The organism is Bacillus sp. LUNF1 (genome assembly GCF_011008975.1).
GTDB lineage: Bacteria > Bacillota > Bacilli > Bacillales > Bacillaceae > Bacillus > Bacillus velezensis.
Window position 1 is genome coordinate 1,666,638 of record NZ_CP048876.1, and the last position, 57,671, is coordinate 1,724,308.

The window sequence follows — 57,671 nt, forward strand, 5'->3', positions numbered from 1 at the left end:
CGCTTTCCTGATAAATGTCGCCTGGGGAAATGAATATGTGGAGCAAATGCTGCCTATTCTGAAGCAGCACCAGGTCAAAGCAACTTTCTTTCTTGAAGGGAAATGGCTGAAAAACAATCAGGAACTGGGGAAAAAAATAGCGGCAGACGGACATGAAATCGGAAATCATTCATACAATCACCCTGATATGAGCAAACTGACTTCAGGAAGCATTTCCGAACAGCTTGACAAAACCAATGCACAAATCAGCGAGACGCTCGGCATAAAGCCGAAATGGTTTGCGCCGCCAAGCGGCAGCTTCAGAAAAGCTGTGGTCGACCTTGCGGCGGAAAAAGGAATGGGCACCATCATGTGGACGGTGGACACCATTGACTGGCAAAAACCGTCTCCGGCTGTTTTACAAACAAGGGTATTGAGCAAAATACATAACGGAGCCATGATTTTAATGCATCCGACTGATCCGACTGCGAAAAGCCTGGATACACTGATTGCAAAAATCAAAGAAAAAGGCTACGCGCTCGGCTCGGTGTCTGACTTAATGGATGAAAACAGGCTGATGAAGTAGCAGGCGGCAGTTGCCTGTCTTGAATAGGAGGAACAGACTTGATAAAACGCTATACATGCCAAAACGGTGTAAGAGTTGTGCTTGAGAATAATCCAACGGTGCGGTCTGTGGCAATCGGCGTCTGGATCGGGACGGGATCACGTCATGAAACGCCGGAGACAAACGGTATTTCGCACTTTCTTGAGCATATGTTTTTTAAAGGAACAAATACCAGGTCCGCACGGGAAATCGCAGAGTCCTTCGATCGGATAGGCGGCCAAGTGAATGCCTTCACTTCAAAAGAATATACGTGCTATTACGCCAAAGTGCTGGATGAGCATGCAAACTACGCACTTGATGTGCTGGCTGATATGTTCTTTCATTCTGCTTTTGACGAAGATGAGCTCAAAAAAGAAAAGAACGTCGTATATGAAGAAATCAAAATGTATGAAGACGCGCCGGATGACATTGTCCACGATCTGCTGAGCAAAGCGACATACGGCAATCATTCGCTCGGCTACCCGATTCTCGGGACGGAGGAAACGCTTTCGTCATTTAACGGCGATTCTCTCAGACAGCATATGGATGACTTTTACACGCCGGACCGCGTCGTCATTTCTGTCGCCGGAAATGTAACGGAACAATTCATTAAAAACGTGGAGAAATGGTTCGGTACATACGAAGCGAAGGGCAAAGCAAGCGGCATCAGCGAGCCTGAGTTTCATTATGAAAAGCTGACCAGAAAAAAAGACACCGAACAGGCGCATCTCTGTCTCGGTTTCAAAGGCCTGAAAGTCGGAGATCCGGACATTTACGATTTGATCGTCTTAAACAACGTGCTGGGCGGAAGCATGAGCAGCCGTCTTTTCCAGGATGTGCGCGAAGATAAAGGACTGGCCTATTCTGTATACAGCTATCACAGTTCCTATGAAGACAGCGGTATGCTGACGATTTACGGAGGCACCGGCGCGAATCAGCTCGGACTTCTGTCTGAAACCATTCAGGAAACGTTATCGGTTCTAAAACGTGACGGTATCACCCCGAAAGAGCTGGAAAACAGCAAAGAGCAAATGAAGGGGAGCTTAATGCTCAGCTTAGAGAGCACAAACAGCAAAATGAGCCGGAACGGGAAAAACGAACTCCTGCTCGGAAAGCATAAGACCATGGATGAAATTATCACTGAATTAAATGCGGTCAGCCTGGAAAGCGTCAACGGCCTCAGCCGCCGCTTATTTACGGATGATTACGCACTATCGCTCATCAGCCCGACCGGCAATATGCCGGCCTCGTCTTAATCGGCAAAGCAGTCTGCCTCTTTACGGGGCAGGCATTTTTTTTTGCTCCGGGTCATATAGTACAAGGGGGTGGCTATCATGAGGCTCAGTGAACTGTCAGGTAAAGAAATTGTGGACATTAAACGGGCAGAGCGGCTCGGCGTGCTCGGCCAGACCGATTTGGAAATTAATGAACAGGACGGACAAATTACCGCGCTGTTGATTCCGACGGTAAAATGGTTCGGATTGCGAAAACAAGGCCACGACATCCGCGTCCCCTGGAACCATATCCAAAAAATCGGGTCAGACATGATCATTTTAGACGTTCCGGGGGAGATCACGCCTCCCGAAGAGTAGATCTTATTCATTTTTTTGCAAGCACCGGCTCATACAGCCGGTGCTTTTTTTATGAAAAAGACGCTGTACATTCACCGCCCTTTCTCTTTGCACATACGATGAAGAGGAGGATGACACTTAAAAGATCCAGTAACTGTAAAGAAGGTGAACGTTTCAGATGTTAACCGGATTGACAATTGCGATTATTGGCGGTGACGCAAGACAGCTTGAGATTATAAGAAAGCTGACAGAACAGCATGCCGATATTTTTCTTGCAGGATTTGACCAATTGGATGACGGTTTTACAGGTACCGTCAAATGCAAAATTGATGAGATTCCCTTTCAAAAAATAGACAGTATCATCCTGCCCGTATCGGCAACGACCGGAGAAGGCATTGTTTCCACGGTTTTTTCAAATGAAGAAGTGGTATTAAAGCAGAGCTATCTTGAGCAGACACCGGAGCATTGCGTCATTTATTCAGGCATCTCCAACGCGTATCTTGAGGGGATCGCCAGCGAAGCCGGCCGCAAGCTTGTGAAATTATTTGAACGGGACGACATCGCGATATTCAACTCGATTCCCACTGTTGAAGGAACAATCATGATGGCGATTCAGCATACGGATTATACCATTCACGGATCAAATGTCGCTGTTCTCGGCATGGGGCGCACCGGTATGACGATCGCCCGGACGTTTGCGGCGTTAGGGGCGAAGGTAAAAGTGGGCGCGCGGAGTTCGGCTCATTTGGCCCGTATAATGGAAATGGGGCTTTCTCCTTTTCAGCTTGAAGAGCTTACTGAACATGTAAATGATATTGATATCTGCATTAACACCGTACCGAGCTTGATTCTGAATCAAAGCGTTTTATCGCGCATGACGCCGAAGACCTTGATTTTGGATTTAGCATCCCGTCCGGGCGGAACGGATTTCAAATATGCTGAAAAACAAGGCATTAAAGCGCTGCTTGCTCCGGGTCTTCCGGGAATTGTGGCCCCGAAAACAGCCGGACAGATTATTGCGAACGTATTGAGCAAGCTTTTGGCAGACTTAAAGAAAGAGGGGAAATAACCATGTCTCTGAAAGGGAAAAGAATCGGATTCGGATTAACCGGCTCGCATTGCACATATGAGGAAGTTTTTCCGCAAATAGAGGCGCTTATCAGTGAAGGAGCTGAAGTCCGGCCGGTCGTGACGTCAACCGTTCAATCGACCGATACCCGCTTTGGGGAGGGGGGAGATTGGGTCAGAAAAATTGAAGAAGCAACAGGCTTTGAGGCGATTGATTCCATCGTAAAAGCGGAGCCTCTCGGGCCGAAACTTCCGCTCGACTGCATGGTCATCGCCCCCTTAACCGGAAATTCAATGAGCAAACTCGCAAATGCGATGACTGACAGCCCCGTCCTTATGGCTGCGAAAGCCACGATCCGCAACGGCCGCCCGGTCGTGCTCGGAATTTCGACAAACGACGGACTCGGTTTAAACGGAACGAATTTAATGAGGCTGATGTCCGCAAAAAACATATATTTCATCCCGTTCGGCCAGGACGACCACGTGAAAAAACCGACATCGCTCGTCGCCAGAATGGATCTCCTTCCGATTACGGTAGAAAAAGCTCTTTTGCACCAGCAGGTTCAGCCGGTGCTCGTACACCATCATGAATAAAATATCATGATGACAGAAAATCATTCCGGAATAAAAAAATTCGGTCAATCCGTGACTATTCTATGGTAAAATAAAACGTAAAATGCAAAGTCAATTCAACAAATGATGCTTAATTGGCGGAAGGAGTTTTACAGATGGGAAGAGGATTACACGTAGCAGTTGTCGGAGCGACGGGAGCCGTAGGACAGCAAATGCTGAAAACACTGGAAGACAGAAACTTTGAAATCGAAACACTCACACTACTATCCTCAAAGCGTTCTGCTGGTACGAAAGTAACGTTTAAAGGCGAAGAATATACAGTGCAGGAAGCTGTTCCGGAAAGCTTCGAAGGCGTTCATATCGCGTTATTCAGCGCCGGCGGAAGCGTATCACAAAGCTTGGCGCCTGAGGCTGTAAAACGGGGAGCCATCGTGATTGACAATACCAGCGCATTCCGGATGGACGAAAATACACCGCTCGTCGTGCCTGAGGTGAACGAAGGTGATCTGCACAAACATAACGGCATTATCGCCAACCCTAACTGTTCAACGATTCAGATGGTGGCTGCGCTTGAACCGATCCGCAAAGCGTACGGTTTGAAAAAAGTCATTGTATCTACTTACCAAGCTGTGTCCGGGGCCGGCAATGAAGCGGCGAAGGAATTGTACAGCCAGACAAAGGCGATTTTAAACAATGAACCCGCAGAACCGTCCATTATGCCGGTTAAAGGCGACAAAAAGCATTATCAAATCGCATTTAACGCCATTCCGCAAATTGATAAATTCCAAGACAACGGCTATACGTTTGAGGAAATGAAAATGATTAATGAAACGAAAAAAATCATGCATATGCCGAATCTGGAAGTGGCTGCGACATGTGTCAGACTGCCGATTGAAACAGGACATTCAGAATCTGTTTACATTGAGCTTGACCGTGATGACGCAACCGTTGAAGATATGAAACAGCTTTTAAAAGAAGCTCCGGGTATTACGCTTCAGGATGATCCGGCGGAGCAGCTCTACCCGATGCCTGCTGATTGCGTCGGCAAACGCGATGTATTTGTAGGAAGAATCCGTAAAGATTTGGACAGAGCAAACGGTTTTCATTTGTGGGTTGTTTCTGATAACCTGTTAAAAGGCGCCGCTTGGAACTCAGTCCAAATCGCGGAAAGCCTGCAAAAACTGAACCTCGTATAAAACAAACGTATTTTCTATAGGCGAACAGAAGAGAGTAAGGCTCTGCCTGCTCTCTTCTGTTACGTCAGACTAATTTGGAGTGAAAATAGTGAAGATCATTGTTCAAAAATTCGGCGGAACATCCGTAAAAGATGACAAAGGCCGCAAGCTTGCGCTAGCACACATTAAAGATGCCATCAGTGAAGGTTATAAAGTTGTCGTTGTCGTATCGGCGATGGGAAGAAAAGGAGACCCGTACGCGACAGATTCTTTAATCGGGCTCCTTTACGGCAGCCAGTCCGACATTTCTCCGAGAGAGCAGGATATGCTTCTGTCTTGCGGAGAAACGATTTCGTCCGTTGTTTTTTCCAGCATGCTGAAGGAAAACGGCATAAAAGCCGCAGCTTTAACAGGAGCCCAGGCCGGCTTTTTAACCAATGCCCAGCATACTGACGCCAAAATTATAGAAATGAAAACAGAGCGGCTTTTCGCTGCACTCGCCAGCCATGACGCTGTCGTTGTCGCGGGATTTCAGGGAGCGACTGAAAAAGGCGACACGACGACGATCGGCAGAGGAGGAAGCGATACTTCAGCAGCGGCGCTCGGAGCGGCGGTTGATGCTGAGTTTATCGACATTTTTACGGACGTGGAAGGCGTTATGACAGCCGATCCGAGAATCGTGGAAAATGCTAAGCCGCTTCCGAACGTCACATATACGGAAATCTGCAACCTTGCCTATCAAGGCGCGAAAGTCATTCATCCGCGCGCGGTGGAAATTGCCATGCAGGCAAAGGTGCCCATTCGCGTGCGCTCCACTTATTCAAAAGACAAAGGCACTTTGGTGACGTCCCATCATTCGTCTAACATCGGCAGCGATGTATTCGAACGGCTGATTACAGGGATCGCCCATGTGAAAGATGTGACGCAATTTAAGGTTCCCGCCAAAATGGGGCAATACAACGTTCAGACTGAAGTCTTTAAAGCAATGGCAAATGCCGGAATCAGCGTAGATTTCTTTAACATTACGCCGAGTGAAATCGTATATACCGTAGCCGGCAGTAAAACGGAAGCCGCGCGCAGCATTTTGGCTGAATTAGGATATGAGCCGACAGTGACGGAGAGCTGTGCGAAAGTGTCAGCGGTCGGCGCCGGGATAATGGGTGTTCCGGGTGTCACGTCAAAAATCGTCTCCGCACTTTCTGATAAAGGCATTCCGATTCTGCAATCTGCGGACAGCCATACGACGATCTGGGTGCTCGTTCATGAAAAAGATATGGTAACGGCCGTAAATGCGCTGCATGAAGTGTTTGAACTTTCAAAGTAAATGTGATTGAATCATGATGAGGTGAAAAAAATGAATGTCGGAAATATATCTACAGCGATGATTACCCCCTTTGACAGTAAAGGGAATGTAGACTTTCAAAAACTGTCTACATTAATCGACTATTTGTTGAAAAACGGCACGGATTCTTTAGTCGTCGCAGGTACGACCGGCGAATCTCCGACACTTTCAACGGAAGAAAAAATTGCACTCTTTGAATTTACAGTCAAAGAAGTGAACGGACGCGTGCCTGTTATTGCGGGTACGGGAAGCAACAATACGAAAGACTCCATTAAACTGACAAAAAAAGCTGAAGAAGCCGGCGTCGATTGCGTTATGCTTGTCACGCCGTATTATAATAAGCCTTCCCAAGAGGGGATGTACCGTCATTTTAAAGCCATTGCGGAAGAAACGTCTCTTCCTGTGATGCTTTACAACGTGCCGGGCAGAACGGTCGCTTCGCTTGCGCCGGAAACGGCCATCAGACTTGCGGAGATTCCGAATATCTCTGCGATTAAAGAAGCGAGCGGCGATCTTGATGCCATTACGAAAATCATTGCCGAAACACCGGAAGATTTTTACGTCTATTCAGGTGATGACGGGTTAACGCTTCCTATTCTCGCAGTCGGCGGAAGAGGAGTCGTGTCAGTGGCCAGCCATATCGTAGGTTCTGACATGCAGCAGATGATTAAAAACTATACAAACGGGCAGACGGCAACCGCGGCACTGATTCATCAGAAGCTTCTGCCGATCATGAAGGAGCTCTTTAAAGCGCCTAATCCGGCTCCGGTCAAAACGGCGCTACAGCTGAAAGGCCTTGATGTCGGATCTGTGCGTCTTCCTCTTATCCCGCTGAATGAAGATGAACGTCTGAGCCTGAGCAGCGTCATCAGCGAACTGTAAGAAAAAATTTATACAGTTAAAATACGCGGTCATTCTCATTTTTATCGTGAGTTTGACCGTTTTGTATACATATTGGTTTTCCCTAAACCTTCCGCTTCTTCTTGTTTTCTAAAATTGATATCAGTTATAATAGGAACAAGTGATGATGGACGGGTATGAGACTAGGAGGATACAGATTTTGAAAAAGAAAAATACAGAAAACGTCAGAATTATCGCCCTTGGCGGCGTTGGAGAAATTGGGAAGAACCTATATGTCATTGAAATTGACTCAGACATATTTGTAGTGGATGCAGGGCTGATGCACCCTGAAAATGAAATGCTCGGTATTGATGTCGTCATTCCGGATATTTCCTACTTAGTAGAACGGGCTGACCGCGTGAAGGCCATCTTTCTGACACACGGGCACGATGAAAACATCGGGGGCGTCTTTTATTTATTGAACAAGCTGTCGGTGCCGGTATACGGAACGAAGCTTACGCTTGCATTACTGAGAGAAAAACTCAAGCAGTACGGGCATAATCGAAAAGCTGATTTGCGTGAAGTTCATTCTAAATCAGTCATTACATTTGAAACAACGAAAGTATCGTTCTTTAAAACGATTCACAGTATTCCGGATTCAGTGGGAGTCAGCTTCAAAACATCACTTGGCTCTATTGTATGCACGGGAGACTTCAAATTTGACCAGACGCCTGCTTATCACCAATCATGTGATATTGGCGAAATTGCCAAAATCGGAAACAGCGGCGTGCTCGCCCTGCTTTCTGACAGCGCCAATGCGGAGCGCCCGGGATATACTCCGTCAGAAGCATATGTAAGCGGTGAAATTGCCGATGCGATGAACAATTCAGAAAACCGTGTCATCATTGCTGTATTCGCGTCTAATATCAACCGGATCCAGCAAGTGATACAGGCTGCCGTCCAGAACGGCCGCAAACTTGCAATCGCCGGAAAAAATCTGCAAAACGTGCTTCAGCTGGGGCGCAAGCTCGGCTATATTGAAGCCGAAGATGAAATGTTTATTCCTGTACAGGATGTGAAAAAATATCCGAAGCGGGAAGTGGCAATTGTTACAGCCGGAAGCCATGGTGAGCCGCTGGCCGCTCTTACGCGGATGGCTAAGCAGGCGCACAAGCAGCTTAACATTGAAGAAGGAGACACCGTTGTCATTGCATCAACACCGATTCCGGGGCATGAATTGATATATTCCAAAACCGTCAACCTGCTTGCCCGCGCCGGCGCTCAAGTCATTTTCGCCCAAAAACGCGTGCATGTGTCCGGTCACGGTTCGCAGGAAGAATTGAAACTCATGCTTAATTTGCTGAAACCGAAATATTTAATTCCGGTTAACGGTGAATTCAGAATGCAAAAAGCGCATTCCAAAATCGCAGAAGAGATCGGCATGAAACGCAGCGACATTTTCTTGATTGAAAAAGGTGACGTCGTTGAATTCCGCGGACAGAATGTAAAAATCGGGGATAAAGTCACGTACGGAAACGTTCTGATTGACGGCCTCGGTGTCGGCGACATCGGCAACATCGTGCTGAGAGACCGCCGCTTATTGTCACAAGACGGCATTCTCATCGTCGTGATTTCACTCGATAAGCAGAAAAAGAACCTCGTATCAGGTCCTGAGATCATTACGCGCGGTTTCGTGTATGTCAGAGAATCAGAAGGTTTAATTGTACAAGCTACTGAGCTCGTCCGCTCTATCGTGACTGAAGCGACAGAAACATCTGCCGTAGAATGGTCCACGCTGAAACAGGCAATGCGTGATGCGCTGAATCAATTCCTTTATGAAAAAACAAAACGCAAGCCGATGATCATTCCGATCATTATGGAAGTATAATGTATACACAGCCGGAGCGCATGATGCTCCGGCTGTGTTTTTGTTCATGTCCCGGATGGAAATCATCATCTTTGTTCATAATACAAAGAGACATTCGGAAAGGGTGAAAGATAAAATGGATCATCGTATGGAAAACACCGAAGAACAGCAGCCCGAAAAATCAGATGCGAAAGACAGCATTATGAGCAAAATTCAGCAGCTGGGAGAGACATCTCTGCCGCAAATGTCCCAAGATACCAATATTCACTGCCTGACGATCATCGGCCAAATTGAGGGGCATGTCCAGCTCCCGCCGCAAAATAAAACAACCAAATATGAACACGTCATTCCGCAAATCGTCGCGATTGAGCAAAATCCGAAAATCGAAGGACTTCTGATCATCTTAAACACCGTCGGAGGCGATGTGGAAGCGGGGCTTGCGATTGCGGAAATGCTCGCATCCTTATCAAAACCGACCGTTTCAATCGTACTCGGCGGGGGCCACTCGATAGGTGTGCCGATCGCCGTGTCATGTGATCATAGTTTTATCGCGGAAACAGCGACTATGACCATACACCCCGTTCGGCTTACAGGTCTGGTTATCGGGGTTCCGCAAACATTTGAATACCTGGATAAAATGCAGGAGCGGGTCGTCAACTTTGTGACCCATCATTCAAATATTTCTGAAGAAAAATTCAAAGAGCTGATGTTTTCAAAAGGAAACTTAACCAGGGACATCGGAACGAACGTAGTCGGCAAAGATGCGGCTGATTACGGATTAATTGATGCCGTGGGCGGCGTCGGACAGGCGATAAAAAAGCTGAATCAGCTGATTGAGGAACGAAAGGGCGAGGAAGGAAGGATGATTCAATGATCCTTTATACCGTCATGCCCCAAGAAGTCATTTACGGTCAGGATATAGAGCAAAGCGTGCATGAACAGGTAGATTACGCCGGCGTGCCGCTGTTAGTTGAGATGAAGGGAAATGAAGCTGAAGTCGTACAGATTTTAAGTACGAACCCGATGGATTTTCTGAATCCGGACATCGCTCCGGGACAAAAAATCAAGCTGAAAATCTAACCGGCATTCAGTCCGTTTCTCGGGGGCAAAATATGCTATAATAGGGGAATCCTACAGAAAAATGCAGCCGGCAAAAGGCTGCTTTTCTTCATGATGTATGATTTTACATTTTTTAACGCAGTAAGGTGATGAGTGTGGCAAAGAAAAAACGGAAATCTAAAAAGAAACAAGAGAGTAAGCTCAATCTAAAATACGAACTAAGCGGACTGCTCTGTGTTGCAATCTCAATTATTGCTGTTTTGCAGCTCGGCGTTGTGGGACAGACATTTGTGTACTTGTTCCGTTTTTTTGCCGGAGAGTGGTTTATTTTATGCTTAATTGCGCTCTTCCTTCTCGGAATTTCGCTGTTTTGGAAAAAGAAGAGTCCAAGCCTTTTAACGAGAAGAAAGGCAGGGTTGTACTGTATTATCGCAAGTATATTGCTGCTGTCTCACGTGCAGCTCTTTAAAAATCTGTCTCATCACGGGTCGATTCGGTCGGCAAGTGTCATCGGCAACACGTGGGAGCTGTTTATGATTGACATGAAACAGCAGGCTGCTTCCCCTGATTTGGGCGGCGGCATGATCGGCGCGGTACTGTTTGCAGCTTCCCACTTTTTATTTGCATCAACGGGTTCACAAATCATGGCGATCGTGCTGATCTTAATGGGGCTGATTCTTGTAACAGGGCGTTCACTGCAGGAAACGCTCAAAAAGTGGACGAGCCCCGTCGGCCGGTTTATCCGCGGCCAGTGGCAGGCATTTCTTGAGGATATGAAGACGGTCAGAACGAATATGTCTTCGCCGAAAACAAAAACAAAATCGGGCAAAAAACAAAAACGGGTTCAAAAGAAAAAAGAAGAGCCTGAACCGGAGGAAGAGGATGAGGAAATTATTTCGCCGATCATCCATTCAGAGCCGATTATTTCAAGCTTTTCAGACCGTCAGGAAGAGCCCGCCGAACCGCTGATTCCGGAAAAAACGCAGGAGACGGCACAAGCGGCAAAATATGAGCCTTCCGGCGGCGCTCAAGACAGTGGCGAAACGGCTGCGGCTCCGCCGATGACGTTTACAGAGCTTGAAAATAAAGATTATCAAATGCCTTCATTGGACATACTGGCTGACCCGAAACATACCGGCCAGCAGACCGATAAGAAAAACATTTACGAGAATGCAAGAAAACTCGAAAGGACTTTTCAAAGCTTCGGCGTAAAGGCGAAAGTGACCCAGGTTCATCTCGGTCCGGCGGTCACAAAATATGAAGTGTATCCGGACGTCGGGGTCAAAGTCAGTAAAATCGTGAATCTGAGCGATGACCTCGCGCTCGCGCTTGCCGCGAAGGATATCCGGATAGAAGCGCCGATTCCGGGTAAATCAGCAATCGGCATCGAGGTGCCCAATGCTGAAGTTGCGATGGTTTCGTTAAAAGAAGTGCTTGAATCCAAGCTCAATGACAAGCCGGACGCGAAGCTTCTGATCGGCTTGGGACGAAATATTTCCGGGGAAGCCGTGCTTGCCGAACTGAACAAAATGCCCCACCTGCTTGTAGCCGGGGCAACGGGAAGCGGAAAAAGCGTCTGTGTCAACGGTATTATTACGAGCATTCTGATGAGGGCCAAACCGCATGAAGTGAAGATGATGATGATTGACCCGAAAATGGTTGAGCTGAATGTGTATAACGGCATTCCTCATCTGCTTGCGCCGGTCGTGACAGATCCGAAAAAGGCCTCGCAGGCTTTGAAAAAGGTCGTCAATGAGATGGAGCGCCGCTATGAGCTGTTCTCCCATACGGGTACGAGAAATATAGAAGGCTATAACGACCATATCAAGCGGTCAAATGCCGAAGAAGAAGTCAAGCAGCCTGAGCTCCCGTACATCGTCGTCATCGTTGACGAGCTTGCTGATCTGATGATGGTCGCTTCTTCCGACGTGGAAGATTCAATTACGAGACTTTCACAGATGGCGCGGGCGGCGGGAATTCATTTGATTATCGCGACACAGAGGCCTTCAGTTGACGTTATTACCGGTGTTATTAAAGCCAACATTCCATCAAGAATTGCCTTCAGTGTCTCATCTCAGACCGATTCACGGACAATTTTAGACATGGGCGGCGCTGAAAAGCTTCTGGGGCGCGGAGACATGCTGTTTCTGCCTGTAGGCGCAAATAAGCCGGTGCGTGTGCAAGGGGCATTCTTATCCGATGAAGAGGTTGAGCATGTCGTCGATCATGTCATTACGCAGCAAAAAGCGCAGTATCAAGAAGAGATGATTCCGGAAGAAGTTTCGGAAACACACAGTGAAGTAACGGATGATCTCTATGACGAAGCGGTCGATTTGATTATCGGCATGCAGACGGCATCAGTCTCCATGCTTCAAAGGCGGTTCAGAATCGGATATACGAGAGCTGCCCGTCTGATTGACGCAATGGAGGAACGGGGCGTCGTCGGGCCGTATGAAGGAAGCAAACCGAGGGAAGTACTATTATCTAAGGAACAATATGATGAGCTCTCTTCTTAAAAAGGAGAGAGTTTTCACTGAAAATGATATCACCAAAATCATTCCTATTTATTTTTTTATTAAAACATGATATAGTTGTCCCAATTGTTCAATAATTTATGAAAGTGGTTTACGGAGGGGAAACATGTCTACAAAAGCTGACAATCGTCACTTGTATCTAAAAGTGATTGAGCGAATCAAAGAGGATATACAAAACGGAATTTACACCGAAAAGGAAAAGCTTCCTTCTGAATTTGAGCTTTCAAAATCAATGGGTGTCAGCCGGGCAACTCTGCGTGAAGCTTTGCGTATCCTTGAAGAGGAGCATGTGATTATCAGAAGGCACGGTGTGGGCACTTTCGTCCATACAAAACCGCTGTTTCTTTCAGGTATTGAACAGCTCAACAGCGTGACGAAAACGATTCAGCAGGCGAACATGGTGCCGGGTACGATTTTTTTGTCGTCTCAGGTCATCACGCCGTCTGATGAAGATATCGCTAGATTCCGGCTTGAGCCTGAGCAGGAGCTTTTTTATTTGGAACGCGTGAGAACGGCAAGCGGCACTCCGGTCGTTTATTGTTTAGATACGATTCCGATGCACATTCTGCCGAATTCTTTCTGTCATGAACAGGAGTCTATTTTCGATCTTTTGGAAAAAAACTCCGGGTCTGTGATCAGCTATGCCGTTGCTGATATCGAACCGATCGGATATCACGATACGATTTCACCGGTTTTGGAATGTGAGCCGGAGACGGCGCTTTTATTGCTGAAGCAAACCCACTATAATCAGAATGATGAACCTGTGCTGTATTCATTAAATTATTTCCGGGCTGATAAGTTCAGTTTTCATGTTGTAAGAAAACGTTTTTAAGACAGACGCGTCATGTGTCTGTTTTTTTATTTGCCGTTTCAGTACATACTTTGTTTTCTGCAAGGCACAATAAAACAGGAAACAACCAAGTATAGTGAATGGGTGAATAAGTTGAGTAAGAAGAAAAATGGAACGAAAAATATCATTGCTCTGGCTTCTGTACCGCTCGTGATGACACTCGGGAATTCCATGCTGATTCCTGTGCTTCCGATGATTGAAAAGAAGCTGTCCATATCGTCTTTTCAAGTATCGTTAATTATAACGGTCTATTCGATTGTGGCGATTATTTGTATTCCGATTGCCGGATATTTGTCCGATAAATTCGGAAGAAAAAAGGTTCTTCTGCCTTGTCTTCTCATAGCCGGTGCGGGCGGAGCGCTTGCCGCGATAGCTTCCACCGCGTTCAAGCATCCTTATCCCATTATCTTGGCGGGACGGGTGCTGCAGGGAATCGGTTCGGCAGGGGCGGCTCCTGTAGTGATGCCGTTTATCGGTGATTTATTCAAAGGGGATGATGAGCGGATTACCGCGGGGCTCGGCGACATTGAGACGTCTAACACTGCCGGGAAAGTAATAAGCCCGATTCTCGGGTCGCTCTTGGCTGCATGGTTTTGGTTTATGCCGTTTTGGTTCATTCCGTTTTTTTCGCTCATCAGTTTTTTTCTCGTATTGTTTTTGGTGGCAAAGCCGGAGGAACAAAAAGAAGCGCCTTCTATTTCCGAATTTGTGAAAAATGTCGGCCGCATATTTAAGCGTGACGGACGCTGGCTCTTTACGGTTTTTATCATCGGCTGCGTGATTATGTTTTTGCTGTTCGGGGTTCTTTTTTATTTATCAGACTCACTGGAGAAGAAATACGGAATTGACGGTGTGGCTAAAGGAGCGCTTTTGGCAATCCCGCTTTTATTTCTATCCGTCAGTTCATATATATCAGGCAGAAAAATCGGAAAAGACCAAGGCAAAATGAAGTTTTGCATCGTTTTCGGAATGAGTGCCGTGACACTGTCGTTTATCGGCCTATGGTGGAATCACAGTTTTTATTTATTATTTATCTTTTTGTGTGTCAGCGGTATCGGTATCGGAATGGCATTGCCGGCTTTAGACGCTGTCATCACAGAAGGCGTAGACAACGAGGAATCGGGAACCATCACCTCATTTTATAACAGCATGCGGTTTATCGGAGTAGCGGCGGGACCGCCGATCTTTGCTGCCCTGATGTCAAATGCAGGCTGGCTGATTTTTATTTTATCCGCTTTTTGCGGCATTGTGTCTGTATTTTTAGCGCTGTTAAATATCTCATCACAAGCAAAAGAAAAAAAGGAATCATTAAAGACGGTGTAATCTGCACTGTCTTTTTTTATTTTATTTTGAAGATTGACATGATACCGTCAAGTCGTTATTCTTTTTAATAGTTAAACATATTAACTATCGGAAGGAGGGGGAAAAGGTGCATGAAGAAAAAGTAAAGCAGCTGATTCAGCGTTATTCCGATGTATACCTGCACGTCTTAAAAAAAATTGACAGCATTATCGCTGAAAAAGTGAACAAAGAGCTGACATTGGATCAATATTACATCCTCCGCTATATTATGCTCAATCCGGATTGCAAATCAATTGAACTGGCCGCGGTGTGCCACGTCAATAAAAGCGCCATTACATCGATGACGAACCGCCTGTATGAAAAAGGCTACATCAATAGAGAACGCAGCCAAAGCGACCGCCGGAGCATACTTTTAAATGTCACGGAAAAGGGGACGGAAGTATTTCACCGTGTGGAGCGGCGGATTGAGGAACTCGTCCGTTCATATATTATGTATTTTGATGAAGACGAGGCGGAGATGTTCGTTAATACATATGAAAAATTATATCGATTGATGATGACAGAGGAGGATCAGCAGACATAATGAAAAACATTATCCGAGCCCGCTGGATCATCGCCGCGGTATGGGTCGCCGCAACGGTGATATTTATGCTTACAGCGCCTGGTATGGCTGAATTGACACGGGAGAAAGGGCAGATTTCCGTACCGGACGGGTATTCCTCTTCTTACGCCCATGAATTGCTTGATGAAATGTCTGATTCAGATGCACCGTCTTCTTCTGCCGTCATCGTATTTCACGAAAAAGGCTTAATGACAGACAAAAAAGATCGTCTGGAAGAAGCCGTCAGCACTTTGTCTGAACAGAAAAAAGCGCTTCAGATTAAAACGGTGACTTCATACTTCGGGGAGAAAAATGACGACATCAAAAAACAGCTGCTGTCAAAAGACAGACAAACGATGCTCGTTCAGCTGCAGCTTGATACATCCAAAAACGATATCCTCGAAATAAAAAATAAAATTGATAAAGAGCTGAAACCGTACGGCGTATCATACGGCATTACAGGCCAGTCGCTGATCGACGAAGATGTGTTAAAAAGCTCGCAGGACGGCTTAAAAAAGACTGAATATATAACGGTTGCCTTTATCCTGATCGTGCTGATTCTTGTATTTCGGTCAGTGGTCGCTCCGTTTGTACCGCTTTTATCAGTATTGATATCTTATTTAGTCAGCCAGTCGATTGTCGCATTTTTAGTCGATCAACTGAATTTTCCGCTCTCAACTTTTACTCAGATTTTTATGGTTGCGATTATGTTTGGAATCGGTACAGACTACTGCATTCTGCTTCTCAGCCGGTTTAAAGAAGAACTGTCGCATGGCGCTGATATAAGAGAAGCGATCGTCGTCACCTACAAAACGGCCGGAAAGACGGTTTTGTACAGCGGCGGTGCAGTGCTGATCGGATTTGCCTGCATCGGATTTGCGACATTTAAGCTGTATCAGTCGGCAGCCGCCGTTGCGGTCGGTGTCGCGGTGCTGCTGCTTGCGCTCATGACGATCGTGCCGTTTTTTATGGCTGTTTTAGGAAAAAGACTGTTTTGGCCTGTGAAGGGCGATATTTCCCATCCTCAAAGCAAAGCATGGGAAACGTCAGGGCGGTTTTCATTTAAAAGGCCGCTCATCAGTCTTGCAATCGTTGCGGCATTCACTGTCCCGCCTATCCTTCTTTACAAAGGGGCGCTATCTTACAACAGTCTTGACGAAATCGGGGATAAATATGAATCCGTCCGCGCGTTTAATACGATTTCAGACGCCTTCGGCCCGGGAGAACTTCTTCCGGCCACAGTCGTCATCAAAAATGATGCGACTTTAAATACCGAAAAACACCTGATTGATATCGAAAAAATCAGCAGAGAACTTGAAAAAACAGAGGGTGTAAAAACGGTCAGAAGCGCCACGCGCCCTGCTGGAAACGGATTGAATCAATTATTTGTCACAAATCAGGCAAAGCAGCTTCAAGAAGGACTTGATAAGGGCAATACGGGACTTGAAAAAATCACGGACGGATTAGGGCATGCCGCACAGTCGTTAGCTGATTCACAGCCGCAGATCGAAGAGTCGGGGAAAAGCGTCAATCAGCTTATTGACGGAACATTGTCTCTGAAATCCGGGCTTTCTGATATAGGAGAAAACCTGAATAAACTGCAGGCTGGCGTGAACGAGAATAAAGCCGGCGTCGCCCAGATGAGAAAGCAGATTGAAGAGCAAAAACAAATGCTGACTTCACAGCTCAAACAAAACAGCGGTCTCGCTTCAGAAACGCAAAACGCTTTAAAATTGGTAAAAACCGTCCTGCCGATGAAAGATGAAGCCAGCAGACAGCTTGCCGATTTGAACAAGCAGCTTGCCCGGCTGCCGTTTGCAAAATTGGAAGCGTCAATACCGTCAGTCAAAACCGATCCCTCTTACCAAGAAATCAAATCGGCCTTTACGGGTGTACAGTCAGCCGTTTCCAAGGCAAACGCGGATGCAGAAGCTTTTTCTAAACAGGTCGACAGTCAAAAGGCTCATCTGCAGCAAGCGGAAAAACAATTTGCCCGGCTGGCAGCCGCTCAGAAGAAGATTGACACTCAAATTAACGCAATGATCAACGGTCTGACCAGTATTGAAAACGGTCTGCAGCAAGTGTCAGACGGACAGGGGGCTCTCGCAGGACAAATGCCGCGCCTTGAATCGGCGGCAGGACAGCTCGCGGAGGGCCAGAAAAAAATGAAGAGCGGTCTCGGTGATTTTTCTTCCCGGCTCAGCGATCTTTCTTCCGGCCTTAACGACAGTGTAAAAGGGCTTAAGAAAGTATCAAGCGGCATGATGGGGGCGAATGATTACCTGGGTGAGCTTCACAAGGCGTCAGACAAAGAAATGACAGGCTGGTTTGTGCCGAAAGACGCGTTGACAAACAGTGATTTCACAAGCGTGTTTAATACGTACATGTCAGATGACAGAAAAACGACAGAATTGACCGTCGTTCTTGATAATAATCCTTACTCAAATACGGCCGTTCAAGATATTCAAGCGATCAAAGCGAGCGTAAAAAGGGCCATTCCGAACACGGATCTGAAGAATGCTTCCTTCGGCGTTTCGGGAGTCTCCAGCATGAATGCCGATCTGAAGGAAGTATCGGATTCAGACTTCAAACGGACGGCAATGTTTATGCTGGCGGGAATTTTTCTGATTCTCATCGTGATGCTGCGCTCCCTCATTATGCCTGTTTATTTAGTGGCGTCGCTCGTACTGACGTATTTCGCATCCATCGGCGTGACGGAATACATCTTTACACACTTCTTCGGGTATCCGGGCGTAAACTGGGCCGTGCCGTTCTTCGGCTTTGTCATTTTGATGGCTCTAGGCGTGGATTATTCCATCTTTTTAATGGACCGTTTTAATGAGCTTAAAAAAGAAGGAACGGAACCCGCAATGATCAGCAGTATGAAAAATATGGGTTCCGTCATCATTTCTGCGGCGATTATTTTAGCGGGAACCTTTGCGGCCATGCTGCCGTCAGGCGTTCTTTCCTTATTACAGATTGCAACCGTGGTATTAACAGGCCTTCTCATGTACGCAATTGTGGTCCTTCCGTTTTTTGTACCGGTCATGGTGAAAATATTCGGAAGAGCCAACTGGTGGCCTTTCAATTTGAAAAAATAACGTTCAATATCTCTGCCTGTTTTCGGGCAGAGGTTTTTTGTTTCCTTATAAATCCTCCAGTTGATATAATTACATCTGCGTACTCTTTTTTGCGAATGCTGAAATTTGGTCATAATACATACTATGAAAGAATGAACGAAGGAGGTTTCACATGACTTACGTAAATGAAATGAAGTCAAAGCACGGCGGGATCACCGCCCACATCGTAAAGACCGAGAAATTTAAAACCGTTTCGCTGACGTTTAAAATGCTGGCTCCTTTAACGAAAGAGCTCGTAACAAAAAGAGCGCTGTTTCCGCATGTGCTTCTGCGCGGAACAGAAAGCCGCCCGAAAACCGCTGATCTGCGGTCTTATTTTGATGAGCTGTACGGCACATCCGTTTCAGCTGATCTGACAAAAAAGGGAGAACGTCATGTCATTACGTTCAGGCTTGAGATTCCTAATGAAAAGTATCTGAAGGACCGCACACCGTTATTGGAAAAAGGCCTTCAGCTTTTATCAGAGCTTGTCTTTTCGCCCGCTTTGGAAAACGGCGCCTTCCTGCCCCTTTATGTCACGCAGGAAAAACGGACGCTGAAACAGCGGATTCAAGCCGTATATGATGATAAGATGAGATATTCTAATCTGCGTCTCGTTCAGGAAATGTGCAAAAGCGAACCGTATGCCCTTCACGTCAACGGCGAGTTCGATGATGTTGAACACATTACACCGCAAGATTTGTATGAAGCCTATCAAAAAGCCATACGCGAAGATCAGCTGGACCTGTACGTCATCGGCGATGTTGATACAGATCAGGTGAAAACGGCCGTTGATACGTACTTTAAAACGGAAGAACGGGAGCTGCAGCCTTTTGAAAGAAGCGCGGCGAATGAACAGCCCGATCCGAAGGAAGTCATTGATGAAGAGGACGTCAAGCAGGGCAAGCTGAATATCGGATTTCGGACCAATACGACATATACAGATCCGGATTATCCTGCATTGCAGGTGTTTAACGGGCTGTTCGGAGGTTTCTCTCATTCAAAGCTGTTTATAAATGTCCGTGAAAAAGCGAGCCTCGCCTATTATGCAGCCTCAAGGGTGGAAAGCTTCAAAGGGCTTTTGATGGTCATGTCGGGCATTGAGGTGAAAAATTACAAGCAGGCCGTCACCATCATTGAAGAACAGTTTCAGGCTATGCAAAACGGTGACTTTTCAGAAGATGATATCGCCCAAACGAAAGCCGTTATTAAAAACCAAGTATTAGAAACCATTGATACGGCATACGGTTTAGCGGAATTTCTGTATCAGCAGGCCTCAGCCCAAGTAGAGATACCGATCGAAAGATTCCTTGACAATATCGAGAAAGTGACAAAAGAGGACATTATCAATGTCGGAAAGAACATTAAGCTGGATACGACTTATTTCTTAAAAGGGACGGGGGGAGCATCTTGACTAAACCGATAAACTTCGAACAGCTTCAGGAAACGCTGTATCATGAAAAAATGGCAAACGGCCTTGATGTCTATGTGCTGCCGAAACAGGGCTTTAATAAAACATACGCCGTGTTTACGACAAAGTACGGTTCCATTGACAATCAATTCGTTCCTTTAAATAAGGAAGAAATGGTACACGTCCCTGACGGAATCGCGCATTTTCTGGAGCATAAACTGTTTGAAAAAGCGGACGGCGACGTGTTTCAGGACTTCAGTAAGCAGGGGGCGTCGGCAAATGCCTTTACATCATTTACACGAACCGCTTATCTGTTCTCCAGCACTTCTAATGTGGAGAAAAACCTGGAAACACTCGTGGATTTTGTTCAGGACCCGTATTTCACGGAAAAATCAGTTGAAAAAGAAAAAGGCATCATCGGCCAGGAAATCAATATGTATGATGATAATCCGGATTGGCGGCTGTTTTTCGGCCTTATCGAAAATATGTATAAAGACCACCCCGTGAAAATTGACATTGCCGGAACGGTGGAGAGCATCTCACATATTACGAAAGATCTGCTGTATGAGTGCTACGAAACGTTTTATCACCCGAGCAATATGCTGCTCTTTATCGTCGGTCCCGTAGATCCTGAAGCGGTCATCAGCCAGGTGCGGAAAAACCAGGAGAAAAAGCCGTTTACAGACCAGCCTGAAATCAAACGTGAAGAAGTTCAGGAGCAGGAAGCGGTCTTCCGCCGGGAGCAGGAGTTAAAAATGAACGTGCAAGGCTCAAAATGTCTTGTCGGCTTAAAGGCGAAAGACCCTTATAAAACGGGGCAGGAGCTGTTGAAGCACGAGCTCAGCATGAACCTCATGCTTGAATGTCTTTTCGGAAAAAGCTCACCGCATTACGGCGACTTGTACGACAAAGGCTACATTGATGAAACCTTCAGCTTTGATTACACGGCTGAATACGGATTCGGTTTTGCCTCTGTCGGAGGAGATACACCGGAGCCGGATAAGCTCGCTGACGAATTAAAACACATGCTGCTTGATGCGGAATCAGCCGTGACTGCGGAAAAACTTGACCTTGCGAGAAAAAAGAAGATCGGGTCATTCTTAAAAGCGCTCAATTCGCCTGAATATATCGCCAACCAATTCACACGCTACGCCTTTTTAGATATGAGTCTGTTTGATGTCGTAACCGTACTGGAGCAGATTACGCTGGAAGACGTAAAGCGGGTTATTAAAGAAGAAATATCAGAAGAAAGGCTGACAGTCTGCAAAGTCGTGCCAAAATCATAACAAAAACATCCCTCACGCCCTGAGGGATGTTTTTCTGGGGAAAGAAGGAGTATGGATTGATGAAACAGACAGCGCTCGTAACCGGAGCAAGCGGCGGAATCGGACAAAGTATAAGTGAAGTCCTCGCAAAAAACGGATATGACGTCCTTTTGCATTATCATTCTAATAAGGAAGCCGCACACAGGCTTGCGGAAAGGCTGAGCGCATCATTCGGCGTAAAAGCCTCCGTTATTCAGGCGGATCTGTCCTCACCGGATGGCGCGGAGACACTCAGCCGTTCCGTTAAGCAGCCTGTGGACGCTCTGATATTAAACAGCGGCAAAAGTCACTTCGGCCTGATTACGGACGTTACGGATGACACGGCGCGGGAGATGGTGCAGCTGCATGTGACGAGTCCGTTTCTTTTGGCGCGTAATCTGGTGCCCGGCATGATTCGGAAAAAAAGCGGGGGCATCGTCGCGATCGGTTCCGTCTGGGGAGAAACGGGCGCATCGTGCGAGGTATTATACAGCATGGTCAAGGGAGCGCAGCATTCGTTCGTTAAAGCGCTTGCCAAAGAGCTTGCTCCGAGCGGCGTCCGAGTGAATGCAGTCTCGCCGGGTGCCGTTGATACAAATATGCTTGATCAGTTCACGTCTGATGAAAAAGAAGCGTTGGCAGAGGAAATTCCCGCGGGCCGGCTGGCAAAGCCGGAGGAAATCGCCGAAGCGGCGGCCTTTTTATTATCGGAAAAGGCTTCCTATATTACGGGGCATATATTATCCGTAAACGGCGGCTGGCACTGCTGAAAAAAATGTGTGTATAGTTTGCATCTGTACGGACAAAATAATTTTGTAACAACAGATGAAATGGAGGAACCCAACATGTCAGTATTAGAAAACTGGGATAATTGGAAGAATTTCCTTGGCGACAGATTGAACTATGCGCAGGAAAAAGGGATGAGTGATGAAACGATCACTGACCTCGCTACAGAAATCGGCGGTTACCTTGCGAACGAAGTCGACTCGAAAAACCATCAGGAAAAAGTGCTTGCTGATCTTTGGAGCGTTGCTTCTGAAGATGAACAGCGCGCCATCGCAAATATGATGGTGAAGCTTGTTGAAAATAACAGCACTCATTAAGAGGGGGGATTTCTCCTCTCTTTTTTTATGTTTTCCTCTATAGAGCAACATTCTTCTTTCTAATTAGAGAAAAATGTTTTATGATAAAGGAAGGTAAAAATTTGCCACAATGGAGGGGGTATATCATTTGGCAAAGCTCGAATGGTATTTTGAATATGAAATTCAAGTGAACCGCCCCGGCCTGCTCGGGGATATTTCATCTCTTCTCGGGATGCTGTCAATTAATATTGTCACAATTAACGGTGTCGACCTTTCCAGAAGGGGAATGCTGCTCAGATGCCGGCATATAGATCAAATTAAACGATTGGAATCAATTTTAAAAACAATGGAGACCATTAAAGTAACGAAGCTGAGAGAACCGAGGCTTCGCGACCGTCTCGCAGTCCGCCACGGAAGATACATTCAGCGTGATGCCGATGACAAAAAAACCTTCCGTTTTGAAAGGGACGAGCTCGGTCTTCTGGTTGACTTTATGGCCGAGCTGTTTAAAAAAGAAGGACACAAACTGATCGGAATCCGGGGAATGCCGAGGGTCGGAAAAACGGAGTCCATTGTTGCGTCAAGCGTTTGTGCCAGCAAAAGATGGCTTTTCGTATCATCAACGCTGCTAAAACAAACGATCCGGAGCCAGCTGGTTGCCGATGAATACAGCACGGAAAACGTGTTTATCCTCGACGGCATCGTTTCGACAAGACGGGGATCTGAGCGCCATCTTCAGCTCGTCAGTGAAATTATGCGGCTTCCGGCGACAAAGGTCGTGGAGCACCCCGATATTTTTGTTCAAAATTCGGAGTATACGCTCGATGATTTCGATTATATTATCGAACTCAGAAATGATCCTGACGAAGTCATTACATATGAACATGCAGAAGAACCGCAAATGTTTGATCAGACCGGTTTTTCAAGCTTTGATTTTTAATATTGGAAGGTGTTTGTTGTGACAGAATTAGCAATCCGGCTTAAAGAAGCCAGAGAGGAAAAAGGGATGTCGTTGGATGAACTCCAGGCGGCGACGAAAATTCAGAAAAGATACTTAACCGCTCTGGAAGAAGGCAATTATGACGTCATTCCCGGCAATTTTTATGTGCGGGCGTTTATCAAGCAATACGCTGAAGCTGTCGGGCTTGATTCAGATCAGTTATTTGAAGAATATAAAAAAGACATCCCTAACACGTACCATGACGATGTGTCGGAAAAAATCTCCGGTCTTGCCATGCAAAGGGAGCTTCCTAAGTCCGCTTCAAAGGCGGCGGAATGGCTTCCGACCGTCCTTGTCGTCATCGGTGTCATTATCGTCATCGCGATCATTTATGCGATTATTCAGCTCGGAATGAGCAAATCCGGGCAGACAGACGGAGATAAAGCCGTCACCCAAAGTGAGAGCAAGTATGAGATTCCTAAGGATTCTGCGCTGAAAAACGACGGCAATACAAATGACGAAGCGCAATCTGACAGCAAAAAAGACAAAAAGGACACAAAAGCGTCAGAGCAGAAAAAGAAAGAAAAAAGCAGTGAAAAGACGGAGATCAAAGCGGCCGGAACGGAAGGCTCGGCTTCTTCATACAACGTCTCCGGGGCAGATAAGTATAAGCTTGAACTGATTGCTTCTGACAGCGCATGGATCCGCGTCCGTGATGACAGCGGCGGTTCTTTAAAAGAAGGAACGCTGCAAAAAGGCGAAACCTTTAAAAAAGACGTCACGGATCAAAAGCAGATTGAAATCCGCACGGGCTATGCCCCTAACCTGAAAATTAAAATCAACGGAGAGGTTCTGTCCTATGAACTCAATCCGCATGATGTGATGGCGCAGACCATCACAATCAAGATGAAAAAATAAAAGGGGAAAAAGTCATCTGAACGATTAAGATGACTTTTTCTTCACGTCCGAGTACATATTATTGGAGGGGCTTTATGTTTAACTTACCGAATAAAATCACACTGGCAAGAATCGCTTTAATTCCTGTATTTATGATTATCATGCTTGTTCCTTTTCAGTGGGGCAGCGTTCATATAGGGGATGAATCGATTCCGGTCGCGCATCTTACGGGAGCTGTTTTATTCATTATCGCATCAACGACTGACTGGGTGGATGGCTACTACGCCAGAAAACTGAACCTCGTGACAAACTTCGGGAAATTTTTAGATCCGCTGGCTGACAAACTGCTGGTATCCGCGGCATTAATTACGCTTGTGCAGTTTGACCTTGCGCCGGCGTGGATGGTCATCATCATCATCAGCCGCGAATTTGCCGTAACGGGATTAAGACTTGTACTGGCGGGAACGGGGGAAGTTGTAGCCGCCAATATGCTGGGGAAAATTAAAACATGGGCTCAGATCATCGCTGTTGCCGCGCTTTTGCTGCATAATCTTCCGTTTGAGCTCGTTTCTTTCCCGTTCGGCGATATCGCTTTATGGGTGGCCGTGCTCTTCACAGTCATTTCCGGCTGGGAGTATTTTGCGAAGAACTGGGATGCGTTAAAAACATCTAACTAAGAAAGAAGGACTTAAAGATGGAAATAGCAAAAAAAGCAGAAATCATTGCAGTCGGCTCGGAGCTTCTGCTAGGCCAGATCGCCAATACGAACGCGCAGTTTATCAGTAAAGAGCTGGCGGAAATCGGTGTAAACGTGTTTTATCATACCGCTGTCGGTGACAATCCTGAGCGGCTTAAGCAAGTCATCCGCATTGCCGAAGAGCGCTCAGACCTGATTATTTTTTCAGGCGGCCTCGGACCGACCAAGGACGATTTGACGAAAGAAACCATTGCAAACACACTGGGGCGCCCGCTCGTTCTGAATGACGAAGCGTTCCGGTCGATCGAAGAATATTTCGCGAAAACAAAACGGACCATGTCGCCGAATAACCGCAAACAGGCGCTCGTCATTGAGGGCTCAGACGTTTTGGCGAATCATTTCGGCATGGCGCCGGGAATGCTTGCAGAGCACGGCTCAAGGCTTTATATGCTGCTTCCCGGGCCGCCGAGCGAGCTGCGTCCGATGTTTGAAAATGAAGCGAAGCCGCTGCTTCTTAAAAAGCTCGGTTCTAATGAGAAAATCGTTTCAACCGTGCTGCGTTTTTTCGGAATCGGTGAATCCCAGCTTGAAGCTGATTTAGAAGATATTATTGATGCGCAGACGAACCCGACGATTGCGCCGCTCGCTGCTGACGGAGAGGTCACGCTGCGTTTAACGGCGAAACATGCTGACGAAAAAGAAACAGAACGGCTTTTAAAAGAAACGGAAGCCGCCATTTTAGAACGTGTCGGTGAATTTTTCTACGGATATGATGATACGTCTCTGGTGAAGGAGCTTTCAAAAGCATGCAGACAAAACAAAATCACGATTTCTTCTGCCGAAAGCTTTACAGGCGGCCTGTTTTCAGAGTGGGTGACTGATTTAAGCGGTGCGTCTCAACTATTTGCAGGGGGTGTTGTCTGTTATTCCGACAGCGTGAAACAGCATGTGCTCGGCGTGAAAGCTGAGACGCTCGCAGAAAGCGGAGCGGTCAGCAAAGAGTGTGCGAAAGAGCTTGCAGCCGGTGTGAGAAAGCTGACCGGAAGCGATATCGGCATCAGCTTTACCGGGGTTGCGGGTCCCGACCCGCAGGAAGGGCATGCGCCGGGCCGCGTCTTTATCGGCATTTCGGCGGAAGGAAAAGAAGAGGTGCACGAATTTAACTTTGCCGGCTCAAGAACCGGAATCAGAAAGCGCGCCGCTAAATACGGCTGCCATCTCATTTTGAAAATGCTGGATCAAAAATAAAGTTTTAAAGAGGCGATTTCTCTGATTTTTAAGTTTTACAAGGGAAATTATGCTCTTTTGCAGAAAAGCGAACGCGGAAAAAATCCGAATATGCGTTCGCTTTTTTCTTGGCAAATGCCAGTAAACAAGGTATAGTATATGTAGTGGCAAGATAAAGGAGGAAAAAATAAATGAGTGATCGTCAGGCAGCCTTAGATATGGCTCTTAAGCAAATAGAAAAACAATTCGGCAAAGGTTCCATCATGAAGCTCGGAGAAAAAACAGATACAAGAATTTCAACGGTGCCAAGCGGTTCCCTTGCACTTGATACCGCTCTCGGAATAGGCGGATACCCGCGCGGACGGATTATTGAAGTATACGGACCTGAAAGCTCAGGTAAAACGACTGTAGCGCTTCACGCAATCGCTGAGGTTCAGGAAAAAGGCGGACAGGCAGCATTTATTGATGCTGAGCATGCTCTTGATCCTGTTTACGCGCAAAAGCTCGGTGTCAATATCGAAGAGCTTCTGCTTTCTCAGCCGGATACGGGAGAGCAGGCGCTTGAGATTGCTGAAGCGCTGGTGCGAAGCGGAGCTGTTGATATCGTAGTCGTTGACTCTGTTGCGGCGCTTGTTCCAAAAGCTGAAATTGAAGGTGACATGGGTGATTCACACGTCGGTTTACAGGCGCGTCTCATGTCTCAGGCGCTCCGTAAGCTTTCCGGCGCCATCAATAAATCTAAAACAATTGCAATCTTTATTAACCAGATTCGTGAAAAAGTCGGCGTTATGTTCGGAAATCCGGAGACGACACCGGGCGGCCGCGCGCTGAAATTCTATTCTTCCGTGCGCCTTGAAGTGCGCCGTGCCGAGCAATTAAAGCAGGGCAACGACGTCATGGGGAATAAAACGAGAATTAAAGTCGTAAAAAACAAAGTCGCTCCTCCGTTCCGTACGGCTGAAGTGGACATTATGTACGGTGAAGGAATCTCCAAAGAAGGGGAAATCATCGACCTTGGAACTGAACTGGATATCGTGCAAAAAAGCGGTTCGTGGTATTCTTATGAAGAAGAACGCCTCGGTCAGGGCCGTGAAAACGCCAAGCAGTTCTTAAAAGAAAATAAAGACATCATGCTGATGATTCAGGAACAAATCCGTGAATATTACGGTTTAGACAATAACGGTGTAACGGACAAAGCGGAAGAAGTTCAGGAAGAGATGGAATTAGAAGAATAAAAACACGATCAAAAGAGCGGAATAAGCAATTTCCGCTCTTTTTTTTGTGTGTTTCAAAAAACACTGGCTGTTTCGGAAAATTTTATCTGGAATGTTACAACTTTTTTCACACTTCACTCGTCTAACATCATGGCGAAAGTTGAAATTATATCTGAGGAGGAAAAAAGATGACGAGCCCCCGCCGCACAAGAATAAATAAAAAAAGAAAGAAGAAGCTGATGAAAACGGGAGGGCTGTTTCTTTTTCTGCTGCTTGTTACTGTTTTTATTATGATCTGGACCGTCACAGCGCATCACCGGGAGAAGGAATCCGTTAAAAGCGCTCCCGCCGCTCAATCTGATACTTCAAAAGACCAGACTCAACAGAAAAAAGAAAAGACGCAAAAAGAGAAAACACCTAAATCAATCGATCACAATAAACAGATCAGCAATTACTTGCAACAAATCGGGTTCAGCGGCACAGCAATGATCGTAAAAGATGGAAAAGTTGTGCTGAAAAAAGGCTTTGGCTATGCGGACCGAAAACAAAAAATGAAAAACAATCCGGAGACATCATATTATATCGGTTCTTCCCAAAAAGCGTTAATCGCGACGGCTGTCCTGCAGCTTGAAGAAAAAGGGCTGCTGCAGACGAGTGACCCCGTCAGTACATACTTGCCGAATTTTCCTAACGGCACGCGCATTACATTGAAAAATCTGCTCAATCATACGTCCGGCATAAACGGGCATATTGAGGGTCAGGGACCGATTGCTCCAATTGATTTAATCAAGGATATAGAATACCGCGGAATTAAACGGCAGCCCGGGGTTTGGGATTACAGGGATTCCAACTATTCAGTGCTTGCTTATATCGTATCTCAAGTCAGCGGGGAGTCTTATGAACAATATATAAAAGAACACGTGTTCAAACCGGCCGGAATGAAGCATGCCGGATTTTACAAAACATTTGCCAAAGCCAAATATCCTGCCGTCGGCTACAAAGTCGATGAGAGCGGCAGTCTTGTAACGCCGCACCTTTTGGACTTATCGCAGCTGTACGGGGCGGGCGACATGTATATGAGCGCTGAAGATCTCTATAAATTTGATAAATCGATCGTAAACAACACGCTCCTTTCAAAAGAAAGCTTCACAAAAATGTTTACAGCAGGAAGCAGTGCCGCTTACGGCATGGGGTTTTACATTGATCCGGGAAGCTATTCCAATCACGGTGTTATGCCCGGTTACAACATTTTGAACAGCTTCAGCCATTCAGCAAGCAAATATGTCATATTACTGTCAAACATTCAGAATAACGCCAAATTAGGACAGGTAAACAATAGAATTTACCAATTGCTTAACCAGGCGGACTAACAGAGCCGTCATTCACGAAAAGCGGATGAAGGTATGGTATGATATATACATGGGCGAAGATCCGAGCTGAAGGCGAATCGTTAAGCTGGCAAGCTTGACAAGTATTTCCGACACAATTACAATGAAGTTGTAACATTTGTTTTTTTAACATGATTGTTAAACCATTTAAACTTGACAAGGGCATGAGAGACTCATTCCCTGTGAAGGTTCTGTATGTTGAGAAAATCAGACAATGTACATGCCGGCACTTATTTAAGCAAAAACCAAGTTCATAGCAAGAGGAGGTGAAAGTATGACCCCAATGACGGTTCTCATCTCCATTTTGCTGACTCTGCTCGGTTTAGTTGTTGGCTACTATGTTCGTAAAACCATTGCCGAAGCAAAGATTGCGGGCGCACGCGGTGCTGCCGAGCAAATCCTTGAAGATGCAAAGCGTGATGCTGAAGCACTGAAAAAAGAAGCTCTGCTTGAAGCAAAGGACGAAATCCATACACTTCGAATAGATGCTGAACAGGAAGTTCGTGAAAGACGAAATGAGCTTCAAAAACAAGAAAACCGTTTACTTCAAAAAGAAGAAAATCTTGACCGTAAACATGAAGGAATTGATAAACGGGAAGCGATGTTGGAGAAGAAAGATCATTCTCTGAATGAACGACAACAACATATTGAAGAGATGGAAAGCAAAGTGGATGAGATGATTCGTATGCAGCAGTCAGAACTCGAACGCATTTCGAGCCTGACACGGGATGAAGCGAAGCAAATCATTCTTGACCGGGTTGAAAATGAGCTTTCACATGACATCGCCATCATGACAAAAGAAACCGAAAACCGTGCGAAAGAAGAGGCAGATAAAAAGGCGAAAAACATTCTGTCGCTTGCTTTGCAGCGCTGTGCAGCAGATCATGTTGCCGAAACGACGGTATCGGTCGTCAATCTTCCGAATGATGAGATGAAAGGACGTATCATCGGCCGTGAAGGGCGTAACATTCGTACGCTTGAAACGCTTACAGGTATTGACCTGATTATTGATGACACACCTGAAGCAGTCATTCTTTCCGGATTTGATCCGATCAGACGGGAGACGGCAAGAATCGCTCTTGATAAACTCGTTCAGGATGGCCGTATTCACCCGGCGCGCATTGAAGAAATGGTTGAAAAATCCCGCCGTGAGGTTGATGACTATATCCGGGAAATGGGTGAGCAGACGACGTTTGAAGTCGGCGTTCACGGACTCCACCCGGATCTGATCAAGATCCTCGGCCGGTTGAAATTCCGTACAAGCTACGGGCAGAACGTACTGAAACATTCTATGGAAGTTGCGTTTTTAGCCGGTTTAATGGCTTCCGAGCTTGGAGAAGATGCAAAGCTTGCCAAGCGGGCCGGTCTTCTGCATGACATCGGAAAAGCAATTGACCATGAAGTGGAAGGAAGCCACGTGGAAATCGGAGTGGAGCTTGCGACCAAATATAAAGAGCATCCAGTCGTCATTAACAGTATTGCGTCACACCACGGAGACGAAGAGCCGACTTCCATTATCGCCGTTCTGGTCGCTGCCGCTGATGCATTATCAGCCGCAAGACCGGGCGCGAGAAGTGAAACGCTCGAAAACTATATCCGCAGACTTGAAAAGCTTGAAGAAATCTCCGAGTCTTACGAAGGTGTTGAAAAATCATTTGCGATTCAGGCCGGCCGTGAAGTTCGCATCATGGTCAAGCCGGACTCCATTAATGATTTAGAAGCCCATCGTTTGGCACGTGATATCCGTAAACGAATTGAGGACGAGCTTGATTATCCGGGCCACATTAAAGTGACCGTAATCAGAGAAACTCGAGCCGTAGAGTATGCAAAATAAAGTGATGCTTAGCGCATCACTTTATTTTTTTGAGTCCCTGAAAAGGAAGGAATGGAATGTATGAGAATTTTATTTATCGGAGATGTTGTCGGTTCCCCGGGCCGCGACATGGTAAAAGAATATGTCCCGAAACTGAAAGCGAAACATAAACCGCATTTTACAATTATTAACGGAGAAAATGCAGCACACGGAAAAGGACTGACGGAAAAGATCTACCACAGCCTGATGGAAGCGGGAGCAGATGCCATTACAATGGGAAATCATACGTGGGATAAAAGAGAGATCTTCGACTTTATTGATGATGTGCCGCATCTTGTCCGGCCGGCGAATTTCCCGGAAGGTACGCCGGGCAAAGGCATTACCTATATTAAATCGAACGGAAAAGAGCTTGCCGTCATTAACTTACAGGGGCGGACGTTTCTTCCGCCGCTTGATGATCCGTTTGCTAAAGCGGATGAATTAATAGAAGAAGCGAAAAAGCGCACGCCGTACATTTTTATTGATTTTCACGCCGAAGCGACAAGCGAAAAAATTGCGATCGGCTGGTACACAGACGGAAGAGCCTCTGCCGTGGTAGGCACCCATACACACGTGCAAACGGCAGATAACCGCATTTTGCCGAAAGGAACGGCATATATTACTGATGTAGGCATGACGGGTCCGTACGACGGAATTCTCGGTATGGACAGAGAAACGGTCATCAAGCGGTTTAAAACCAATCTTCCTGTCCGGTTTACGGTGGCGGAAGGTAAAACTACGCTGAGCGGAGTGCTCATTGACATCGACGATCAAACGAAAAAGGCCGTAAATATCGAACGGATATTAATCAATGATGACCATATGTTCTTTGAATAGGTGATCATGTGTTTATTTTATAAAAATATTAAAAGGAAAAGCAGGAATATAGCAACTTCTTAGTGAATATAGTAAAAATGGAAGGTAGCCCGCTATTTTTGAAAAGCATTGTGGGGATGGCTTTTTGGATAGCAACATCTAATAATGATTGTTCTAATGAACACTCACTTATCCATTGTAAAACTAAGGGGGAGCAGAAATGGAAATCTTAAAAGTTTCAGCAAAATCAAGTCCAAATTCAGTAGCAGGCGCGCTTGCCGGTGTATTGAGGGAACGCGGAGCCGCCGAAATTCAAGCAATTGGGGCGGGTGCCTTAAATCAGGCTGTTAAAGCGGTTGCGATTGCCAGAGGCTTTGTCGCGCCAAGCGGCGTAGATTTGATTTGTATTCCGGCTTTTACAGATATACAGATTGACGGAGAAGAAAGAACGGCGATTAAGTTAATCGTCGAACCCCGTTAAAAACAAAAACATGACATTCTCAACCTGCTTGCGTAAGGCGAGCGGGTTGTTTTTATTGTTGTCATATTTTCTCACAATATTATATTGATAGTACGAAGAGATGATAAATGGCTTTATTCATATAATATTCAAAAAAAATCATGCCCATTTTTCCGGACGGAAGCAGTTGTTTTCTTGGAGTGGACACTGGTATTTACCTCCTTTTTATATCATGTTACAATCCAGTTATTACAGTGTTTTTTCGAGGAGGAGTGTACATGTTGGGAGGAAAGATGAAAGCTATCGTCAAAAATGAAAACGCTTTCGGAGCAACTCTGAAAGAAATTCCCATACCTTCCATAAATGAGAATGAAGTTCTCGTTAAAGTACAGGCCGCATCTATATGCGGTACAGATGTGCATATTTATAATTGGGATCAATGGGCGCAGAAACGAATCAAAACACCTCAAGTATTCGGACATGAATTCAGCGGTATCGTAGCGGAAACGGGCAAGCACGTCACAAATGTCAAAATAGGTGACTACGTTTCGGCTGAAACCCACTTCGTCTGCGGTACTTGTGTCCCTTGTTTAACAGGAAAACATCATGTGTGCACCCATACAAAGATCCTCGGCGTAGATACAGCCGGTTCCTTCGCTGAATATGTCAAAGTGCCGGCTCGAAATGTTTGGAAAAATCCCGCTGATATGGACCCCGCCGTCGCTTCTGTTCAAGAGCCGCTTGGCAACGCGGTGCATACGGTGCTGGAAAGCAGCCGGCTTGCGGGCGGTTCCGCTGCAATTATCGGCTGCGGGCCGATCGGGCTGATGGCGGTGGCAGTGGCTAAAGCGGCCGGTGCATCCCGTATTGCGGCCATTGATAAAAATGATTACAGGCTGGCTCTTGCGAAGAAATTGGGAGCCGCGATCACCATTTCAGCTGATAAGGAAGATCCGCTTGAGGTGATCGACACCTTAACAGGCGGAGAAGGGATCGACCTTGTCTGCGAAATGTCAGGCCACCCGGCAGCTATAGCACAGGGACTAAAGATGGCGGCCAACGGGGGAAGGTTCCATATGCTGAGTCTGCCGGAACGTCCGGTGACGGTTGACCTGACAAATGACGTGGTGTTTAAAGGACTTACCGTCCAAGGCATCACAGGCAGAAAAATGTTTGAAACATGGCGGCAGGTATCGCACCTGCTTGAATCCGGCCTTGTTGATCTGACGCCGGTGATCACGCATCAGTTTCCGCTTGAAGACTTTGAAAAAGGGTTTGACCTGATGAGAAAGGGCCAGTGCGGCAAAGTCATTTTGATTCCATAAGGGGAGGGTTCTATAATGAAAGAATTTGAATTTCTAAAAGCAGAGCTTGATAAAATGAAAGAAAATAAAACGTGGCAGCAAATGAAACAAATTGAAACGAAGCAGGGTCCGTCGGTGGAAGTCAAAGGGGAAAACGTGATACAGCTTTCATCGAACAATTATCTCGGTTTGACGTCGCATCCAAGACTTGTCGAAGCGGCCAAACGCGCCGCGGAAGAATTCGGAGCGGGTACCGGGTCCGTCCGGACAATCGCCGGAACATTCACAATGCACAATGAGCTTGAGAAGAAATTGGCAAACTTTAAAAAAACAGAAGCGGCACTTGTTTTTCAATCGGGGTTCACAACGAATCAGGGCGTCTTATCAAGCATTCTTACAAAAGAGGATATCGTGATCTCTGACGAACTGAACCATGCTTCCATTATTGACGGGATCAGGCTGACGAAAGCAGATAAAAAGGTGTACCGCCATGTTGATATGGACGATTTGGAAAGGGTGCTGAAAAAATCAATGAATTACCGCATGCGCCTGATCGTCACCGACGGCGTATTCTCAATGGACGGCAACATCGCTCCTTTGCCTGACATCGTCAAACTTGCAGAGGCGTACGATGCCTTTGTGATGGTCGACGACGCGCATGCTTCCGGCGTACTCGGAAAAAACGGAAGGGGAACGGTTAATCACTTCGGGCTTGACGGAAGAGTCCACATTCAGGTGGGCACATTAAGCAAAGCCATCGGAGTGCTTGGCGGTTACGCCGCGGGATCGCAGGTTCTGATCGATTACCTGCGCCATAAAGGGCGTCCTTTCTTATTCAGCACTTCTCATCCGCCTGCGGTAACGGCCGCATGCATAGAAGCCATTGACGTCCTGCTGGAAGAGCCGGAGCATATGGAAAAGCTATGGGAGAACACGGCGTATTTCAAAGACAAACTGGTTCAAATGGGGCTGACCCTCACAAAAAGCGAAACACCGATCGTGCCGATATTAATAGGGGAGGAAGAAAAAGCCCAGGCATTATCAGACCTTTTATTGACCCGCGGCGTCTTTGCACAAAGCATCGTGTATCCGACGGTCGCCCAAGGAAAAGCGAGAATCCGCACCATTATTACGGCAGAGCATACAAAAGAGGAGCTTGACCGGGCCCTGGAAGTAATCTGTTCAGCCGCAAAAGAGCTTCAGCTTGTGTAAGGGGGAAATGATTCCCTCTTTTTTATTTCTTATTGATTCTTATTCTCAATAAGGTGTACAATAATAGGCTGGCGGTTGTGCCAAACGCTTTTAACCAGTATACTTGAAGGTGGAAGTTTCGGTTGAAAGGAGACATTCGAACATGAATGAAAAGCAAAAGCAGGAAAGCGGACAAGTGAATCCGGCGGACAAAAAATCCGAAAAGGATTACAGCAAGTATTTTGAAGCCGTATATATTCCGCCTTCTTTAAAAGATGCGAAAAAACGGGGCAAAGAATCCGTTCAATATCATAACGATTTTAAAATCTCAGAAGAATTTAAAGGCCTCGGTGAAGGCAGGAAATTTTATATTCGCACGTACGGATGCCAAATGAACGAGCATGATACGGAAGTCATGGCGGGTATTTTTATGGCGCTCGGTTATGAAGCGACAAATTCGGTTGATGACGCGAACGTTATTTTATTAAACACTTGCGCTATCCGGGAAAATGCTGAAAACAAAGTGTTCGGAGAGCTCGGCCATTTAAAGGCGCTCAAAAAAAATAACCCGGACCTGATTCTCGGCGTCTGCGGCTGCATGTCACAGGAAGAATCAGTCGTAAACCGCATCCTTAAGAAGCACCCGTTTGTCGATATGATTTTCGGCACGCACAACATTCACCGTCTGCCGGAACTGTTATCAGAGGCATATTTATCAAAAGAGATGGTTATTGAAGTGTGGTCGAAGGAAGGGGATGTCATTGAAAACCTTCCGAAAGTCCGCAACGGAAAAATTAAAGGCTGGGTCAACATTATGTACGGCTGTGACAAGTTCTGCACATACTGCATCGTACCGTATACCCGCGGAAAAGAACGAAGCCGCCGTCCTGAGGAAATTATCCAGGAAGTCAGAAGACTTGCAAGTGAAGGCTATAAAGAAATCACGCTGCTCGGTCAAAACGTGAATGCGTACGGAAAAGATTTTGAGGATATGACGTACGGTCTCGGTGATTTAATGGACGAACTGCGTAAAATTGATATTCCGAGAATCCGATTCACGACGAGTCATCCGCGTGACTTTGATGATCATCTGATCGAGGTGCTCGCCAAAGGCGGCAACCTTCTTGACCATATCCATCTTCCGGTTCAATCAGGAAGCTCAGCGATGTTAAAAATGATGGCGCGCAAATATGATAGAGAACGCTATCTGGAGCTTGTCGGAAAAATTAAAGCGGCGATGCCGAACGCTTCACTGACGACCGATATTATTGTCGGTTTTCCGAATGAAACCGATGAACAATTTGAAGAAACGCTCTCGTTATATCGCGAAGTGGAATTTGACAGCGCATATACGTTTATTTACTCTCCTCGTGAAGGCACGCCGGCAGCGAAGATGAAAGACAATGTTCCGATGAGGGTCAAGAAAGAACGTCTTCAGCGCCTCAATGATTTGGTGAAAGAAATTTCAGCCAAAAAAATGAAGGAATATGAAGGCAGGACTGTCGAAGTATTAGTTGAGGGAGAAAGCAAAAATAACCCTGACATTCTTGCCGGCTATACGGAAAAAAGCAAGCTCGTCAACTTCAAAGGGCCGAAAGACGCCATCGGCAAGATTGTACGCGTCAAAATCGAACAGGCGAAAACATGGTCGCTTGACGGTGTGATGGCAGGAGAAGCAATCGAGGTGAAATAATAATGACGCTTTACTCTAAGAAAGACATTGTACAGCAGGCTAGGAACCTTGCGAAAATGATTTCTGAAACAGAAGAAGTTGATTTTTTTAAACGCGCCGAGGCGCAGATTAACGAAAATGAAAAAGTCTCTGCGATTATTAATCAGATTAAAACCCTGCAAAAGCAAGCCGTTAACCTGAAGCACTACGAAAAGCTTGAAGCGCTGAAACAAGTGGAAAGTAAAATTGACGCCCTGCAGGAAGAGCTTGAAGGGATTCCGATCATTCAGGAATTCAGAGATTCCCAGATTGAGGTCAATGACCTTCTTCAGCTTGTCGCACATACGATCTCAAATCAGGTGACAAACGAAATCATTACATCTACCGGAGGCAACCTGCTGACGGGAGAAACCGGTTCAAAAGTAAAACATTCGAATAACAGCTGTTCTATTTAAACACGGGGCCTTCATCGGCCCGTGTTTTTTTGCTGTTTGAGAACTAATTGTGATATGTACTAAATTTTCATCAGGTCACCGTTTTGTCCCATTTTACTGGAAAGTTTTATCATACTTAAAAGTAAAGTTTCTGGGCAGGGCTGCATACAATGAAACAGAAACTTTGTATTTTTATATTTTTATTATAAAAATGCACATGAGACAAATGCCCAGCATAAGATAACACGAAGAAGAACAAGGAGGCCTGCCGGAATGTCTGAATACAGGGAAATTATTACGAAAGCGGTAGTTGCGAAAGGAAGAAAATTCACCCAATGCACCAACACGATCTCACCTGGAGAAAAACCGTCAAGTATATTGGGCGGCTGGATTATCAACCACAAGTACGATGCCGAAAAGATCGGGAAGACTGTAGAAATTGAAGGGTATTATGATATAAACGTCTGGTACTCTTACGCCGATAATACAAAAACGGAAGTTGTAACCGAGAGAGTAAAGTATGTCGATGTGATTAAACTCAGATACAGAGACACAAATTACTTAGATGACGAACACGAAGTCATTGCCAAAGTGCTGCAGCAGCCGAATTGTCTTGAAGTCACCATTTCTCCTAACGGAAATAAAATCGTGGTTCAGGCAGAGAGAGAATTTTTAGCAGAAGTGGTCGGTGAAACGAAAGTCGTCGTCGAAGTAAATCCTGACTGGGAAGAAGACGATGATGATGATTGGGAAGACGATCTTGATGAAGAATTAGAGGACATTAACCCTGAATTTTTAGTCGGAGATCCTGAAGAATAAGTTGAGGCTAGGGGAGTTTAACACCCCAAGTCTCTTTTTTATATATAAAGATATCACTCTTTTGTTTATGTTATAATGGGATTCGGATAAGAGAAGATACATAGTGAGGGATTAAATGATGGCTAGTTACACGCCTATGATACAGCAATACTTGAAGATAAAGGCAGAGCACCAAGATGCCTTTTTATTTTTTCGGCTTGGTGACTTTTATGAAATGTTTTTTGAAGATGCAAAAAAAGCGTCACAAGAGCTTGAAATTACACTGACAAGCAGAGACGGAGGTTCGGCTGATAAAATTCCGATGTGCGGCGTGCCGTATCATTCCGCGGCGGCTTATATTGAACAGCTGATTAAAAAGGGCTATAAAGTGGCGATCTGTGAGCAGACGGAAGATCCGAAGGCGGCTAAAGGCGTTGTGAAAAGAGAAGTCGTCCAGCTGATCACACCGGGAACCGTGATGGATGGAAAAGGCATTCATGAATCGGAAAACAACTTTATCGCTTCCGTTTCCGAATTCCGTGACGGATACGGCCTCGCTTTATCGGACTTAACGACCGGAGAAAACCTGGCCGTATTTATTGAGCGGATTGAAGATGTCATGTCAGAAATTTACTCAGTCGGCGCAAAGGAAATTGTCGTATCAAGCAAGTTTAACGAACATACAGCTGCTCAGCTGAAAGAACGGTGCGGCGCCACGATTTCTATCGAAGACGGGGAAATAACAGAACGCATTGAAATCGCAAAGCACTTGCCGGGCGAAGAGCTGACAGAGACGTTTATGCGTTTATATACGTATTTGCAGAAAACGCAAAAACGGAGCCTGGATCACCTGCAGCCGGTTCAAGTATATGAATTGGAAGAAGCGATGAAAATTGACCTGTATTCAAAACGGAATCTTGAGCTGACGGAAACGATCCGTTCGAAAAGCAAAAAAGGGTCATTGCTTTGGCTTTTAGACGAGACGAAAACAGCGATGGGCGGCCGGCTTCTCAAACAATGGATTGACCGCCCGCTGATCAGGGCATCCCAAATCGAAGAACGCCAGGAAATGGTCGAGACGCTGATCAATCATCTGTTTGAGCGTGAAGATCTGCGAGAGCGCCTGAAGGAAGTATACGATTTAGAACGTCTGGCGGGCCGGGTCGCATTCGGAAACGTCAACGCAAGAGATTTAATCCAGCTGAAAGAATCTTTAAAACAAGTGCCGAGCATCAAAGAGCTTGTAGGGTCTCTTAACCATAAAAAAGCAAAAGAACGCGCCGGCTTGATTGATCCGTGCGGAGATTTGCTTGACCTGTTAGAAGAAGCCCTTCATGAAAACCCGCCGTTATCGTTAAAAGAAGGCAATTTAATTAAAGACGGCTATCATCAGAAGCTCGATGAGTACCGTGACGCCAGCAAAAACGGTAAAGACTGGATTGCCAGACTGGAGCAGCAGGAACGCGCTTATACGGGCATCCGTTCATTAAAGGTCGGTTTCAATAAAGTGTTCGGCTATTATATTGAAGTCACAAAAGCAAACCTTCATCTTCTTGAGGACGGACGGTATGAGCGGAAGCAGACCCTCACAAACGCCGAACGGTACATTACGCCGGAATTGAAGGAAAAAGAAGCGCTTATTTTAGAAGCGGAAAACAACATCTGCGAGCTGGAATATGAGCTTTTTGCCGGACTGCGTGAAAAGGTGAAAGAATTTATTCCGCGTCTGCAGCGTCTTGCCAAACAAATGAGTGAACTGGACGCACTGCAATGCTTTGCGACGATCAGTGAAAACAGGCATTACACAAAGCCCGTCTTTTCTGATAATGAAGTAAAAGTCATTGAAGGGAGACACCCCGTCGTTGAAAAGGTGATGGACAGTCAAGAATACGTGCCGAACAACTGCCTGATGGGCGATTCGCGGGAAATGCTCCTGATTACGGGTCCGAATATGTCAGGTAAAAGCACGTATATGAGACAGATCGCACTTCTATCGATCATGGCCCAGATCGGCTGTTTTGTGCCCGCAAAAGAAGCGGTTCTGCCGATTTTTGATCAAATCTTCACGAGAATCGGGGCAGCGGATGATTTGATTTCCGGACAAAGCACCTTTATGGTGGAAATGCTGGAAGCGAAAAACGCGATTGTGAACGCCACAAAAGACAGCCTGATCCTGTTTGATGAAATCGGCCGCGGGACATCAACGTACGACGGAATGGCGCTGGCACAGGCGATTATTGAATATGTCCATGATCATATCGGCGCTAAAACACTGTTCAGCACGCATTATCATGAGCTGACGGTGCTTGAAGATAAGCTTCCTCAGCTGAAAAACGTTCATGTGCGCGCAGAGGAATATAACGGAACGGTCGTGTTTCTCCATCAAATCAAAGAAGGAGCCGCAGATAAAAGTTACGGCATTCATGTCGCCCAGCTTGCCGAGCTCCCGGACGATCTGATCATCCGCGCGCAGGAGATTTTGAAACAGCTTGAGCAGACGGGAGATAAACCGGAGCTTCCGGCGGCACCTGAGAAAAAGCCCGCCGTCAAAGAAGAACCGGCACAGCTGTCCTTTTTTGCTGATGGTGAAAAAGAACAGAAGGCACCGGCTGTTTCTAATAAAGAAAAACAAGTGCTTGAAGCCTTTAAGTCAATCAATATTCTCGATATGACGCCGCTTGAAGCGATGAATGAAATGTACAAGCTGCAAAAAAAAATAAAATAGAAAGAGGTGACGGACTTGGCAAAAGTCATCCAGCTGTCAGATGAACTTTCAAATAAAATAGCGGCCGGCGAGGTGGTCGAACGGCCTGCCTCAGTCGTTAAAGAATTGGTGGAAAACGCCATCGACGCAAACAGCAAAGTCATTGAAATCGACATAGAGGAAGCGGGGCTTTCGTCGATTCGGGTGCTCGATAACGGCGAAGGGATGGAAACCGATGATTGCAAGCGGGCTTTCCGCCGCCACGCGACCAGTAAAATCAAAGATGAAAACGACCTGTTCCGGGTGAGAACCCTCGGTTTCCGCGGAGAAGCTTTGCCAAGTATCGCGTCTGTTTCTCATCTGGAAATCAAAACGAGCATCGGCGAGGGAGCGGGAACCCATCTCATTCTTCAGGGCGGGAATATCATTTCTGAACAGAAATCCTCCAGCAGAAAAGGAACGGAGATTATCGTTACCAACCTGTTTTTCAATACACCCGCCAGGTTGAAATATATGAAAACCGTGCATACGGAGCTCGGCAATATTACGGATGTTGTCAACCGGATCGCTCTTGCGCATCCGGAAGTATCGATCCGTCTCCGTCATCAGGGGAAAAATCTGCTGCAGACAAACGGTAACGGGGACGTGCGCCATGTGCTGGCCGCAATTTACGGGACGGCGGTTGCGAAAAAAATGATACCGCTCCATGTCAGCTCGCTTGATTTTGAAGTCAAGGGCTACATTGCGCTTCCGGAAATCACGCGTGCATCCAGAAACTACATGTCATCTGTCATTAACGGAAGATACATTAAGAATTTCCCGCTTGTAAAAGCGGTGCATGAGGGCTATCACACACTTCTGCCGATCGGCCGCCATCCGATTACGTTTATCGAAATTACGATGGACCCGATTTTGGTTGATGTCAATGTCCATCCGTCGAAGCTTGAAGTCCGCCTCAGCAAAGAGACGGAGCTGCATGAGCTGATCCGTGACGGGATAAAGGAAGTGTTTCAAAAGCAGCGGCTTATTCCGAGCGCCCAGCTCCCGAAAAAATCAGCGCCGGCACCGGCCAAAAACGAACAGCAATTTATGACATTTGAGGAAAGCGCGCCTGAGCGGAAACTTCCTGAAAAAACGCCGGAGCCGTCTTACTCACCAATGAAGCTGAGTTCGGTCGTAAAAGAGCCTGAGCCGCTAATAATAGAAGAAGAAATCCTCCCGAATGAAGCGGATCACGGAGTGCCGCCGGAGCTCGGTATGCCCGAAACGGCAGCGCCTGTTTCAGATATTCCGGAACCGGAAGCTGTCTCTGAAGAAATACGGGAAGAAAGAGTTCCGGTGATGTATCCGATCGGCCAAATGCACGGGACATATATTTTAGCCCAAAACGAAAACGGCTTGTATATCATTGACCAGCATGCGGCACAAGAACGGATTAAATACGAATATTTCCGGGAGAAAGTCGGGCAGGTCGAGCCTGAAGTGCAGGATATGATCGTGCCGCTCACCTTTCATTACGCGGCAAATGAAGCGCTGATCATTGACCAGCATCAGCATGAGCTTGAAAGCGTCGGAGTATTTTTAGAAGCATTCGGCACGAACAGCTACATCGTCCGCTGCCATCCTGCCTGGTTTCCAAAAGGGGAAGAAGCTGAACTGATTGAAGAAATCATTCAGCAGGTGCTTGACGCCAAACAGATCGATATTAAAAAACTGCGGGAGGAAGCGGCCATTATGATGAGCTGCAAAGGCTCAATCAAAGCGAACCGGCATTTGCGCAACGACGAAATCAAAGCGCTCTTGGACGACCTGCGCCGAACGACAGACCCGTTCACATGCCCGCACGGCCGGCCGATCATTATCCACCACAGCACGTATGAGATGGAGAAGATGTTTAAGCGTGTGATGTAATAACAACGTTTATGTGAGACTAAACCGTTATTTGCCCACAAGCAGCCTTACTAGTTTGAATGACCCAGCCTTTCAGAGATAACTTTTGAGTTTTTTAATTTCTGGCATAATTGGTGCATTGGTATGCCGTCAATCATGATGATTTGTTTAACATCCAGCTGCTTTTCTGTCATATAAAAATTGTTTTTGGAGAGTATTTGGGGTTGGCGATGTAGTATCCTGTGTTTGGTGTAACCGTCTATATCGTCAATTGACTGCATTAATAGTAAAATAATTGGAGAAAACGGTTCCTGAAAAATCTCATGTTATTTGTGAAGAATTTAAATAAAATTGGAATTTGGCGGGTTATACTATCCGCAAGTTAGTCAAGGGGGACTAGTAATTAGCCCCCCTTACATTTAGTTCTTCCTGCGGTATTTTCTATTTTTGATCAAACTGAAAACCACTAAGAGAACCACACCGATAGCAACAATATAAAATGAAATTTCTGCTGCTGCGGTATTAATATTCTTAAGAACAAGGATAAGCCCTATTAAAACTATAGGAATGATGTAAGTTAGAATTCTTATAGCTTTTGGGCTCGGTTCAGCATTACTTTTATCTTCCATAGTTACCTCCGATCTTAACACGTTAGAAAATAATCACTTTAAAACTTAACACAGGATAAATTTGTTAAACACCAACAATAGTCCCGTTTAAATGAAAAGCCTAAGAGTTTTAGTAATCCACCAAGCGGCTGTTGGGTTGCCAGTTCTTTTAGAGCACCCGCATAGCACGCATCTTCCACTGCACCAGTAAAATTGTCGATCGTATTAAGAATTATTTCAAAACGCCGATTCTACCCATAGGCAGCTTTAGCAGGTATTGCATCCCAGGGCAATTTACCTTGAGCGGTAAACTCCGACCCATATAACATAGTCTGTTTGTCTAATGTTTAATATTTACTTTTTACACTTAATGATTTTATGTTAGTTTTGTTTGCACAGTAAAAAGCTGCGCGGCACTTTCGTGAATTGTTGCAGCTAGGGCTGATTTGAAAAGAGTGTAAATTACGCCGTACTTTTCTAAGTTCAATTATGTTAATGTCCATATAACGTTGAATTCGGTGTAAGAACTAAGGTATTCTGATATATTTCGAGAGCCCGTGTGGTTTAGTTATCTTGAAGAAAAGGATTAAAATAATAATCTTGATTGCGGATCATTTCTAAAAACTGATTATCCCCTTCGGTCGCTTCGGCAATTGCTTTTCAAAACAAAAGCTCAATTTGTTTTCTTTTTATCTGAAACCCATATTCATCCTTCATTTTCTGAATAAAATTCCCTAAAGAATTCATCTAAATTAATATTCTAATTTCCTTATATATCAGCATAGCAATTTGTAAAAAAGGTCCAGACTGGTGCTTTTGGCGGGAGCAGAAAGTTTTTTTAACTTTACCGGAAAATCCATGGAAAAACGTGGTGTCATCTGGTAAAGTGGTTACAGTCGGCTGGGCGGCGGCAGCAGTCTGCCCGGATCTTTTAAATGGGAATGGTGACAATGGATCATACATATGAAGTGCATCAAATTAAAACTTATCACCAGATGTGGTCCAACTATTGTTATATTATCGCAGACCGCTCGAAAAAATCTGCGATAGCGGTGGACCCGTCCTGGGAAATCGATAAAATAACCGATAAACTGCATGAATTGGATGTTGATTTATCAGCTATTTTATTAACACATTCGCATTATGACCATGTAAACTTGGCGGAGCCGCTTCAGCAAATCTATCATTCTGATATATACATGTCGTCAGCGGAAATCGATTTCTATCAATTCCGGTGCAGAAACTTAATAGCGCTTGAAGACGGCCAAACCTTTGCGGCCGGAGGGTTTATCATCAAAAGTATATTGACCCCGGGACATACGGCCGGGGGAATGTGTTATTTGCTATCTGATCATCTTTTTACCGGTGACACCGTGTTTACAGAAGGGTGCGGTATATGTGAGGACAGGGGCAGCTCAGCTGAAGATATGTTTCACAGTATACAGAGGATCAAAGCCTCCATTCCGCCGCATGTGCGTGTGTATCCGGGGCACTCCTTCGGGGAGAAGCCGGGTCAAAAAATGGAGAGTCTTTTGAAAAACAATATTTACTTTCAGATTGAAAAAAAAGAACATTTTGTGAATTTCCGCAACAGAAAAAATCAAAAAGGGCTGTTTCATTTTAAGTAATGCGTAATTTAGTTCTATCTAACTAGCTTTTCTTTTGAGGCAAGGAACTTCTGAAATGGAATGGAAGTTATTACTAGATTTCTGGTGATGAATGGCTGAGTAACGGGAGTTTGCGGAAGAGAACGCCGGGCAGGCCGGATGGGACATTCTGCTTACGCCTGTTCCGAAAGCCCTGAGTCCGCCTTCCGACAGGGAAAAATAGGTATTATTCAGGAGTTCGCATAGGATAAATTAACTTGACATGGTATTTTTGTGAAGTTACTATCAACTTGAACATGCTTCTTATCTGAATCCGAGAAAGGATGGCTGAGAAAATGATCACATACTTATTCCCCGGACAAGGTTCTCAAAAGCAGGGAATGGGGAGCTCATTGTTTGATGAATTTAAAGACTTAACGGAGCAGGCTGATGAAACACTCGGATATTCTATGAAACGGCTTTGTCTTGAGAATCCGTATTCCAACCTTCACAAGACGCAGTTCACCCAGCCTGCTTTATATGTTGTAAACGCGTTAAGCTATTTGAAAAAAATCCAAGACAATGACATAAAGCCGGATTATGTGGCCGGCCACAGTTTGGGAGAATATAATGCGCTGTTTGCAGCAGGTGCTTTTGATTTTATTACCGGTCTGCAGCTTGTCCGTAAAAGAGGCGAATTAATGAGTATGGCCACTGACGGAAAAATGGCCGCTGTTATGGGGTTAACTGCAGATCAAGTGTCAGACGCCCTTCAAACGCACGGATTACATACGATTGATATTGCCAATATGAATTCTCCTCACCAAGTTGTCATATCCGGACGCAAAGAAGACATTGAAAGAGCCAAAAGCGTATTCGAAGGATTAAAAGACGTTACGATGTTTCATCCGTTAAACGTAAGCGGCGCTTTTCACTCGAGATATATGAGTGAAGCGAAACAAGAGTTCGAAAAATTTTTACAGTCATTTCATTTTTCTGCTATATCAATTCCTGTCATTTCTAATGTGCATGCCAGACCTTATGAGCAAGACGGAATCCACTCCGTTCTGGCCGATCAGATCGACCATTCAGTGCGATGGAACGACAGCATCCGCTTTCTGCTGGACAAAGGGCGGATGGAATTTGAAGAAGTCGGCCCGGGCCATGTGCTGACAGGACTTATTCACCGCATCAAAAAAGAAACTGAAGCTTCACCCGCCATGTAGCGGAACGCAAGTTAAAATTCTTATCTCACACAATAGTGCCAGCCATACAACATCACGACCACTTCACCTGCACACGACATCACGAAACACTCACAAATCAATATTTTAAAAAAATAAGCAGCAAAAAGGAGAACAAATGAACCAGCCAATTGTTTTCATGTTTTCTGGACAGGGTTCCCAATACTATCAAATGGGGAAAGAGCTGTTTGCACATAACGCCGCTTTTCGGCAGAAAATGCTTGACTTGGACGATTTTGCAGTCAGCCGTTTCGGTTACTCTGTCCTAAAAGAGATGTATCATACAGGCAATCGTCTGTCTGATCCATTTGACCGCCTTCTTTTCAGCCATCCTGCCATTTTCATGGCTGAGTACGCACTTGCATATGCTTTGGAGCAAAGAGGCATACGTCCCGATTATGTGATCGGAGCAAGCCTCGGAGAGTATGCAGCGGCCGCTGTGTCGGGCGTGCTGAGCGCCGAGGATGCTTTAGATTGCGTGCTGGAACAGGCCCGAATCGTTACGGAAACTTGCCGTAACGGCAGTATGCTTGCGATACTGGGTGATCCGGCTTTATATCAAGATGATCCGCTGCTCGGCGAACATAGTGAATTGGCATCTGTAAACTATCATTCTCACTTTGTCATCTCGGGAGAGCGGGAACATATCAAAAAGATCATGGACAATCTGAGAGAAAAGCAGATTCCTCATCAGCTATTGCCGGTATCTTACGGGTTTCACTCAGCGCTGGTTGATCAGGCGGAACAGCCGTACAAGCGCTTTTTAGCTCAGAAATCAATCCGGACTCCGTTTATACCGTACATCTCCAGTGCTACCGGAGAGGCTGAGACCGATATACAAGCGGACTTTTTCTGGGATATCGTAAGAAAGCCGATTCGATTCCGCGAAGCGCTTCAATTCGCAGACAGCCGCCAAAAAGGATTGTATATTGATGCCGGGCCTTCCGGAACATTGGCCGCATTTGCCAAACAGATTCTTCCTGCAGGATCGGCTGAACGCATCCGTGCCATTATGACGCCGTTTCATAAAGAACAAACACATTTGCAGCAAATAGAAGACAGCATTTTATCACCGCCCGGAAGGAGACTGTAAGATGATCAGCTTTGTTTTTCCAGGCCAAGGCTCGCAAAAAGTAGGGATGGGGGAGAACCTGTTCGGCCGCTATCCTGAATTAACCGCAAAGGCCGATCACATTCTCGGATATTCCATTCAGGAGCTGTGCCGGGACGGAGAACGTCTCAATCAGACTCAATTCACTCAGCCGGCGCTCTATGTCGTCAATGCCCTCAGTTATTTGAAAAAAACAGAAGAGACCGGCTTGAAACCGGATTTTACCGCCGGACACAGTTTGGGCGAATATAACGCGTTATACGCTTCGGGCGCCTTTGATTTTGAAGAAGGCTTACAGCTGGTCAAAAAAAGGGGCGAACTGATGAGCCGCGCAAAAGGAGGCGGCATGGCAGCGGTGATCGGCCTGACTCATGAGCAGGTGACGGATGTTTTAAGAGAAAATCACTTGGATATGATTGATATCGCCAACATGAACACACCGCAGCAAATTGTCATTTCCGGATATAAAGAAGATATTGAAAAAGCCGCATCTGTTTTTGAAGCCGTAAACGGCGTAAAAATGGTTCACCGCTTAAATGTCAGCGGCGCCTTTCATTCCAGATACATGCTGGAAGCGAAGGAAGAGTTTTCACGCTTTATTGAATCTTTCCATTTTAAGCCGCTGTCCATCCCGGTCATTTCAAATGTGACGGCAAGACCATATGAGCAGAGAGAGCTGAAAGAGACACTCACCGGACAAATAACGGGATCGGTGAACTGGACAGACAGCATCCGTCTCTTAATGGGAAGAAAGAACATGAGCTTTGAGGAAATCGGTCCCGGAAAAGTGCTGACGGGGCTGATTCAAAGAATTACGGCTGAAGCGGAGCCGATAACAGATGAAATCAAAGTCCCGGCCGAGGCTGGAAAAAGCTCAATTACGGCGGCGTCTTTAGGAAATGAAGAGTTTAAGCGCGATTATCAATTGAAATACGCCTACTTGGCCGGCGGCATGTACCGCGGAATTTCTTCGAAGGAAATGGTCGTCAAACTGGCCGAAAAAGGAATGATGGGCTTTTTCGGAACAGGCGGTTTGAACATCACGCACGTTGAGGACGCCATTTTGTCAATTCAGCATGAGCTTCGTGACGGCGGTTCCTTCGGCATAAATGTTGTACATAATATGAAGCATACAGATTCAGAAGAAAAAATGATTGATCTTTTATTGAAGCATGGGATTCAGAACTTGGAAGCATCAGCGTTTTTAACGGTTACTCCCGCTTTAGTAAGGTTTCGCGCTAAGGGGTTAAAACGCGGTGCCGGCGGACAAATAATAGCGCGTCAGCGGATTATCGCCAAGCTTTCCCGTCCGGAAGTAGCGGAAGCGTTTCTCAGCCCGGCGCCTGATCACATTCTGCAGAAACTTGCAGCCGAAAACAAAATTACCGCTGAAGAAGCAAGTCTGATGAGAGAAATACCCGTTGCGCATGACATCTGCGTAGAGGCTGATTCAGGCGGCCACACTGACGGCGGAGTTGCTTACAGCCTCATGCCGGCGATCATCCGTTTACGAGATGACATGATGAAAAAATACCGATACGGCAAAACCGTCCGCATCGGAGCCGCAGGGGGAATCGGAACGCCCGAGGCTGCCATGGCCGCATTTATGCTCGGCGCTGATTTTATTGTGACCGGATCTATTAACCAATGCACCGTTGAAGCAGCGACGAGCGGCCTCGTAAAGGACCTCCTGCAGCAGATGAATGTACAGGACACGGCCTACGCGCCGGCCGGCGATATGTTTGAATCAGGCAGCAAGGTGCAGGTATTAAAGAAAGGGCTGTTCTTTCCGACCCGCGCCTCTAAGCTGCATGAACTGTATCAGCGTCACCGCTCAATTGAAGAAATTGATGAAAAGACACTCAGACAAATAGAAGAGAAGTATTTTAAGGCAAGTGTAAGCAGTATTTATGACAAAGTGAAGGCTCATTATTCGAATGAAGACATTTCAAAAGCCGAACGGAATCCGAAACAGAAAATGGCGCTCATATTCAAATGGTATTTCAGGCAAAGTTCTGCTTCGGCGATTAAAGGAGACCCGGATGCCAAGGTAGACTTCCAGATTCATTGCGGCCCGGCATTAGGCGCCTTCAATCAATGGGTGAAAGGTACGGAGCTGGAGTCCTGGAAAAACCGCCATGCCGATGGTATCGGCCTGCGGCTTATGGAAGAGACGGCCTCGCTTTTGAATCAGAAGTTAGGTTCATTTTTGCAAACGTGTTGACAAGACGAAATGATAGATTGAAAACATGGAATATTCATAAAAGATGAAACAGGGAGGAACTGACAATGAGTAAAGAAAGAATCTTTGAATTGCTGCAGAACACAATCTACGAGGTTTTGCCTGATTTAGAAGGCGAACAGCTTTCACAGGAAGACCGGTTAGTTGATCTGGGGGCGGACTCAGTAGACCGCGCCGAAATTATCACGATGATGCTTGAAGAATTATCACTGCAGATCCCGCGTGTTGAGCTGACGGGAGTGTCAAACATCGGCGAATTGGCGGAAAAGCTTTATGAAAAGGTGCAGGCTGTCTGATAAAGCGGTGAAACAATCGGAAACTCAAAATTCATATTGGAGGCGAAGTTCATGGCGGCTGCCGGAATAGAAGCGATAAATGTGTTTGGCGGGACAGCATACCTTGATGTCATGCAGCTGGCGGAGTACAGAAACTTAGACCCTGCCAGATTTGAGAATTTACTGATGAAAGAAAAAGCGGTGGCGCTTCCGTACGAAGACCCCGTTACATTCGGCGTTAACGCGGCAAAGCCGATTATCGACCGATTGACAGAGGCTGAAAAAGACAGAATCGAGCTGCTGATTACCTGCTCGGAGTCCGGCATCGACTTCGGAAAATCACTCAGTACATATATTCATGATCACTTAGGCCTCAACCGGAACTGCCGTTTATTTGAACTGAAGCAAGCCTGTTATTCAGGAACGGCGGGCTTGCAGATGGCCCTTAATTTTATTTTGTCGCAGACATCCCCCGGAGCGAAGGCGCTTGTCGTCGCGACGGATATTTCCCGGTTTTTAATTGCCGAAGGCGGTGATGCGTTAAGCGAGGATTGGTCTTACGCAGAACCGAGCGCCGGAGCGGGTGCCGTCGCCTTATTGATCGGTGAAAATCCGATTGTATTTCAGGCGGATGCGGGCGCCAACGGCTATTACGGCTATGAGGTGATGGATACATGCCGTCCGATCCCGGACAGTGAAGCCGGTGATGCCGATTTGTCATTGATGTCATACCTCGATTGCTGTGAACAGACATTTCGCGAGTACAAAAACCGTGTGCCGGGCGCTGACTATAAAGAGACGTTTCACTATCTAGCCTTCCATACACCGTTTGGCGGCATGGTAAAAGGAGCCCACCGGACGATGATGCGCAAGCTTGCAAAAGCGAAAAACGCTGAAATCGAACAGGATTTTCAAGCCAGAGTAGAGCCGGGGCTCCGCTACTGCCAAAGAGTCGGAAACATTATGGGGGCAGCCTCTTTACTGGCTCTTGCAAGCACGATTGACCAAGGGGCATTCGACACTTCTAAGCGGATCGGCTGTTTTTCGTACGGCTCCGGGTGCTGTTCAGAATTTTACAGCGGCGTTGTGACGCCTGAAGGACAAACGCGGCAGCATTCTTTCAAAATAGAAGAGCACCTGAACAACAGGTACAGGCTGTCCATGGAAGAATATGAAGAACTGTTTAAAGGCAGCGGTTTGGTGAAGTTTGGAACCCGGAATGTCAAATTGGATGTGAATATGATTCCGAACATTTTAGACCATCATACCGGAAGCCCTCGTTTGTATTTGGAAGAAATCACGGAATTTCATCGGAAATACAGGTGGATCCCGTGACCTATGAAACGATAAACGTCCGTTTTCAGCAAAATGTCTGCTTCATCACCTTTGATCGGCCTGAAGCCAACAATACGATTAATGAGTGTTTAGTGGAGGAATGCCTGCACGTTCTTTCTGAATGTGAAGACTCCGTGACCTCCGTAGTGCTTGAAGGGCAGCCGGAGGTATTTTGTTTCGGGGCGGATTTTGATGAGATGTACCGGAAAATGAGGCAGGGAATGCAGCATGCGGAATCGCAGGAGCCGCTTTACCGTTTGTGGCTGGCATTAAAATCCGGGCCGTACATCACAATCGCCCGCGTCCGCGGAAAAGTAAATGCGGGAGGTGTCGGTTTTGCCGCCGCCTGCGATATCGTCATTGCAGAGGAGAGTGCTTCGTTCAGTTTATCTGAACTGTTATTCGGACTTTATCCAGCCTGCGTTCTGCCGTTTTTAATTCAAAGAATCGGATTTCAAAAGGCGCATTATATGACGATCATGACAAAGCCCGTGCCGGCACGCCAGGCGCTTGAATGGGGACTTTGTGACGTATGCGTCCCGGACTCAGCAACAGAGCTGAGAAAGCATTTGCTGCGCCTCCGCCCGCTATCGAAAAAAGCAGTCATCCGCTATAAAAAATACATGGATTCCTTAAACGACCTTGTTCATCGTTCGAAATCCATTGCTTTAGCCGAAAATCAAGCGATGTTTTCAGATCCGGATAACCAATCAGCCATCTTCCGTTATGCAGAAACGGGGCGGCTTCCTTGGGAAACGGAGAACAGTTAGGAGGATATCATGCCGAACGCCGCAGTTGAACTGCTCGAAATTGAACCGGATATTATCCAAGTGACAATGCAGGATAAAGCCCATAAAAACGCCTTCTCCAAAGAACTGACGGATGGATTGATGGAAGCATTCACCCGTATAAAAAAATCGTCAGTCTATAAAGCTGTGATTTTAACAGGATACGGCCATTACTTTGCTTCCGGAGGCACACAGGAAGGCCTGCTCAGGATTCAGCAGGGCATCACGAAGTTTACGGAAGACCGCATGTACTCTTTGGCGCTGGAATGTGATATCCCCGTCATTTCCGCCATGCAGGGCCACGGTATCGGAGGCGGGTTTGTCATGGGGCTTTTCAGTGATTTTGTCATTTTAAGCAAAGAAAGCGTGTATACCGCAAACTTTATGAAATACGGTTTCACCCCTGGAATGGGCGCTACCTTTATCGTTCCGGAGAAGCTTGGGGCAAGCCTCGGCCATGAAATGCTGTTAAACGGCGGCCACTACCGCGGCGGTGACCTGGAGAAAAGAGGGGTGCCTTTTCCGGTGCTTCCTCGGCAGGAAGTATTAGACTATGCGCAGGAATTGGCCCGTGAGCTTGCGGAAAAACCGAGAAACTCTTTAATTACATTGAAAAGGCACTTGGTGACGCCGTTTCGCGAGCAGCTTCCGGCCGTCATTGAGAAGGAGTTAATCATGCACGATGAGACGTTTCATGATGATGAAGTGAAAAAACGAATCACGACGATGTACGGAGTATAAGACATACATCTTACATACAGATGAAATGGAGGCAGCTCTATGAAAAGTGATATGAAGGCAAGCGGGTTACTCAAGCCATCTGTCAGCTATGGAAAATCATTGCGGCTTTCAGCGGATCAGCCGATGACGATTCCTGAAGTCCTGCACAAAACCGCCGCGGCAGCGGGAGATCAAAAGGGCATCACATATATACAGCCTGACGGCACCAAAGTGTACCAGACTTACAGCGGCCTGAAAAAGATCGCTCTTTCAATTGTGAAAGGGCTCCGCCGATCAGGAGTGAAGGCTCAGGATGAAGTCATATTACAGCTAAGTGACAATTCCCAGCTGATTCCTGCTTTTTGGGGCTGTGTTTTTTTAGGAGCGATCCCGGTTCCGCTTGCGGCCGCTCCGGCTTATACAGAAATGAACAGCGGGACGCAAAAACTGAAAGACGCCTGGATGCTGTTGAATCGGCCGTATGTCATCACAAGCCGCGACGTGCTGCCGGAGATGACTGAATGGGCGGAGGAGCAGGAGCTTTCCGGGTTTTGCGCTTTGGCGGCAGAAGATCTCAGTGCGCACGAAATGGATACGGACTGTCATCATCCCCGTCCGGAAGATTTGGCGATGCTGCTTTTGACCTCGGGAAGCACGGGCACGCCGAAAGCCGTGATGCTCAGCCATGAAAACATCGTCTGCATGGTCAAAGGAAATATTCAGATGCAGGGCTATACAAGTGAGGATGTCACGTTTAACTGGATGCCTTTTGACCATGTCGGCGGCATCGGAATGCTTCATCTGCGTGATGTTTATCTCGGATGTGAGGAAATCAACATACCGAGCGAATCCATTTTGATGGACCCTTTAAAATGGCTCGACCTGATTGATCATTACCGCGCTTCGGTTACGTGGGCTCCCAATTTTGCCTTTGGACTGCTTGCCGATTTTGCAGAAGAGATTCAAACGCGGAAATGGGACTTATCTTCCATGCGTTACATGCTGAACGGCGGGGAGGCCGCGGTTGCAAAAGTCGGACGCAGAATTATGGAGCTTTTAGAGCCGTACGGTCTGCCGGCTAATGCCATCCGACCCGCATGGGGAATGTCCGAAACGTCTTCAGGCGTTATTTTCTCAGATGAGTTTACACTGGAAAACACGAGTGACGACGATCGTTTCGTCGAGATCGGTCTGCCGATCCCGGGATTTAATATGAGAATTACGGATGACCGCAATCAAGTGGTGGAAGAAGGAGAAATCGGCCGCTTCCAAGTGTCGGGTCTGACTGTAACGAGCGGATATTATGAGCGCCCGGACTTAAATAAGAGTGTCTTTACAGAAGACGGCTGGTTTGAAACGGGAGATCTCGGATTTCTGCGTGAAGGCCGCCTGACGATAACGGGGCGCACGAAAGATGCCATCATTATTAACGGTGTGAATTATTACAGCCATGCCATTGAATCAGCCGTTGAGGAATTGCCGGAAATTGAAACGTCTTATACAGCGGCATGCGCCGTCCGGCCGAATCAAAGCACGACAGATGAGCTGGCGATTTTCTTTGTGACATCTGTTCCGTTGGATGAGAACCGCATGACGAAGCTTCTTCATCACATTCACCAGCACGTGACACAGAGAATCGGCGTTACCCCTGATTATCTGCTTCCGGTCGCAAAAGAAGACATTCCTAAGACGGCGATCGGGAAAATCCAGCGCACTCAGCTGAAACATTCATTTGAACAAGGGCAATTTGATTCTTTACATAATAACAGACAAGAAGGCGGCAATTCAGACACGGCTTCTGCAGAGAAAGATATTGAACGGGATTTTATCCGTTTTCTGAAAGAGGAACTTTCCATCGCGGATGAGCTCGTTGATCCAAATACGCCGTTTCAAAGTCTTGGCGTCAATTCCATCAAGATGATGAAACTCGCCAGATCAATTGAAAAAACGTATCACATCCGGCTGACGGCAAGAGAGCTGCACAAAAACCCGACGATTGGCGCTTTAGCGGCTTATACTGCTGAAAAAGCGGCAAACATGTCAGCGGAGCATCATCCCCAAAAAGCCGAACCGCCGGCAGAACGGGAGAGACGGCAAACGGCGCCAGCGCTTTCAGAAGTCCAAAAAGGACTGTGGACATTGCAGAAAATGTCGCCTGAAACGACTGCATACCATGTCCCGCTCTGTTTCCGATTCACATCCGGAATCGACAAAGAGAAACTGAAACAGGCGTTTCAGCTCGTATTAAAGCAGCATCCGATGCTCAAAAGCGCCGTGAATGAAACAGACGGCGGGTTATATTTCATAGAATCGGCAGATCCTTTTGTATTCTCGGAAGAAGATATATCTGACGTCAATGAATCACAAATACCTGCTCTGATACGGAAAAAAGTGAAAGAGCCGTTTGTCAAAGAAGGCGGACCTTTGCTGCGCGTGCAGCTGCTTTCAAAATCCGCCGAGGAACATTATCTTTTGACGGTCATTCACCACATCGTGTTTGACGGCATTTCATCCATTACATTTATTCACAGTCTGCTGGATCATTATCAGGCGCTGCTGGAGGGAAAAGAAGAGTTTATGGCCGCCGCTCCCGGCATTCATCCCGATTTCGCGGCTTGGGAAAAGCGGTATTTGGCGGGTGAAGAAAGCAAAGCTGCCCGCGCTTACTGGATGAAACAGCTCGGGGGCGATCTGCCTGACCTTCAGCTTCCGCCGACGCGCACGGACAGCAGTGTTCCGGAGTTTACAGAAGATACGCTGACACGCCGTCTTCCCGAACGGCTGCTGAATAATATAACGGCGTTTGCCGCATCCCGTTCGATTCATTTGTCTACCGTCATGCTGAGCTGTTACATGGTGCTTTTAAGCAAATATACGGATAAGGAAGATATTGTGACAGGCATGCCTGCAATGGTCAGACCCGAAGAACGCTTTGACGGAGTGGTCGGGCATTTCCTCAACATGCTTCCCATACGGAGCAGAGCCGGACGAAAAGAAACATTTGCTGACTTTGTTCAAAAGGTGCAGGATGCCGTTCTGGACGGACTGGATCACTCCTTTTATCCGTTTCCGAAAATGGTGCGTGATGTGCATGCGAACCCCCGGCAGAACGGTTCGCCTGTTTTCAGCAATGCCTTTTTCTATCAGAACTTTCTGCAGCATTCAAGCTATCAATCGATGCTTGATGAATACAAGGAATTCTCCTGTGAGTTTGTAAAAGACATTCATCAGGAGGGGGAATATGATCTTGTATTTGAAATGTGGGAAGAAGCATCAGGCATGGATCTTACGATTAAATACAGCACCGAATTATTCGACGAAGCGGGGGCGGCCAGACTTTTCAGCCAATTTGTACAGGCCGCTGAAGCTTTGACGGCGAATCCGGATATGCCGCTTGAGAACGTTTCTCTCATGACAAAAAGAGAGGAGCACATGATTCTTAAGACTTGGAATGAGACAAGCCGTGAATATCCGGATGCCTGCTTCCATGAATTATTCGAACGTCAGGCGGCAGAAACGCCGGACGCTTGTGCGGTCGTGTATGAACAGCAAAAGCTGACGTACCGTGAGCTTGATGAAAAAAGCACGAAGCTGGCGCTCTATTTGCAGGCGCACGGTGCAGGCCCTGATGATCTCATCGGCATTTATACAGACCGATCATTGCATATGGCTGTCGGCCTTCTCGGCATTTTAAAAGCCGGGGGAGCGTATGTGCCGCTTGATCCTTCTTATCCCGCTGACAGATTGGAATATATGATCGCCGACAGCAGGATTTCAATGTGTCTGACGACAGCTGATTTAGAGCACTCTTTGAACTGGGGAGGCGTGCAGACAACTGCCATTGACCGCGATTGGTCTTGTATTGAAAGCACAGCCGCGGAAAGAACGTCGCTGAAGCGGTTAGTGACACCTGACGATCTGGCGTATGTCATTTACACGTCGGGCAGCACGGGCAAACCGAAAGGCGTGATGATTCCGCACCGGGCCCTGACCAATTTCTTAATCTCGATGGCATATGAACCGGGGCTTTCGTCCGAAGACAAACTGCTTGCCGTCACGACATATTGCTTTGATATCGCGGCACTGGAGCTTTACCTTCCTTTAATCAAAGGAGCAGAGTGCAACATCTGTAAGACAGAAGTCACAAAAGACGCACGGAAGCTGAAAGAGCTGATTCAAGAGTACAAACCGACGATCATGCAGGCGACGCCGTTTACGTGGAAAATGCTCTTTCATTCCGGATGGTCAAATGAAGAAAAAGTGAAAATCCTTTGCGGCGGAGAGGCGCTCAGCGAACAATTGAAGCAGCAGTTTCTCGATACGAAAAGTGAGGCTTGGAATATGTTCGGGCCGACAGAGACGACAATCTGGTCCGCGGTGCAGCGTATAACGGAAAATGAGAGCGCGCTTACGATCGGGCGCCCGATCGCCAATACCCGTGTGTATATTATGGATTCCGGTCTCAACCCTGTTTTAGAAGGGGTGCCGGGAGAACTTTGTATTGCGGGAGACGGATTGGCAAGAGGATATTTCAACAAGCCTGAGCTGACAGATAAAGCTTTCGTCAGCCACCGGCTCGAACTGGGATCAAAGCTTTATAAAACAGGCGATATGGCGCGTTTTCTTCCCGGCGGCCGCATTGAATACATGGGACGGATGGATACCCAAGTCAAAATCCGCGGATACCGCATTGAACCCGGAGATATTGAGAGCCGGCTGAATGCCCATCCGGCCGTACAGGAAAGTGTAGTTGTTGTGAACAATCACTCCGGAAATGAAAAGCTTTGCGCGTTTTATATCCGGAAAAACGGAGAGCCGCTTCCGTCTGCAAAGGAATTGCGCAATCATTTGAAACAAGCGCTGCCGGCCTATATGACGCCAGCTTCGTTTATCCGTCTTGAAGAGCTGCCGCTCACGCCGAACGGAAAAGTGGACCGCAAGCTTCTTGCTGCCCGCGATCTGACCGAAAAACAGCCGGAAACAAAAACATTTTCATCATCTCATATCCAGCAGGCGGTGCTGGCGATATGGCAGGATGTATTGAAAAGCAAAGATATAGAGCTTGATGACCGCTTTTTTGATGCGGGGGGAGATTCGCTTCTTGCCGTGACTGTCACTGACCGGATGACGCAGGAACTGGATTGTGAATTCAGTGTAACGGAGCTGTTTGAATACGCGACGGTAAAAGACATCAGCCGGTATATCGCTGAACAAAAACCGAAAGAAGCCGTTTGGGCTCCTGTGCCGCAAAAGAAAGTGAATGCAGAAGACCGGGAACATCCGGCGGGAGAATTTCCCGATTATTACGAGGACAGCCTTGCGGTTATCGGTATATCCTGTGAGTTTCCGGGAGCGAAAGATCATTATGAATTTTGGAATAACATCAAAGAAGGCAAAGAAAGCATCACCTTCTTTTCAAAAGAGGAGCTCCGCCGATCCGGTATTTCTGAAGAACTGGCTGATCATCCCGGCTTCGTTCCGGCTAAATCAGTTTTAGAAGGGAAAGAAATGTTTGATCCCGGTTTCTTCGGCTTTTCACCGAAAGATGCGGAATATATGGATCCTCAGCTGAGAATGCTTTTGCTCCATTCATGGAAGGCAATCGAGGATGCGGGGTATATCTCCAAAGAAATTCCGGAAACAAGCGTGTATATGTCTGCCAGCACGAACTCTTACCGCAGCCTGCAGCCGGAGGAGACGACAGCACAGCTGGAAACGCCGGATGGCTACGTGTCATGGGTGCTTGCCCAAAGCGGTACGATTCCGACGATGATTTCTCATAAACTCGGGTTGAAAGGGCCGAGCTATTTTGTCCATGCCAACTGCTCATCTTCGTTAATCGGCCTGCATTCGGCTTTTCAAAGCCTGCAGTCCGGCGAAGCCAAGTACGCCCTTGTCGGCGGTGCGACCCTTCATACGGAAACAAGCGCCGGGTATGTTCATCAGCCGGGGCTGAATTTTTCGAGCGACGGGCATATTAAAGCGTTTGACGCGGAT

General features: G+C 46.5%; 46 protein-coding genes (2 of these 46 cut by a window edge). 45 read left to right on the forward strand and 1 reads right to left on the reverse strand.

What is annotated here, in order from left to right:
• The 36 genes from G4O42_RS08390 to mutL form a co-directional block, all read left to right on the forward strand.
• Positions 1 to 565 carry the 3' portion of a polysaccharide deacetylase family protein gene (locus G4O42_RS08390; RefSeq protein WP_032874926.1) on the forward strand. The gene continues 395 nt to the left of window position 1, outside the view, so the window shows 565 of its 960 coding nt (coding positions 396-960); its start codon lies beyond the left edge, outside the window; the stop codon is at positions 563 to 565.
• 38 nt (positions 566 to 603) lie between these two features.
• Positions 604 to 1,839: a M16 family metallopeptidase gene (locus tag G4O42_RS08395; RefSeq protein ID WP_032874927.1), complete on the forward strand. Its 1,236-nt coding sequence runs from the start codon at positions 604 to 606 to the stop codon at positions 1,837 to 1,839.
• Positions 1,840 to 1,917: 78 nt separating this feature from the next.
• The gene (locus G4O42_RS08400) at positions 1,918 to 2,175 is read left to right on the forward strand and encodes a YlmC/YmxH family sporulation protein (protein ID WP_003154176.1); all 258 of its coding nucleotides are present in this window, start codon (positions 1,918 to 1,920) and stop codon (positions 2,173 to 2,175) included.
• A gap of 157 nt (positions 2,176 to 2,332) precedes the next feature.
• Positions 2,333 to 3,223 (forward strand): dipicolinic acid synthetase subunit A, encoded by an 891-nt coding sequence (gene dpaA / locus G4O42_RS08405; RefSeq protein WP_032874928.1) that lies wholly within the window; start codon positions 2,333 to 2,335, stop codon positions 3,221 to 3,223.
• Between the two features lie 2 nt (positions 3,224 to 3,225).
• A complete protein-coding gene (gene dpaB, locus G4O42_RS08410; RefSeq protein WP_032874929.1) occupies positions 3,226 to 3,816 on the forward strand; it encodes a dipicolinate synthase subunit B in 591 nt (196 codons plus the stop codon).
• 134 nt (positions 3,817 to 3,950) lie between these two features.
• Positions 3,951 to 4,991: an aspartate-semialdehyde dehydrogenase gene (asd, locus tag G4O42_RS08415; protein ID WP_032874931.1), complete on the forward strand. Its 1,041-nt coding sequence runs from the start codon at positions 3,951 to 3,953 to the stop codon at positions 4,989 to 4,991.
• 88 nt (positions 4,992 to 5,079) lie between these two features.
• On the forward strand, positions 5,080 to 6,294 hold the full coding sequence (dapG, locus tag G4O42_RS08420; RefSeq protein ID WP_003154168.1) for an aspartate kinase: 1,215 nt from the start codon (positions 5,080 to 5,082) through the stop codon (positions 6,292 to 6,294).
• A gap of 30 nt (positions 6,295 to 6,324) precedes the next feature.
• The gene (dapA, locus tag G4O42_RS08425) at positions 6,325 to 7,194 is read left to right on the forward strand and encodes a 4-hydroxy-tetrahydrodipicolinate synthase (RefSeq protein WP_003154166.1); all 870 of its coding nucleotides are present in this window, start codon (positions 6,325 to 6,327) and stop codon (positions 7,192 to 7,194) included.
• A gap of 178 nt (positions 7,195 to 7,372) precedes the next feature.
• Positions 7,373 to 9,040 carry a ribonuclease J2 gene (gene rnjB / locus G4O42_RS08430; protein ID WP_032874933.1) on the forward strand — a complete coding sequence of 556 codons (1,668 nt, stop codon included), beginning with the start codon at positions 7,373 to 7,375 and terminating at the stop codon, positions 9,038 to 9,040.
• A gap of 115 nt (positions 9,041 to 9,155) precedes the next feature.
• Complete coding sequence (locus tag G4O42_RS08435; RefSeq protein WP_003154162.1) at positions 9,156 to 9,893, forward strand: ClpP family protease; 738 nt, start codon at positions 9,156 to 9,158, stop codon at positions 9,891 to 9,893.
• Positions 9,890 to 10,099 (forward strand): YlzJ-like family protein, encoded by a 210-nt coding sequence (locus tag G4O42_RS08440; protein ID WP_032874935.1) that lies wholly within the window; start codon positions 9,890 to 9,892, stop codon positions 10,097 to 10,099. The genes G4O42_RS08435 and G4O42_RS08440 overlap by 4 nt, the downstream gene beginning before the upstream one ends.
• A 134-nt stretch (positions 10,100 to 10,233) precedes the next feature.
• Complete coding sequence (locus G4O42_RS08445) at positions 10,234 to 12,594, forward strand: FtsK/SpoIIIE family DNA translocase (RefSeq protein WP_032874937.1); 2,361 nt, start codon at positions 10,234 to 10,236, stop codon at positions 12,592 to 12,594.
• A gap of 124 nt (positions 12,595 to 12,718) precedes the next feature.
• Positions 12,719 to 13,444 carry a GntR family transcriptional regulator gene (locus G4O42_RS08450; RefSeq protein WP_007409813.1) on the forward strand — a complete coding sequence of 242 codons (726 nt, stop codon included), beginning with the start codon at positions 12,719 to 12,721 and terminating at the stop codon, positions 13,442 to 13,444.
• A gap of 111 nt (positions 13,445 to 13,555) precedes the next feature.
• Positions 13,556 to 14,785: a bacillibactin exporter BcbE gene (gene bcbE / locus G4O42_RS08455; protein ID WP_017417794.1), complete on the forward strand. Its 1,230-nt coding sequence runs from the start codon at positions 13,556 to 13,558 to the stop codon at positions 14,783 to 14,785.
• Between the two features lie 106 nt (positions 14,786 to 14,891).
• Positions 14,892 to 15,347: a MarR family winged helix-turn-helix transcriptional regulator gene (locus tag G4O42_RS08460; protein ID WP_003154157.1), complete on the forward strand. Its 456-nt coding sequence runs from the start codon at positions 14,892 to 14,894 to the stop codon at positions 15,345 to 15,347.
• On the forward strand, positions 15,347 to 18,466 hold the full coding sequence (locus tag G4O42_RS08465; protein ID WP_032874939.1) for an MMPL family transporter: 3,120 nt from the start codon (positions 15,347 to 15,349) through the stop codon (positions 18,464 to 18,466). The genes G4O42_RS08460 and G4O42_RS08465 overlap by 1 nt, the downstream gene beginning before the upstream one ends.
• Before the next feature lie 151 nt (positions 18,467 to 18,617).
• Positions 18,618 to 19,898 (forward strand): EF-P 5-aminopentanol modification-associated protein YfmF, encoded by a 1,281-nt coding sequence (gene yfmF / locus G4O42_RS08470; protein WP_012117578.1) that lies wholly within the window; start codon positions 18,618 to 18,620, stop codon positions 19,896 to 19,898.
• Positions 19,895 to 21,181 carry an EF-P 5-aminopentanol modification-associated protein YfmH gene (yfmH, locus tag G4O42_RS08475; protein WP_032874941.1) on the forward strand — a complete coding sequence of 429 codons (1,287 nt, stop codon included), beginning with the start codon at positions 19,895 to 19,897 and terminating at the stop codon, positions 21,179 to 21,181. The genes yfmF and yfmH overlap by 4 nt, the downstream gene beginning before the upstream one ends.
• Before the next feature lie 59 nt (positions 21,182 to 21,240).
• Complete coding sequence (ymfI, locus tag G4O42_RS08480) at positions 21,241 to 21,969, forward strand: elongation factor P 5-aminopentanone reductase (protein WP_032874943.1); 729 nt, start codon at positions 21,241 to 21,243, stop codon at positions 21,967 to 21,969.
• 75 nt (positions 21,970 to 22,044) lie between these two features.
• The gene (locus G4O42_RS08485) at positions 22,045 to 22,302 is read left to right on the forward strand and encodes a DUF3243 domain-containing protein (RefSeq protein ID WP_003154150.1); all 258 of its coding nucleotides are present in this window, start codon (positions 22,045 to 22,047) and stop codon (positions 22,300 to 22,302) included.
• A gap of 127 nt (positions 22,303 to 22,429) precedes the next feature.
• Positions 22,430 to 23,221 (forward strand): DUF3388 domain-containing protein, encoded by a 792-nt coding sequence (locus G4O42_RS08490; RefSeq protein WP_003154149.1) that lies wholly within the window; start codon positions 22,430 to 22,432, stop codon positions 23,219 to 23,221.
• A gap of 18 nt (positions 23,222 to 23,239) precedes the next feature.
• Positions 23,240 to 24,139: a helix-turn-helix domain-containing protein gene (locus G4O42_RS08495; RefSeq protein ID WP_014417801.1), complete on the forward strand. Its 900-nt coding sequence runs from the start codon at positions 23,240 to 23,242 to the stop codon at positions 24,137 to 24,139.
• Between the two features lie 74 nt (positions 24,140 to 24,213).
• Positions 24,214 to 24,795, forward strand: coding sequence for a CDP-diacylglycerol--glycerol-3-phosphate 3-phosphatidyltransferase (pgsA, locus tag G4O42_RS08500; protein WP_007611521.1), 582 nt, complete (start codon positions 24,214 to 24,216; stop codon positions 24,793 to 24,795).
• A gap of 17 nt (positions 24,796 to 24,812) precedes the next feature.
• Positions 24,813 to 26,063, forward strand: a complete 1,251-nt coding sequence (locus tag G4O42_RS08505) for a competence/damage-inducible protein A (RefSeq protein WP_032874945.1) — start codon at positions 24,813 to 24,815, stop codon at positions 26,061 to 26,063.
• A 170-nt stretch (positions 26,064 to 26,233) separates the two neighbouring features.
• The gene (gene recA / locus G4O42_RS08510) at positions 26,234 to 27,277 is read left to right on the forward strand and encodes a recombinase RecA (RefSeq protein ID WP_003154145.1); all 1,044 of its coding nucleotides are present in this window, start codon (positions 26,234 to 26,236) and stop codon (positions 27,275 to 27,277) included.
• A gap of 167 nt (positions 27,278 to 27,444) precedes the next feature.
• Positions 27,445 to 28,626 carry a serine hydrolase domain-containing protein gene (locus G4O42_RS08515; protein WP_032874947.1) on the forward strand — a complete coding sequence of 394 codons (1,182 nt, stop codon included), beginning with the start codon at positions 27,445 to 27,447 and terminating at the stop codon, positions 28,624 to 28,626.
• A 292-nt stretch (positions 28,627 to 28,918) separates the two neighbouring features.
• Positions 28,919 to 30,478, forward strand: coding sequence for a ribonuclease Y (rny, locus tag G4O42_RS08520; RefSeq protein WP_003154140.1), 1,560 nt, complete (start codon positions 28,919 to 28,921; stop codon positions 30,476 to 30,478).
• A 60-nt stretch (positions 30,479 to 30,538) separates the two neighbouring features.
• Positions 30,539 to 31,333, forward strand: coding sequence for a TIGR00282 family metallophosphoesterase (locus tag G4O42_RS08525; RefSeq protein WP_003154137.1), 795 nt, complete (start codon positions 30,539 to 30,541; stop codon positions 31,331 to 31,333).
• Between the two features lie 199 nt (positions 31,334 to 31,532).
• Complete coding sequence (gene spoVS / locus G4O42_RS08530; RefSeq protein WP_003154135.1) at positions 31,533 to 31,793, forward strand: stage V sporulation protein SpoVS; 261 nt, start codon at positions 31,533 to 31,535, stop codon at positions 31,791 to 31,793.
• A 257-nt stretch (positions 31,794 to 32,050) separates the two neighbouring features.
• Positions 32,051 to 33,097: an L-threonine 3-dehydrogenase gene (gene tdh / locus G4O42_RS08535; RefSeq protein WP_032874949.1), complete on the forward strand. Its 1,047-nt coding sequence runs from the start codon at positions 32,051 to 32,053 to the stop codon at positions 33,095 to 33,097.
• Positions 33,098 to 33,109: 12 nt separating this feature from the next.
• The gene (locus tag G4O42_RS08540) at positions 33,110 to 34,288 is read left to right on the forward strand and encodes a glycine C-acetyltransferase (RefSeq protein WP_087920765.1); all 1,179 of its coding nucleotides are present in this window, start codon (positions 33,110 to 33,112) and stop codon (positions 34,286 to 34,288) included.
• A 142-nt stretch (positions 34,289 to 34,430) separates the two neighbouring features.
• Positions 34,431 to 35,960 carry a tRNA (N6-isopentenyl adenosine(37)-C2)-methylthiotransferase MiaB gene (gene miaB, locus G4O42_RS08545; RefSeq protein WP_003154116.1) on the forward strand — a complete coding sequence of 510 codons (1,530 nt, stop codon included), beginning with the start codon at positions 34,431 to 34,433 and terminating at the stop codon, positions 35,958 to 35,960.
• Between the two features lie 2 nt (positions 35,961 to 35,962).
• Positions 35,963 to 36,394, forward strand: a complete 432-nt coding sequence (gene ricA / locus G4O42_RS08550) for a regulatory iron-sulfur-containing complex subunit RicA (RefSeq protein ID WP_003154113.1) — start codon at positions 35,963 to 35,965, stop codon at positions 36,392 to 36,394.
• A gap of 252 nt (positions 36,395 to 36,646) precedes the next feature.
• On the forward strand, positions 36,647 to 37,192 hold the full coding sequence (cotE, locus tag G4O42_RS08555) for an outer spore coat protein CotE (RefSeq protein WP_003154111.1): 546 nt from the start codon (positions 36,647 to 36,649) through the stop codon (positions 37,190 to 37,192).
• Positions 37,193 to 37,310: 118 nt separating this feature from the next.
• Positions 37,311 to 39,896, forward strand: coding sequence for a DNA mismatch repair protein MutS (mutS, locus tag G4O42_RS08560; RefSeq protein ID WP_032875230.1), 2,586 nt, complete (start codon positions 37,311 to 37,313; stop codon positions 39,894 to 39,896).
• Between the two features lie 15 nt (positions 39,897 to 39,911).
• Positions 39,912 to 41,786 carry a DNA mismatch repair endonuclease MutL gene (gene mutL / locus G4O42_RS08565; RefSeq protein WP_032874953.1) on the forward strand — a complete coding sequence of 625 codons (1,875 nt, stop codon included), beginning with the start codon at positions 39,912 to 39,914 and terminating at the stop codon, positions 41,784 to 41,786.
• A 398-nt stretch (positions 41,787 to 42,184) separates the two neighbouring features.
• Here mutL and G4O42_RS08570 read toward each other — a convergent pair whose 3' ends face one another.
• The gene (locus G4O42_RS08570; RefSeq protein WP_032874955.1) at positions 42,185 to 42,394 is read right to left on the reverse strand and encodes a hypothetical protein; all 210 of its coding nucleotides are present in this window, start codon (positions 42,392 to 42,394) and stop codon (positions 42,185 to 42,187) included.
• 929 nt (positions 42,395 to 43,323) lie between these two features.
• On the opposite strand from G4O42_RS08570, the gene G4O42_RS08575 reads away from it, so the two are divergent.
• The 9 genes from G4O42_RS08575 to G4O42_RS08615 form a co-directional block, all read left to right on the forward strand.
• Positions 43,324 to 44,001, forward strand: coding sequence for an MBL fold metallo-hydrolase (locus tag G4O42_RS08575; RefSeq protein ID WP_032874957.1), 678 nt, complete (start codon positions 43,324 to 43,326; stop codon positions 43,999 to 44,001).
• Between the two features lie 314 nt (positions 44,002 to 44,315).
• On the forward strand, positions 44,316 to 45,185 hold the full coding sequence (fabD, locus tag G4O42_RS08580; RefSeq protein ID WP_032874959.1) for an ACP S-malonyltransferase: 870 nt from the start codon (positions 44,316 to 44,318) through the stop codon (positions 45,183 to 45,185).
• Positions 45,186 to 45,321: 136 nt separating this feature from the next.
• Positions 45,322 to 46,296: an acyltransferase domain-containing protein gene (locus G4O42_RS08585; RefSeq protein WP_032874961.1), complete on the forward strand. Its 975-nt coding sequence runs from the start codon at positions 45,322 to 45,324 to the stop codon at positions 46,294 to 46,296.
• Position 46,297: 1 nt separating this feature from the next.
• Positions 46,298 to 48,538: an ACP S-malonyltransferase gene (gene fabD, locus G4O42_RS08590; RefSeq protein ID WP_032874963.1), complete on the forward strand. Its 2,241-nt coding sequence runs from the start codon at positions 46,298 to 46,300 to the stop codon at positions 48,536 to 48,538.
• Positions 48,539 to 48,603: 65 nt separating this feature from the next.
• Positions 48,604 to 48,852: an acyl carrier protein gene (locus G4O42_RS08595; RefSeq protein WP_012117592.1), complete on the forward strand. Its 249-nt coding sequence runs from the start codon at positions 48,604 to 48,606 to the stop codon at positions 48,850 to 48,852.
• 51 nt (positions 48,853 to 48,903) lie between these two features.
• Entirely contained in the window at positions 48,904 to 50,166 is a 1,263-nt protein-coding gene (locus tag G4O42_RS08600) for a hydroxymethylglutaryl-CoA synthase family protein (protein WP_032874965.1), read from the forward strand.
• Positions 50,163 to 50,936, forward strand: a complete 774-nt coding sequence (locus G4O42_RS08605; RefSeq protein ID WP_032874967.1) for an enoyl-CoA hydratase/isomerase — start codon at positions 50,163 to 50,165, stop codon at positions 50,934 to 50,936. The genes G4O42_RS08600 and G4O42_RS08605 overlap by 4 nt, the downstream gene beginning before the upstream one ends.
• Before the next feature lie 9 nt (positions 50,937 to 50,945).
• Positions 50,946 to 51,695, forward strand: a complete 750-nt coding sequence (locus G4O42_RS08610; RefSeq protein ID WP_003154094.1) for a polyketide synthase — start codon at positions 50,946 to 50,948, stop codon at positions 51,693 to 51,695.
• 39 nt (positions 51,696 to 51,734) lie between these two features.
• On the forward strand, positions 51,735 to 57,671 hold the 5' portion of the coding sequence (locus tag G4O42_RS08615) for a non-ribosomal peptide synthetase (RefSeq protein WP_032874969.1). The gene runs 9,012 nt beyond the window's last position; 5,937 of the gene's 14,949 nt are visible here — the first part of the coding sequence; the start codon lies at positions 51,735 to 51,737; the stop codon falls past the right edge of the window.

Bases quoted from the DNA above. Each gene is read 5' to 3' on its own strand.
- G4O42_RS08400 (WP_003154176.1), top strand. From the start codon at position 1,918: ATGAGGCTCAGTGAACTGTCAGGTAAAGAAATTGTGGACATTAAACGG.
- dpaA (WP_032874928.1), top strand. From the start codon at position 2,333: ATGTTAACCGGATTGACAATTGCGATTATTGGCGGTGACGCAAGACAG.
- dpaB (WP_032874929.1), top strand. From the start codon at position 3,226: ATGTCTCTGAAAGGGAAAAGAATCGGATTCGGATTAACCGGCTCGCAT.
- asd (WP_032874931.1), top strand. From the start codon at position 3,951: ATGGGAAGAGGATTACACGTAGCAGTTGTCGGAGCGACGGGAGCCGTA.
- dapA (WP_003154166.1), top strand. From the start codon at position 6,325: ATGAATGTCGGAAATATATCTACAGCGATGATTACCCCCTTTGACAGT.
- G4O42_RS08435 (WP_003154162.1), top strand. From the start codon at position 9,156: ATGGATCATCGTATGGAAAACACCGAAGAACAGCAGCCCGAAAAATCA.
- G4O42_RS08440 (WP_032874935.1), top strand. From the start codon at position 9,890: ATGATCCTTTATACCGTCATGCCCCAAGAAGTCATTTACGGTCAGGAT.
- G4O42_RS08450 (WP_007409813.1), top strand. From the start codon at position 12,719: ATGTCTACAAAAGCTGACAATCGTCACTTGTATCTAAAAGTGATTGAG.
- G4O42_RS08465 (WP_032874939.1), top strand. From the start codon at position 15,347: ATGAAAAACATTATCCGAGCCCGCTGGATCATCGCCGCGGTATGGGTC.
- yfmF (WP_012117578.1), top strand. From the start codon at position 18,618: ATGACTTACGTAAATGAAATGAAGTCAAAGCACGGCGGGATCACCGCC.
- ymfI (WP_032874943.1), top strand. From the start codon at position 21,241: ATGAAACAGACAGCGCTCGTAACCGGAGCAAGCGGCGGAATCGGACAA.
- G4O42_RS08485 (WP_003154150.1), top strand. From the start codon at position 22,045: ATGTCAGTATTAGAAAACTGGGATAATTGGAAGAATTTCCTTGGCGAC.
- pgsA (WP_007611521.1), top strand. From the start codon at position 24,214: ATGTTTAACTTACCGAATAAAATCACACTGGCAAGAATCGCTTTAATT.
- G4O42_RS08505 (WP_032874945.1), top strand. From the start codon at position 24,813: ATGGAAATAGCAAAAAAAGCAGAAATCATTGCAGTCGGCTCGGAGCTT.
- recA (WP_003154145.1), top strand. From the start codon at position 26,234: ATGAGTGATCGTCAGGCAGCCTTAGATATGGCTCTTAAGCAAATAGAA.
- G4O42_RS08515 (WP_032874947.1), top strand. From the start codon at position 27,445: ATGACGAGCCCCCGCCGCACAAGAATAAATAAAAAAAGAAAGAAGAAG.
- rny (WP_003154140.1), top strand. From the start codon at position 28,919: ATGACCCCAATGACGGTTCTCATCTCCATTTTGCTGACTCTGCTCGGT.
- G4O42_RS08525 (WP_003154137.1), top strand. From the start codon at position 30,539: ATGAGAATTTTATTTATCGGAGATGTTGTCGGTTCCCCGGGCCGCGAC.
- spoVS (WP_003154135.1), top strand. From the start codon at position 31,533: ATGGAAATCTTAAAAGTTTCAGCAAAATCAAGTCCAAATTCAGTAGCA.
- tdh (WP_032874949.1), top strand. From the start codon at position 32,051: ATGTTGGGAGGAAAGATGAAAGCTATCGTCAAAAATGAAAACGCTTTC.
- miaB (WP_003154116.1), top strand. From the start codon at position 34,431: ATGAATGAAAAGCAAAAGCAGGAAAGCGGACAAGTGAATCCGGCGGAC.
- ricA (WP_003154113.1), top strand. From the start codon at position 35,963: ATGACGCTTTACTCTAAGAAAGACATTGTACAGCAGGCTAGGAACCTT.
- cotE (WP_003154111.1), top strand. From the start codon at position 36,647: ATGTCTGAATACAGGGAAATTATTACGAAAGCGGTAGTTGCGAAAGGA.
- mutS (WP_032875230.1), top strand. From the start codon at position 37,311: ATGGCTAGTTACACGCCTATGATACAGCAATACTTGAAGATAAAGGCA.
- G4O42_RS08570 (WP_032874955.1), bottom strand. From the start codon at position 42,394: ATGGAAGATAAAAGTAATGCTGAACCGAGCCCAAAAGCTATAAGAATT.
- G4O42_RS08575 (WP_032874957.1), top strand. From the start codon at position 43,324: ATGGATCATACATATGAAGTGCATCAAATTAAAACTTATCACCAGATG.
- fabD (WP_032874959.1), top strand. From the start codon at position 44,316: ATGATCACATACTTATTCCCCGGACAAGGTTCTCAAAAGCAGGGAATG.
- G4O42_RS08585 (WP_032874961.1), top strand. From the start codon at position 45,322: ATGAACCAGCCAATTGTTTTCATGTTTTCTGGACAGGGTTCCCAATAC.
- fabD (WP_032874963.1), top strand. From the start codon at position 46,298: ATGATCAGCTTTGTTTTTCCAGGCCAAGGCTCGCAAAAAGTAGGGATG.
- G4O42_RS08595 (WP_012117592.1), top strand. From the start codon at position 48,604: ATGAGTAAAGAAAGAATCTTTGAATTGCTGCAGAACACAATCTACGAG.
- G4O42_RS08600 (WP_032874965.1), top strand. From the start codon at position 48,904: ATGGCGGCTGCCGGAATAGAAGCGATAAATGTGTTTGGCGGGACAGCA.
- G4O42_RS08610 (WP_003154094.1), top strand. From the start codon at position 50,946: ATGCCGAACGCCGCAGTTGAACTGCTCGAAATTGAACCGGATATTATC.